This window comes from Kitasatospora sp. NE20-6 (assembly GCF_045862635.1).
In genome coordinates, this window is record NZ_BPRL01000055.1 from 1 (window position 1) to 57,671 (window position 57,671).

Here is a 57,671-nt window from a genome sequence, read left to right on the forward strand (position 1 = left end):
CCATCCTGCGCACCAGCGGCTCGGTCCCCCGCCGGTAACCGGTGTTGAACTGCGGCTGCCCGCAACACGTCTGCGCCACCGGGAAATCCACCACCACCCCCAACCGCTCCAGCAGAGCCACCACCGCCCGGCCCGTGTCCGGGAAGAGGGCATCGTTGACACAGGTGACGAAGAGTGCGACACGCATCACAGCTCCGGGGGTAGGGGGTGGGAAAGGGTGCTCATCCTCGTTCTCCGGTCACGAGAGGCCGATGCGGGCGGCGGCGGAGTTCCACGCCTTCGCATCGCCCTGCGGGGTGTAGCGGCACAGGTCCTGGGTGCGGGAGACCAGGCGGCGCATGTCGGAGCGGTCTCCGACCACGGCGTGGGCGCGGGCCTGGACGAGGATGTTGCCCAGGGCGGTGGCCTCGGTGGGGCCGGCTACGACCGGCAGGCCGGTGGCGTCGGCGGTGAACTGGCAGAGCAGTTCGTTGCGGCTGCCGCCGCCGACGAGGTGGACGACGCGGATGTCGCGTCCGGCGAGTTCCGCGGCCTGGCGCAGGGTGTGGCGGTGGGCGAGCGCGAGGCTCTCCAGGATGCAGCGCACGACAGCGCCCTGGCTCTCCGGCGGCGTCTGGCCGGTGCGGGCGCAGTACTCGGCGATGCGGGCCGGGATGTCCCCGGGGGCGAGGAACTCGGGGGCGTCGGGGTTGACGAGGGCGGCGAAGGGACGTGCACGGGCGGCTTCGTCGAGGAGCGGGGGCAGGTGGTGCGGCAGGCCGCGCGACCGCCAGGTGCGCTGGCTCTCGCTGAGCAGCCACAGGCCCATGATGTTGCGGAGGTAGCGGGTGGTGTTGTCGATGCCGAGTTCGTTGGTGAAGTTGGCGGCCCGGGAGGCATCGGTGAGGACGGGCCGGTCGAGTTCGAGGCCCGCCAGGGACCACGTGCCGCAGGAGATGTAGGCGAAGTCGGTCGTGACGGCCGGGACGGCTACCACGGCGGAGGCGGTGTCGTGGGAGGCGACCGCCGTCACGGGGGTGGTGGCGGGGAGCCCGACCGTCTCGGCCACCCCCGGCAGCAAGGTGCCGGCGAGGTCGCCCGGTCGGCGCAGCGGGGGCAGCAGGCCCGGATCGAGGCCGAGCGCGGCGAGGACCGGCTGTGACCAGGTGCCGGTTCGGGCGTCGTACAGGCCGGTGGTGGAGGCGTTGGTGGCTTCCGTTCCGGTCGTACCGGTGAGCCAGTGGGTGATGAGGTCCGGGATGAGCAGCAGGGTGCGGGCGCGGTGGAGCTGCTTCTCGGCAGCGAGCTGGTAGACGGTGTTGAAGGACAGGTGCTGCAGGCCGGTGATGCGGTACAGGTCGCGTGCCTGGATACGGCCCCAGACCTGTTCGACGACCTGGGCGGTGCGCGGGTCGCGGTAGTGGAAGGGGTTGGCGACGAGCGCTCCGTCGCTGTCGAGCAGGCCGTAGTCGACGGCCCAGCTGTCGATGCCGATGGAAGCGACGGTGGTGGAGCGGGCGGCTTTCCGCAGCCCGTCGAGGACGCCTTGGTGGAGGCCGAGGATGTCCCAGTGCAGGCCGGTGGGCAGCTGTGCGGGAGTGTTGTCGAAGCGGTGCGTCTCGGTGAGGTCGAGGGTGTCGCGGCCGACGTGGCCGACGACGACCCGTCCGCTGGTGGCGCCGAGATCCGCTGCAGCGAACGCGGTGGGTGGTGCGGAGGAGCTGAGCGGTGTCACGGCGATGGTCCTCGGTGGTGCGGGGGGATGTTGGGGTGGGCGCGGCCGCGGCGTCGTTGCGACGGCCGCGCCCGGGCGCTCCGGGGCCCGGCGGCCGGGGTGTGTACCGGCCGCCGGCCTCGTTCCCGCCTGACGGAGCGGACGCGGCGGGGGGCTTCCGGAGCGGCTCTGGGTGTCAGCGCAGGAAGGCTGCGGCGACGCCGGCGTCGACGGGGACGTGGAGGCCGGTGGTGTGGGTGAGGTCGCCTCCGGTCAGGGCGAAGACAGCGCCTGCGACGTGCTCGGGGAGCACCTCGCGCTTGAGGAGGGTGCGCTGGGCGTAGAACTCGCCGAGCTTCTCCTCCTCGATGCCGTAGGTGGCGGCGCGCTGGGCGCCCCAGCCTGCGGCGAAGATGCCGGAGCCGCGGACGACGCCGTCGGGGTTGACGCCGTTGACGCGGATCCCGTGCTCGCCGAGTTCCGCGGCCAGCAGCCTGACCTGGTGGGCCTGGTCGGCCTTGGTGGCGGAGTAGGCGATGTTGTCGGGGCCTGCGAAGACGGCGTTCTTGGAGGCGATGTAGACGATGTCGCCGTCGAGGTTCTGCTCGATCATGGTGCGGGCGGCCTCGCGGGAGACGAGGAAGGAGCCGCGGGCCATGATGTCGTGCTGGAGGTCCCAGTCCTCGGCCGTGGTCTCCAGCAGCGGCTTGGAGATGGAGATGCCGGCGTTGTTGACCACGAGGTCGACGCCACCGAACGCCAGGGCCGCTGCCTTGAACGCCTCGGTGATCTGCTCCTCGTCGGTGACGTTCACCGTGACCGCCACGGCCTTGTCCGGGCCGCCGAGTTCCCCGGCGACCGCGGCGGCGTTCCCGGTGTTCAGGTCGGCGACGACGACGCAGGCGCCCTCGGCGGCCAGGCGGTGGGCGATGGCCCTGCCGATGCCGGAGCCGGCTCCGGTGACCAGCGCGACGCGGGACGCGAGCGGCTTGGCCTTCGGCATCCGCTGGAGCTTGGCCTCCTCCAGCGCCCAGTACTCGATGCGGAACTTCTCGCTCTCCTCGATCGGCGCGTAGGAGGAGACGGCCTCGGCGCCGCGCATCACGTTGATCGCGTTGAGGTAGAACTCGCCGGCGACCCGGGCGGTCTGCTTGTCCTTGCCGAAGGAGAACATGCCCACGCCGGGGACGAGGACGATCGCCGGGTCGGCGCCGCGGATGGCCGGGGAGTCCGCGGTGGCGTGCCGGTCGTAGTAGGCCTGGTAGTCGCGGCGGTACTCGGCGTGGAGTTCCTTCAGCCGGGCGACGGCCTCGTCCAGGGGCGCGGTCGCGGGCAGGTCGAGGACCAGTGGGCGGACCTTGGTGCGCAGGAAGTGGTCGGGGCAGGAGGTGCCGAGCGCGGCGAGGCGCGGGTGCTCGGCACGGGCCAGGAAGTCCAGCACCGGGGCGGTGTCCGTGAAGTGGCCGACCTGGCGGGTGTCCGTGGAGGCCAGGCCGCGGACGACCGGGGCGAGGGCAGCGGCCCGCTCCCGGCGTGCGGCCTCGGGCAGCGGCTGGTGGCCGTCGAGCTGCGGGCCGAACGGGTCGGCCTTGCCGCGGTCGGCGAGGAAGGCTTCGGCGGTGCGGATGATGTGCAGCGAGTTCGCCTCGGCCTCCTCGCCGGTGTCTCCCCACGCGGTGATGCCGTGACCGCCGAGGATGCAGCCGATCGCCTGCGGGTTGGCGGTCCTGACGGCGGCGATGTCCAGGCCGAGCTGGAAGCCGGGGCGGCGCCAGGGCACCCACACCACGGTGTCGCCGAAGCACTCGGCGGTCAGCTTCTCGCCGTCGGCGGCGGTGGCCAGCGCGATGCCGGAGTCGGGGTGCAGGTGGTCGACGTGGGCGGCGTCCACGAGACCGTGCATGGCGGTGTCGATGGACGGTGCGGCGCCGCCGCGTCCGTGCAGGCAGTAGTCGAACGCGGCGACCATCTCGTCCTCGCGCTCCACCCCCGGGTAGACGTCGACGAGGGAGCGCAGCCTGTCCAGGCGCAGTGCGGCCAAGCCGTTCGCGGTCAGCGTGCCGAGGTCGCCGCCGGATCCCTTCACCCAGAGCAGCTCGATGTCCCGGCCGGTGGCCGGGTCGGTGTCGGTGCCCTTGGCGGAGGTGTTGCCGCCTGCGTAGTTGGTGTTGCGCGGGTCGGAGCCGAGCCGGTTGGAGCGCGCCAGCAGGGCGGCGACTTCGAGGTGCAGAGCCATGGCGGGAGGGTCTTCCTTGTCGGTGCGGGTGGCGCTCACGTCGCGTGGGGTGCGGGCCGGCCGGAGGGTGCGCCGGATCCGGCCGGCCCGCGGTTCGGGATGGTCAGGCGCCCCAGCCGGCCTGGGCGCCGCCGGCACGTCCGGCGGTGGTCTTCTCCGCCCAGCCGGTGGCACGGTAGGCGGCGAGCGGGTCGGGGTGCAGCCCGGTCTCCGCTCGGACCTCGGCGAGCAGCGGGCGCACGTCGGTGGCGAAGGCGTCCATGAGGACGGCGTTCGCGCCGAGCACGTCGCCGTCGGACTGTGCGGCCGCCAGCGCCTGACGGTCCACCAGGAGCGCCTTGGCGGTGGCTTCCTGGACGTTCATCACCGAACGGATGACTGCGGGGATCTTCGCCTCGATGTTGTGGCACTGGTCGAGCATGAAGGCCACGCCGGTCTCCGCCGCAAGGCCCCCGTTCCCGGCCACCTCGTGCATGATGCGGAACAGCTGGAACGGGTCCGCGGCGCCGGCCATCAGGTCGTCGTCCGCGTAGAAGCGGGAGTTGAAGTCGAAGCCGCCGAGCTTCCCCTCGCGCAGCAGGAACGCGACGATGAACTCGATGTTGGTGCCCGGGGCGTGGTGGCCGGTGTCCACCACGACCTGCGCCTTCGGGCCGAGCTTGAGGCAGTGCGCGTAGGCCGTGCCCCAGTCGGGCACGTCCATCGTGTAGAAGGCCGGTTCGAAGAGCTTGTACTCCAGCAGCATCCGCTGCCCCTCGCCGAGGCGGGCGTACACCTGGGCGAGGGCCTCGGCGAGGCGGCCCTGGCGGGCGGCGACATCGTCCTGGCCGGGGTAGTTGGTGCCGTCGGAGAACCACAGCTTCAGATCGCGCGAGCCGGTGGCGTCCATGATGTCGACGCATTCCAGCAGGTGCTCGACGGCCTTGCGCCGTACCCGCGGGTCCGGGTTGGTGACGGACCCCAGCTTGTAGTCGTCGTCCTGGAAGACGTTCGCGTTGATCGCACCGATCTCCAGGCCGAGGTCGGCCGCATGGGCGGTGAGCTTGCCGTAGTCCTCGACGCGGTCCCAGGGGATGTGCAGCGACACCTTCGGCGCGACGCCTGTTGCGGCGTGCACCTGCGCGGCGTCCGCCAGCTTCTCGAAGGGGTCGCGCGGCACACCTGGCTGGGCGAAGACCTTGAACCGGGTACCGGAGTTCCCGTAGCCCCACGAGGGGGTCTCGATGCGCTGGGCCTTCAGCACATCCTTGACAGCAGGCCGCTCGGACACGGGCACCTCTCAGCAACTTGAATCGTTTCAAGATGGACGGTAGGTCGAATCCCCCGCCCCGTCAAGGCGGTACTGGTGCGACAAACCGAGCTGGCGTAGCTTGAGAGCGACACCGGGCCGATGCCGGTGAAACTTTTCAACTGCTGGTACGGGGTGGAACGAACTCATGGGTGGTACGGCCGGGATCAAGGACGTGGCGCGCCTCGCCGGGGTGTCGGTCGGCACGGTGTCGAACGTCATCAACCGCCCGGACATGGTCGGGGAGGACACCCGCCACCGCGTCCAGGCCGCCATCGACCAGCTCGGCTACATCCGCAGCGAGTCCGCACGTCAGCTCCGGGCCGGACGCAGCCGGATCATCGGCCTGCTCGTCCTCGACCTGGGCAACCCCTTCTTCGTGTCGGTTGCCAGAGGGGCCGAGAAGGCCGCCCGCGCGGCGGGCCTGGGCGTGATGGTCTGCAACAGCGCGCAGAGCCCCGCCGACGAGGCCGACTACCTGTCGCTCTTCGCCGAGCAGCGGGTGCGCGGCGTCCTGCTCACCCCGGCGGACGCCACCGCCGCGGCGACGGCGGTGCTGCGCCGCAACGGCGTCCCGTTCGTCCTCGTGGACCGCGTACTGCCCGGGGCGGACGCCTGCTCGGTCGCGGTGGACGATGTCGCGGGCGGCGCCATGGCCGTCCGGCACCTGCTGGAGGGCGGGTACCGTCACATCGCCTTCGTGGGCGGCAACCACCCCCTGCAGCAGGTGCGCGACCGGCGCGAAGGTGCCCTGGGAGCCCTGGGGCAGGAGGGGTACGGCCCGGAGTGCCTGGTCGACGTCGGCGTCGACCGGCTCGACGTGGCGGCGGGCCGGGACGCCGGCGCGCGGATCCTCGGGCTCACGCCGCGGCCGACCGCCGTGTTCTGCGCCAACGACCTGCTGGCCCTGGGAGTCCTCCAGACGGCCTACGCCGCCGGCCTGCGCGTACCCGAGGACCTTGCGATCGTCGGGTACGACGACATCGAATTCGCGGCAGCAGCCGCAGTGCCCCTGACGTCGGTGCGCCAGCCGGCGGAGACGATGGGCCGGACCGCGGCGGAACTCCTGCTGGAGGAGACCGGCGAGGACGCCGCCGGGCACCGGCACCGCCAGGTCCTGTTCCAGCCGGAGATCGTGGTCCGGCGCTCCAGCCTCCGGGGCGCATGACCTCCACCGGCACCCGGGGCCTTGAAACCGTTCGACTCCGCCCTGCCGACCCGGTGACGGAGGGGCCCGCCTCGGCGGCGCTCCTGCGCCCCGCTCAGCCGGCCTTCGGCGCAGCGGTGCTCCGGCGGACCACGAGACGGGGGGTCATCGAGGTCTGCATGGCGCGGGTCCGGTGGCCCTCGACCCGTTCCAGGAGCATGCGCGCCGCGGTGGAGCCCATGGTGTGCCCGGCCTGGTCGACGCTGGTGAGCTGCACCGGGGCGAGAGCGGCGACGGCGGTGTTGTTGTACCCGACCAGCGACACGTCGCGGGGGATGGCCAGGCCGAGTTCGTCGGCCGCCCGGTAGACGCCGAGGGCGGCCACGTCGGCACCCGTCATGACGGCCGTCGGAGGGTTGGGGCCGCCCAGCAGCTGCAGCCCGGCGCGGTAACCGCCGTCGTCGGAGTAGTCGGTGGGGACGACCTCGGCCGCGTCCTCCAGCCCGTGGCGCTGCATGGCCTCCAGGTAGCCGGCGGTCAGGACGATCTCCGGGGTGAGCTTCCAGCGGCTCGCCCTGGTGCCGGGGGCGGACAGCAGGGCGATCCGGCGGTGCCCCAGCGACACGAGGTGGTCCACCACCAGACCCGCCCCCAGGCCGTCCGCGTCCACCACGGAGTCGTGGACCCCGGCGACGTCGTGGTGCCCGATGATCACGGTGGGCGTCGTGGCAGCGGTGGCCAGGATCTCGCTGCGCGGGCTCCCCGGGGCGATCAGGATGAGCCCGTCCATCTGACGGTCCACCATGGCCCGGACGGTCCGGGCCTGGCCCTCGGCACCGAAACCCGCGGCTCCGATCATCACGGTGTAGTCGCTGTCGCGGAGCTGCTCCTGGATTCCGTCGATGATGTCGGCGAAGAAGGTGTTGCGCATGTTGTCCAGCAGCACACCTATCGTGTACGTGCGGCCGCGCATGCCGCGGGCCGCCGCGTGCGGGCGGTAGTCCAGCTCGGCCATCGCGGCGCGGACGCGCTCCTGCATGGCGGCGCTCACCCCGTAGGCGTTGCGCAGGACCTTCGACACGGCCGCCGTGGAAACTCCGGCGTGCTGGGCCACGTCCGTGATGGTCACGCGCTTCGAGCGTTTCGCCGATGCCATGCGCAGCGCCCTCCCGTCTCATTGGATGAACAACGTTCTACACGATTCTTGCAGGCCGGAGCGCCGCTACGGAAGAGATGACCACGACGTTACGTCCTCGTGTCTTGACGCGACAGGCCCGCGAAGGCACTGTAGTGGCACTTCCAGCGAAGAACGTTCTACACAACCGGGGCCCCGTCTGAGCGCGTCCCGCCGTCTTCGCCGCAACGCCTCCTCCTCAATGACGCCAGGGAGCACAGCCGTGACCATCTCCTCCACCCGCCCCGGTAGAGCCCGCTTCGTCGGTCTCACCGCGAGCGCAGCCACCGTCGTCCTCCTCGTCTCCGCGTGCGGCGGCACAGGCTCGGGTGCCGCCGCGGCGCCGAAGGACTTCAGCTACCTCTCGGTCGTGGAGAACACCACCGTCAAGACGGCCCTCACCACCCTCTCCCAGGGCGCCTGCACCGAGCAGAACAAGGCCCTGCCGCTCAAGGTCGACACCGTGCCGCAGACCGGCCTCGACCAGAAGCTCCAGCTGCTCGCCGGCCAGGGCGCGCTCCCGGTCCAGTTCGCCGCCGGCAACGCCCCCGCCCTGACCAACCAGCTCTACAAGTCCGGCAAGGTCGCGAACCTGGAGGACGAGCTCACGAAGCTCGGCGTGTACGACCAGCTCCAGCCGGCGGCGGTCTCCACCATCAAGGCGCTGTACGAGGGCAAGCTCGCGGTGCTGCCGTACGAGTACAACATCGAGGGCATCTTCTACAACAAGAAGCTGTTCGCCGAGCACGGCCTCGCGGTTCCCAAGACCTGGGACGAGCTGCTCGCCGTCTCCGCGAAGCTGCAGGGCGCCGGCGTGCAGCCCTTCGCCGCCTCGGGCCAGCAGGGCTGGCCCCTCACCCGCCTCGTCAGCGGCTACCTGTACCGCAGCCTCGGCCCGAACGCGATGGAGCGCATCGCCAACGGCAGTGCCAAGCTGACCGACCCGGAGTACGTGGCCGCCGCCGCCAAGGTCGCCGAGCTCGGCAGGAAGGGCTACTTCGGTCAGGGCGTCGGCTCGATCGACTACGACACCGCGATGAACCAGTTCCTCAGCGGCAAGGCCGGCATGTTCTACATGGGCAGCTGGGCGCTCTCGAACATCGCCGACCCCGAGCAGAACACCGTGGGTGCCGACAACGTGGGCTTCATGCCCTTCCCCGCGGTGGCCGGCGGCAAGGGCTCGATCGACCAGTACCCGTCCAACGTCGGCCTGCCGATCGCCCTGAACGCCAAGAGCTTCGACAAGAACACCGGCGCCTGGGTCAAGTGCATCACCCAGAACTACGGCAGCACCGCGCTGAAGGACCAGGGCACCATCTCCGGCTTCAAGGTCAACACCCCCGTCGCCGACAAGAACGCCGTCACCAAGCAGGTCCGCGCGACGATCGACGCCTCCGAGCAGAACGTCCTGTGGTTCGAGGCCCTGTTCAGCACCAAGGCCACGACCGTCAGCCAGTCGAACGCGGCCTCCCTGGTCACCGGCAGCACCAGCCCCGAGAAGTTCATGCAGCTGGTCCAGGACGCCCAGTCCGGCCAGTGAGCCCCGGACGCCGACGGCCCGGGAGCGGCGGCACCCGCCGCTCCCGGGCCCCCGGCGCAGACTCCGGGCCGCTCATCCACTACAACGAAGGACACGACCATGCACCGCGTACTCGGTGACCGCAGGGCCATCATGATCCTGGTGGGTCCGGCCCTGCTCGTGTACTCCCTCATCATGCTCGTCCCCATGGTGTGGTCACTGGGCTACTCGTTCACCACGGGCAACGCCATCGACGGCTTCACCTGGAGCGGGCCGGACAACTTCCGGCGCCTGTTCTCCGACCCGGCCGTGCACTCGTCCCTGTGGTTCACCGTCAAGTACGCGGCCGTCGTGACCATCGGCCAGGTCCTGACCGGATACGGGCTCGCGCTGCTCTACACCTTCCACCTGAAGCGGGCCTCGGCGCTCATCCGCACCCTGGTCTTCTTCCCGGTCGTGCTGCCGACCGTGGCCGTCGGCCTGCTCTTCCAGAAGTTCTTCCAGGTCGCCCCGCAGACCGGGCCGGTCAACTCGCTGCTGAACATGGTCGGCATCGAGTCGATCGACTGGTTCGGCAGTTCCGGCAGCGCGTTCTGGGTGCTCATCCTGATGGACGTCTGGCGCTCGATGGGCTTCTACGCGGTGCTGCTCTTCGCCGGCCTGGTGGACATCCCCGAGGAGACGCTCGAATCGGCCCGCCTCGACGGCGCGTCCGGGCTGCGCCTGATCCGGCACATCGTCCTGCCGCTGTCCTTCCCGGTCCTCATGTCGTCCGTGATCTTCAGCATCAACGGCACCCTCAAGGTCTTCGACTCCGTCGTCGCCCTCACCAACGGCGGCCCGGGCAACGCCACCACGCCGCTGACCCTCTACATGTTCCAGACGTCCTTCACCTACAGCGAGTACGGCTACGGCAGCGCGATCGCGTTCCTGCTGACCGTGCTGTGCCTGCTGGTGACCCTGGTCGTCTTCCGCGTCTCGCGGCGCGACCTCACGAAGGGCTGACCCCATGTCCACAGACGCGCCGCCGCAGGTCCTGGCACCCCGGCCCTCCCGTGGATCCCACCGCTCCCGGCCGCCGAAGCGCCGCCCCCTCGGGAAGCTCCGGGTGAAGGCGGTCATCGCGGTCCTGCTCGTCATCGAGGTCTACCCGCTGATCTGGATGTTCCTCACCTCGCTGAAGTCCAACAGCGACTACCTCGACAACTCCACCTGGAGCCTGCCCACCACCTGGGAATGGGGCAACTACACCGAAGCCTGGACCACCGGCCACATCGGCCTGTACGTCCGCAACAGCGTCTTCGCCGTCGCCCCCTCCCTCGCGTTGATCCTCCTCATGGGTGCGGCGGCCGGCTTCGCCCTGCAGATCATGGTGTGGAAGGGCCGCGACCTGACGCTCCTGATCTTCCTCGCAGGCGTCATGGTGCCCGCCCAGATGATCCTGCTGCCGCTCTTCTCCGTGTACTTCCGCACCGGACTCTCCGGCACGCTGTGGCCGCTGATCCTCACGTACACCGGCACCGGCCTGCCGCTGACGGTGTTCATGATGGCCACCTACTACAAGAGCGTGCCGCGCGAGGTGTTCGAAGCCTCCACCCTCGACGGTGCGAGCATCCTGCGCTCCTTCTGGACGATCAGTCTGCCGATGATCCGCAACGCGATCCTGACCGTCGGCCTCGTGCAGTTCTTCTTCATCTGGAACGACCTGCTCGTCGCGCTGACCTTCACCAACAGCCAGGACCTGCGCACCGTCCAGGTCGGCCTGCTGAACTTCACCGGAGACTTCGGCGCCACCCGGTACGGCCCCCTGTTCGCCGCGATCTGCATCAACGTCGCCGGCACGCTGCTGATCTACCTCTTCCTCAACCAGAAGGTCATGAAGGGCCTCACGGGAGGCGCCGTCAAGGGCTGACCACCGCCACTGCCCTCCCCGCCCCCACGCACGGGGGCCGCACCACCCACGTCACGGAAGGTCCCCTTGGTGATGCTCCTCCAACCTGCCCCGGTGTCGTTCGAGCACCTGCCGGACGGCCTCGGCCTCGGCACCCCCCGACCGCGCCTGTCCTGGCAGCTGCCCGCCGGCACCGCGGCCCAGGCCGGGTACGAGATCGAGCTCGACCGCGGCGGACGCCTCCACCGCACCGGGCGCACCGACGGCGCCGGGCAGGTCCTGGTGCCCTGGCCCGGCGCCCCCCTGGTCTCCCGGGAACGCGTCGCAGTCCGCGTCCGCGTCTGGTCGGACACCGGGGAACCGTCACCGTGGAGCGAGCCCGGCGTCGTCGAGGCCGGCCTGCTGGACGCCGCCGACTGGGTCGCGGTGCCCGTCGGCGGCACGTGGCCGGAAGACCCCGACTCGGACCGCCGGCCCTCCCGTGTCCGCAAGGACTTCACCCTCACCGCGCCCGTCGAGCACGCCCGTCTGTACGTCACCGCCCACGGTCTGTACGAGGCCGAGATCAACGGCCGACGCGTCGGCGACGACGCCCTCTCCCCCGGCTGGACCGTCTACGGCGAACGCCTGCGCTACCGGACCTACGACGTCACCTCCCACCTCGCCGAAGGCGCCAACGCCATCGGCGCCTGGCTGGGCGACGGCTGGTACCGCGGCCGCTTCGGCTTCGACGGCGGCACCCGCAACATCTACGGCGAAGACCTCTCCCTCATCGCCCAGCTGGAAGTCACCCACACCGACGGCACCACCACCGTCATAGCCACCGACAGCACGTGGAGCGCCGCCGTCGGCCCGATCCTCACCAGCGGCCTGTACGAGGGCGAAACCTTCGACGCCCGCCTCGACGACGCCGGCTGGTCGGCCCCCTGGTGCACGGACGCGGAGCAGTGGACGGCCGTCTCCGTCGGCGCCCGGGATCCGCGCACCCTCGTCGCACCCCAGGGCCCTGCGGTGCGCTGCACGCAGGAGGTCGCACCCGTCACGGTGACCCGCACCGCCGACGGCCGCCACCTGCTGGACTTCGGCCAGAACCTCGTCGGCCGACTGCGCCTCACCGTCGACGGGCCCGCCGGCACCGTCGTCACCCTGCGCCACGCGGAGGTGCTGCAGGACGGCGAACTCGCCACGGCACCCCTGCGCGAGGCCCACGCCCGCGACACCTACGTCCTCGCCGGCGACGGGCCGCGCACCTGGGAGCCCCGGTTCACCCTCCACGGCTTCCGGTACGCCGAGATCACCGGCTGGCCCGGCGACCTGGCCGACGGCGCCGTCACCGCGCGGGTGCACCACACCGACATGCGGCGCACCGGCTGGTTCGAGTGCAGCGACCCGCTGGTCAACCGCCTCCACGAGAACGTGGTCTGGAGCATGCGCGGCAACTTCGTCGACATCCCCACCGACTGCCCCCAGCGCGACGAACGCCTCGGCTGGACCGGTGACATCCAGGTCTTCGCCCCGACCGCGAGCTACCTCTACGACTGTTCGGGCATGCTCGACTCCTGGCTCACCGACGTCGGCATCGAGCAGCTGCCCGACGGCACCGTCCCCTGGTACGTGCCGGTCATCCCCGGCAACGACGTCTGGACCCCGATCCGGCCCGGCGCCGCCTGGGGCGACGTCGCCGCCCTCACCCCCTGGGTGCTGTACCGGCGCTTCGGAGACCTCGGCCTGCTCCGCCGTCACTACCCGACCGGCCGGGCCTGGGTCGATCTGGTGGAGCGTCTCGCGGGCCCGACCCGCCTGTGGGACACCGGGTTCCAGCTCGGCGACTGGCTCGACCCGATCGCCCCGCCGGACGACCCGGCTGCCGGCCGCACCGACCGCCACCTGGTCGCCACCGCCCACTTCGCGCGTTCCGCCCGTCACCTGGCCCTGACCGCAGGGGAACTGGGCGAGGACGACGACGCCCGGCACTACGGCGCACTGGCCGACGAGGTCACCGCCGCGTTCCGGGAGCGGTACGTCCTGCCCTCCGGGCGGATGACCAGCGACAGCCCCACCGCCTACTGCCTGGCCATCGCCTTCGACCTGCTCGACGGCCCCGCCGCACGCATGCGCGCCGGCGACCGGCTCGCCGCCCTCGTGCTGCGCGACGGCGCCCGGATCGCCACCGGCTTCGTCGGCACACCGCTCATCTGCGACGCCCTCGCCGAGACGGGGCACCTCGACGTCGCGTACCGGCTGCTCACCCAGACCGAGTGCCCCTCGTGGCTCTACACCGTCACCCAGGGCGCCACGACCGTCTGGGAGCGCTGGGACAGCCTGCGCCCCGACGGCAGCCTCAACCCCGGCGGCATGACCTCCTTCAACCACTACGCCCTCGGCGCCGTCGCCGACTGGCTCCACCGCTCCGTCGGCGGCATCGCCCCCGCCGCACCGGGCTACCGCACCATCACCTACCGGCCCCGCCCCGGCGGCGGCATCACCTGGGCGAACACCCGTCACGAAACCCCCTACGGCACGGCAGCGCTGTCCTGGGAACTGACCCCGGACGGCATGACGACCCGCATCACCGTGCCCTCCGGATGCCTCGGCACCGTGGACCTCCCCGGACTCGACCCGATCACCGTCGGGCCCGGTGAGCACGTGCTCGACACGGCCGGCTCGCAGGTCGCCTCGACGCCGGGCTCCCTCGCCCGGGCTCTCACGGCCACGGCGGCACACCGCCGTTCATAGCGTGTCCAGCGATGTCCCCGCCACTGTCGGTCGATGGCGGGGGCATCGCTGCATGTCGGCAGGCATGCCGGTGCGACGTTCCGGCCGTACGGATCCCGCAGCGGACGGGGAACAGCCGACACAGCCGTCGGCGCCTTCGGCGGCATGCGGGGAGACCGTGATGCGCTCCGGTTCGGAGAGCCGGAAGCGGCACGAGGGTCCGGTACGGCCTGGTCGGCGCGCAGGACGGTCGTCATGAGCCACGAGAAGCCCGGCCCGACGGATCCGCCAACAGGCCGCCTGCCGGCCGGACCGATCGGTCCGGCCGGCAGGCGGCCGCGGGAGGGACGCTGATCAGCCGACCGGCCGAGCGAGGCTGAGCGGCGCAGCAGTGGCGGCAAGGACGTCTTCACGTGTGACGCCGGGGGCGGTCTCCACCAGGGTGAGTGCGCCGGCCCCGACGTCGAGGACGGCGAGGTCGGTGATGATGCGGTGGACGCAGGCCCGGCCCGTCAGGGGCAGGGTGCACTCCTGGACGATCTTGGGGGTGCCGTCCTTGGCGGTGTGCTCCATGAGGACGACGACGCGGCGGGCGCCGTGGACGAGGTCCATGGCACCGCCCATGCCCTTGACCATCTTGCCGGGGATCATCCAGTTGGCGAGGTCGCCGCGGGCGGAGACCTGCATGGCGCCGAGGATCGCGGTGTCGATGTGGCCGCCGCGGATCATGCCGAAGGAGAGCGCGGAGTCGAAGAACGCCGCGCCGGGCAGGGTGGTGACGGTCTCCTTCCCGGCGTTGATCAGGTCGGGGTCAACGGCGTCGTCGTACGGGTAGGGGCCCGTGCCGAGGATGCCGTTCTCGGAGTGCAGGACGACGTCGACCCCGTCGGGCAGGAAGTTGGGGACGAGCGTCGGCAGGCCGATGCCCAGGTTCACGTAGCTGCCGGGGCCGAGTTCGCGGGCCGCGCGGGCCGCCATCTCGTCGCGGGTCCAGGCCATCAGGCACGCACCGTCCCTCGTGCCGGGGGAGCGGCGACCGTGCGCCGCTCGATGTACTTGCGGGCGGCCTGCTCGGGGGTGAGTTCGACGACGCGCTGCACGAACACGCCGGGCAGGTGGATCTCGTCGGGGTCCAGCACACCCGGCTCGACGAGCTCCTCGACCTCGGCGATCGTGACACGGCCGGCCATCGCCGCCAGCGGGTTGAAGTTGCGGGCAGCCTTGTGGAAGACGAGGTTGCCGTGCCGGTCGCCGCGGGCGGCGCGGACGAGCGCGTAGTCGCAGACGATGCCGCGCTCCAGGACGTGGTCGCGGCCGTCGAAGGCGCGGACCTCCTTGGCCGGGGATGCGAGGGCCACGCTGCCGTCGGTCGCGTAGCGCCAGGGCAGGCCTCCGTCGGCGACCTGGGTGCCGACGCCGGCAGGGGTGAAGAACCCGGGGATGCCGCAGCCGCCGGCCCGGAGCCGCTCCGCGAGGGTTCCCTGGGGGACGAGCTCGACCTCCAGCTCGCCGCCGAGGTACTGCCGGGCGAACTCCTTGTTCTCCCCCACGTACGAGCCGGTGACCCTGGCGATGCGCCCGGCCGCCAGGAGCAGGCCCAGACCCGCGCCGTCGACACCGCAGTTGTTCGACACCACGCTCAGGCCTCCGGCGCCCTGGGCGAGGAGTGCTTCGATGAGCATGGTGGGGATGCCGCTGAGGCCGAACCCGCCGACGGCCAGGCTGGCGCCGTCGGGGATGTCGCCGACGGCGTGGGCAGCGCTCGTAGTCACTTTGTCCATGGGGTGTGCTTCCTCATCGGGGGCAGGACCGGGGACGGCATCGGCGGACGGCCGGCCGTCGGCGGGACTCACGGCGCAGCGCCGGGGTCGCGCAGGGCGTCGGAGATCGACTTGGCGCCGCCGTGGGCGGTGTAGCCGCCGTCGACCGGGATCTCGGCGCCGGTGATGAAGGAGGCCTCGTCGGAGAGGAGGAAGGCCACCAGCGGGCTGATCTCGTCGACGGTGCCGGTGCGACCGAGCGGGGTCTCGCGCAGATTGGCCTCGCGGAAGGCCGCCGGCGCGGAGGCGGTCATCTCGGTCTCGACGAAGCCGGGGTGAATGGTGTTGACGCGGATGCCGCGCGGGCCGAGTTCGAGGCAGGCGGCCTTCGCGAGTCCGCGCAGCGCCCACTTGCTGGCGGTGTAGGCGATCGGGTAGTGGCCGGTGAGGGCCGCCGACGAACCGACGTTGACGATGGACGAGCCGGGTGGCATCAGCGGTGCCAGGTGCTGGATGCCCAGCAGGGGGCCGGTCACGTTGACCGCGTGCACCCGGGCGAAGTCCTCCGCGGTGACCTCGGGGAGCCGCGCGCGCCAGGTGATGCCGGCGTTGTTGACCAGGCCGTGCACGGCGCCGAACGTCTCGCGCAGGTCTGCGGCGAGGGCGGCCCAGGCCGCGGTGTCGGTGACGTCGAGGGGGCGGCAGCCGGGCGCAGCGTGCACGTCGGTGGCGATGACGACGGCGCCTTCCCTCGCCAGGGCGGCGGCCTCGGCCGCGCCCTGGCCCCGGGCGGCGCCGGTGACGACGACGACCTTGTCTCGCAGACGGTCCACGGGAACTCCTCGTCAGGGGCGGGTGCGGGGCCTCGGCCGGGCGGGGCGGATCGGTACGGGCTCGGTCCCGGCGACGACGGTGTTGGAGACGGTGCCGATGCCCTGGACGGTGAGGGTGACGGTGTCGCCGGGCCTCAGCGGGGGCGGGTCCTGGCGGCCGTTCCTGCCCCAGAGTTCGGCGAGGCAGCCGCCGTTGCCGCAGGTGCCGGACCCGAGGACGTCTCCGGGGCGCACCGTGGTGCCGCGGGAGGCGTAGGCGACGAGGTCGTCGAAGGTCCAGCTCATGTTGGAGAGCAGGTCGCGGCCGATCACCTCGCCGTTGACCTCGGCGGTGAGGGCCAGGCGCAGGTGGCCGTCGGCGTCGCGGAAGGGTTCCAGTTCGTCGGCCGTCACGAGGTACGGGCCGAGGGTGGTGGCGGTGTCCTTGCCCTTGCACGGGCCGAGGCCGACCTGCATCTCACGGGACTGCAGGTCGCGCGCCGACCAGTCGTTGAAGATCGTGTAGCCGACGATGTGGTCGCGTGCCTGTTCCGGCGTGAGGTCGCTGCCCTGGCGGCCGATGACGGCCGCCACCTCCAGCTCGAAGTCGAGCACGGACGAGCCCGGCGGTACGGGGACCTCGTCGTGGGCTCCGATGACGGCGTACGGATTCCCGAAGTAGAAGGTCGGCGCCTCGTACCAGGCCGCGGGCACGCCCTCGGCCCCGCTGACACTGCGGCGCACGCCCTCGACGTGCTCCTCGAAGGCGACGAAGTCGCGGACGCTCGACGGCTGGAGGGGCGGCAGCAGTGCCACCCGGGAGACGTGCGGCCCGGCCGGGACGTCCAGCGCTGCGGTACCTGCGGCCAGGAGCCCGGGCAGACCGTCGGTCTCGGCGAGCAGGGCGTTCAGCGAGGAGACGGCGGGCAGGGGGTAAAGCGTGCCGTCCTCCTCGACGACGGCCACCCGGCGCCGGTGCTGGTACTCGTAGGCGGCGAAACGCATGGTGCGGCTCCTGGTCGGTGACGGCGGGGGCTCGGAGGTGGATCCGTGGTGCGGGGGCGGGGGCGGGGGCGGGGGCGGGGGCAGGGGCGGCGGGCGATGTCAGGGCGGGACGTGCCCGCCGCCCCCGGGTCGGTGCCGGTCGGTCAGACGGGCGGGGCGACGAAGACGCCGCGGTCGACGTCGTTGAAGGACTCCTTGGCGACGATCTCGCTCATCGCGTTGGCGGTGCCCCACTGGTCGGTGACCTCGGGCTGCGAGAAGTCGTAGACGTGCGGGTGCCAGGTGTCCTCGTCGAGCTCCTCCAGCTCGGTGGTGTACTCCACCGTGTTGCCGTGCGGGTCGAGGAAGTAGGAGAACGTGTTGTTGCCGGCGAGGTGGCGGCCGGGGCCCCAGATCTTGCGGGCGCCCGAGCGCAGCACCCGGCCGGTGCCGTACATGTACTCGTCGACGCCGCGCAGTTCGAAGGAGATGTGGTGCAGCGAGGTGTGCGGGCCCTTGGCGATGGCCATGGAGTGGTGCTGGTTGCTGATCCGCATGAAGTGCATCACCTCGCCCATGTGCGGGGAGGCGAGGCTGTCGGAGAGGGCGAAGCCGAGGTGCTGCTCGTACCAGGCGCGGGTCCGCTCCAGGTCGGGCGAGTTGACGACGACGTGGGAGAGGCGGACCGGGACGGACTCCTTCTCCTCGATCCGCCGGTGCGTACGGGCGGCGACGTCGGCGCTGACCTCAACGGTGCGGCCGTCGACGTCGAAGAAGCGGAAGCCGTGGCCGCCGCCGGGGGTGTCGACGCTGCCGGGGCGGGTGACGAGCTGCACGCCGCCGGCGAGGAGCCGCTCGGCGAGGGTGTCGACGTCGGCGGGGGTGGCGGCGCCGTACGAGATGAGGTCGAGGCGCTTCTCCTCGGCCTTGCGCAGGCGGACGACGTACTGCTCCGGGGAGCCTTCGGCGGCAAGGAAGGAGATGCCGTCGTCCTCGGCGACCTTGGTCAGGCCCCAGACGCCGGCGTAGAAGTCGAGCTGCTTGTCGTAGTCGGGCACGGCGAGGTCGACGTGCCGCAGGTGGGTGAGCAGACGGGTCATGGCGGTTCCTCCTCAGCCGAGGCCCAGCAGGGCGGCGGCGTTCGTGCCGGCGATGGCGTCGTGGACGGTGGCGGGGAGGTCCGCGGCGCGGAGGGCGCCGAGCGGGTCCTTGCTGCCCATGTCGAAGGGGAAGTCGGAGCCGAGGAGCACCCGGTCGGCACCGGCGGCGGCGACGAGGTGCCGCAGGACGGCGGGGTCGTGGACGAGGGAGTCGAACCACAGGTCCCTGAGGTAGCTGCTGGGTTCGCGGGCGCAGCCGCGGGCGTCGGGGCGGTCGCGCCAGGCGTGGTCGGAGCGGCCGATGTGGGTGGGCAGGTAGCCGCCTCCGTGCGCAGCGATGATCTTCAGGCCGGGGTGGCGGTCGAGGACGCCGGAGAAGATCAGGTGGGAGAGCGCGACGGCGTTCTCGGTGGGCTGGCCGACGGTGTTGGAGAGGTACCAGCGGTTCAGCCGGTCGTCGAGGGTGCAGCCGAAGGGGTGGAGGAAGAGGACCGCACCGGTCTCCGCAGCGCGGGCCCAGAAGGCTTCCAGGCGTGGGTCGGAGAGTTCGACGCCGTGGGCCACGGACCCCGGGGCGTGGCTGGAGATCTCGACGCCGAGCAGTCCGCACTCCCGTGCGTGGTCGAGGGCTTCGACGGCGAGGTGCGGGTGCTGCAGGGGGGCGAGTCCGAGGCCGCGCAGCCGGTCGGGCGCCTTCGCGCAGTGCGCGGCGGTGGCCGTGCCGGCGAGCTGCCAGACCTGACGGGCCGTCTCCTCGTCGGCCCAGTAGTGGTAGTGCGAGGGCGAGGGGCTGACGAGCTGGACGTCGATGCCCTGGGCGTCCATGGCGGCGAGGCGGGCGGCGGGGTCGGTGAGCAGCGGGATGCGGTCGCGGACCATGGGGCCGCTGACGGCGAGGGCCTCGGGGCCGTTGCGGCGGGCGTCGAGGGCCTTCGCCCCGGCGAGTCCGGGCCGGTCGGCGACGAGGGCCTCGACCTCGGGCAGCAGCAGGTGGGCGTGGACGTCGACGGTGGTCACGGCAGCTCCTTGAGGACGGACATGGTGCGGCCCATCAGTCCGGGCACGTCGGCGTCGCGGACGCCGTCGAGCATCCACCGGCCGATCAGGCAGGAGTTCTCCACGACCATCCGCACCCGCGGCAGCCGCCGTGCGTGGTAGTCGGTGAGCAGTTGCTCGTCGAACTCGTCGGCGGTGGCGAGGATCTGGGCGAGGACCCAGGCGTCCTCCAGGGACATCGCGGCGCCTTGGGCGAGGGTGGGCGGGCAGGCGTGGGCGGCGTCCCCGACGAGGACGACACGGCCGCGGTGCCAGGGGCCCTCGACGAGATGACGGTCGAACCAGGTGTAGTTGACCTGCTTCGGGTCGGTGATGCTCGCGGCGATCTCGTTCCAGTGGCCGCTGTACCCGGCTGCGAGGCGGCGCATCTCGTCGGCGTAGGCGTCCGGGTCGATGGTCGCCCGGTCGCGCTTGGGCTCGACGAGGTAGGCGTAGACGGTGTCGGGGCCGGTCGGGCAGTAGCCGGCGATGTAGCAGGGGCCGCCGTAGGCGAGATCGGTCCGCTCGACGCCGGCCGGGCGGGGCGCGGGGGTGCGCCAGATGGCCATGCCGGTCGGCTCGGGGCGCTCCGTGATGCCGATCATGGCGCGGGTGGCGGAGCCGATGCCGTCGGCGCCCACGACGAGGTCGTAGCGGCCGCCGGTGCCGTCGTCGAAGCGCACCCACACCCCGGTGCCGTCCGACTCCAGGGACTCGACGGTGGTACCGAGGCGGACCTTCGCGCCGGAGGCCTTCACGGCGTCGATCAGGATCCGCTGCAGCCGGGGGCGCTGCATGCCGACGGTGGCGGGGAGGTCGTCGCCGCCGGTGCGCACGTCGCGGGCGACGTGCAGCACGGTGCCGTCGGGGGCGGTGATGCCGACCGAACCGAAGCCGAAGCCCGCTTCGCGGACCTGCTCCCAGACGCCGATCTCACGCAGCACGCGCAGGGCGTTGCCCTGCAGGGTGATGCCGGAGCCGGAGACGTTCCAGTCGGTCTTGGCCTCGACGAGGTCGACGTCGATGCCGGCCCTGCGCAGCAGCACGGTGAGGCCGTTGCCTGCGGTGCCACCGCCGATCACGAGGACGGTGCGGACACTGGTCATGGTGCTCCCTGACGGGCGGGCCGCGCTTCGTCGCGCGGCGGACGGGAGGGGGTGGGGGGTGCGGGCCGGTCGGCGGGCGGCTGTCCGGGTGCGTCCGCCGGCCGGCCCGGTCGGTGGGACGGCTACTTGACGGCGACCGGGTTGACCGGGGAGCCGACCGCGCCGGTGATCGGCAGGGGGGCGGCGGTGAGCCAGAACTCGTACACACCGTCGGCCGCGCAGTGGGCGGCGAGTGCGTCCGGATCCCACATCTCGCCGATCAGCAGTCCGATGTGGGGGATGGCGACCTGGTGCAGCGGCTGGAAGGCGTGGTCGAACTCGTTGGGCCGCACCTCGAAACCCCAGGTGTCGGTGGCGATCGCGGCGATCTCGGTGCGGTGCAGCCAGCCGGCGGTGGTGAAGGAGAGGCCGGGGGCGTCGCCGCCGGCGTAGTCGCGCCAGCCCTCGCGGCGGGCGCGGGCGAGCTGGCCGGTGCGGATCACCACGATGTCGCCGCGGCCGACGGCCGAGGTCGGACCCTGGGCCTCGACGGTGGCGCGGAGGTGTGCCTCGGTGATGGCGAAGCCGTCGGGCAGTTCGCCGTCGGTGCCGAGGGCACGGCCGACGTCCAGCAGCACTCCGCGGCCGGCGACGTGGGCGGCCATGTGCTCGATGCCGGTGACGAGGTCGCCCTCGGAGGTGACGGTGGTGGCGGCGTCACGGCCGTTCCACGCCCTGCCGTGGTCGAAGATGTGGCCGAGGCCGTCCCACTGGGTGGAGCACTGCAGCGGCATGGAGATGACGTCGTCCGCGCCGCCTATGCCGTGCGGGAAGGGCTGGTGCCCGGCGGCCGCGTCGGTGCCGGTGTCGAGCATGGTGTGCACGGGGTTGGTGCGCCTGCGCCAGCCCTTCTGCGGGCCGTTCATGTCGAAGCTCTGGGAGAGCGAGAAGCTGACGCCCTGCCGGACGAGGGCGGCGCCCTCGGTCCGCTTGGCCGCGTCGAGGTGGTTGAGGGTGCCGAGGCGGTCGTCGTCGCCCCAGCGGCCCCAGTTGGAGTGCGCGGCGGCGGCCCTGGCGATCTCTCCGGCGGGGTCGGTGCGGTCGAGGTCGGTGCGGTCGAGGTCGATGCCGGCGAGGTCGATGCCGGCGGGGGCGCTGCGGTCGGGGGCGCTCATCGCTGCTCCGCGATGCAGCGGGTGCGCTGGGCGCCGAGGCCGGTGACGGTGCCGTCCATGACGTCGCCGTCGCGCAGGAGACGGCCCCAGTGCATGCCGTTGCCGGCCGGGCTGCCGGTGAGGACGAGGTCGCCGGGGAGCAGGGTGGTGGTCTGCGAGGCGTAGGAGACCATCCGCGCCACGTCGAAGATCATGTCCTTGGTGGACTCGTCCTGCATGGTCTCGCCGTTGAGGGTGAGGGTGACCTGCAGGTCGGACGGGTCGGCGACGAAGGCGGCGGGCACCAGGTAGGGGCCGAGCGGGGTGAAGCCCGGGGCGTTCTTGCTGCGCAGCCAGTCGGTGCCGATCTCCGGCATGTCCTTGCGGAAGATCAGTTCGCGGGCGGTGAGGTCGTTGGCGATGGTGTACGCGGCGACGTGCTCCAGCGCCTGCTGCGGCGTGACGCGGTGGGCCGGCCGGCCGATGACGGCGGTCAGCTCCAGCTCCCAGTCCGGCTTCTCGCACCATGCGGGCAGGACCACGTCGTCGTACGGACCGGTGATCGAGGACGGCAGGCCGATGAACATGTACGGCTGGTCCTCGGCGGCCCGGCGGTCCATCATCGCGGCGACATCCGCCCGGGCCTGCTCCACCGTGCGCGGGTCGTCCGGGGAGCGATGCGCCACGGCCAGGTCGATGACGTGCTGCCGGTAGTTGGCCCCGGACTGCAGCACCTGCCGCGGCTCGACCGGGGGGAGGGTCCGCAGTCCGTCCAGCGGGCGCCACGGGCGGTCCGCGTCCTCGGCCAGACGGTGCAGCGCGGGCAGGGTTTCGTCCCAGCGTTCCAGCAGGTCGCGGGTGGTGGACGGGCTGCCGGCCTCCGCGGCTCCGCCGAGGTCGAGCACGAGGTCTCCGGCCACCAGGCCGGGGAACGGCACGCCGTCGCCGTCGGCGAACATGCCGAGGGCGAAGGGGCCGGAGAGTTGCGCATGTGTTGCCACGAGGTTTCCTCCCGATTCGATGCGACTAATGTGACCCCGATCCGGCAATCACGGAAATCGATTCTCTGGATGCCAGGCATCCACCGAACAGATGCGACGGCGGACCCCGCGATGAACCTTGCGAACCTCGACCTGAACCTCGTCCCCGCGCTGCGCGCCCTCCTGGAGGAACGCAACGTCACCCGGGCCGGAGCCAGGGTCGGTCTCAGCCAGCCCGCCATGAGCGCCGCCCTCGCACGGCTGCGCAGACACTTCGGCGACGAGCTCCTCGCCCGCTCCGGCAACAGCTACACCCTCACCCCGCTCGGCACCGCACTGCTCGAACTCACCACCACCACCTGCGACTTGCTGGAACGCGTCTTCACCTGCCAGGCGTCCTTCGACCCCGCCCGCGAAACCCGCGAGTTCACCCTGCTCGCCTCCGACTACGCCGTCGCCGTCTTCGGCGTCCAGCTGGCTCGTACCGTGCACGACGAGGCACCCGGCGTGCGGCTGCGCTTCCAGCAGGTCGGCCCGACACTCGTCGAGTCGATCGCCACCTCGCTCAGCTCGGTGGACGGCCTGCTCATGCCGCACGGCGTGATCAGCGGCTTCCCCTCCACCGACCTCTACGCCGACCGCTGGGTGTGCCTGGTCGCCGACGACCACCCCGAGATCGGCGACAGCCTGGCCCTGGACGACCTGGCCCGCCTGCCCTGGGCGGTGTACCAGCGCACCCACGACGCGCCCGCCGCCCGCCAGCTCTCCCTCCTGGGGATCGAGGCCCGCGTCGAGGTCTCCGTCGAGACCTTCCAGCTGCTCCCGGCCATGGTCGCCGCCACCACCCGCGTCGCCCTCGTCCAGGAACGCCTGGCGGCCCGGCTGGGCCCGCACAGCGGCGTCCGCACCCTGCCGTGCCCGTTCGACGCCGTCCCCCTCACCGAGGCCCTGTGGTGGCACCCCGCCCACACCCAGGACGCCGCCCACACCTGGCTGCGGGACACGGCGGCCCGGGTCGGCGCCACCCTGTGAGGGCACGTCATCCAGGCCGCGGATGACGGTCATCCGCACAAGCGATCGGCACGACCGTTCCCCTCGGCGCCCGCCGCCCCCAGGATGGCTGCCACTGCGATCCGCACCCACGGTGTCCGGCACCGCCCCGATGAGCCTCCCGACGGGGCCGGCCGGCATCGCACCGGTCCCCGGCGGCCGCGGTCCCCCCATCCACCCGAACGGAGCCGTCATGCCCACTCCCGCTCCCGGTCCCACCGCCGTGGCGAGCGCCGCACCGGACGACGGCGCGCCCGCGCACCCGCGGCTGACAGCCGCCCTGCTGATGGCCGGCAGCTGCCTGCCGATCCTGGGGGCGGTCCTCCTCGCCCCCGTCCTGCCGAAGATGCAGGACCACTTCGCCGCCACACCGGGCGCGGAGGTCCTGGTGCCGGTCACACTCACCGTCCCGGCCCTGGCCCTCGCGCTGCTCGCGCCGTTCGCCGGCGTCCTCGTCGACAGGCTCGGCCGCAGCAGGCTGCTGACGGTATCCACCGTGGTGTACGCCCTGGTCGGCACGGCACCGCTGTGGCTCGACTCCCTGACCGCGATCGTGGCCAGCCGGGTCCTCGTGGGCATCGCCGAAGCCACGATCATGACCTGCTGCACCACACTGATCGGCGACTACTGGTCGGGGCGCGAACGCGAGCGCTATCTGGCTCTGCAGGCCATGTGCGCGTCGCTGTCGGCGACCGCCTTCTTCGTGCTCGGCGGGGCGGCCGGCTCCGCCGGGTGGAGGGCGCCCTTCTGGGCCTACGCGGTCGGGCTGGTGCTGGCGCCGTTGATGGCCACCCGTCTGCGGCCGGTCCACCCGGGGACGGCGGCGGAAAGCGTCGGCGGCACCGGGGAGCCCCGCCCGTTCCCCCTGCGGAGCCTCGCCGCCCCCTGTGCGCTGACCTTCTTCGGCGCGGTCGTCTTCTACACCGTCCCGGTGGAGATGTCGTACCTGCTGGAGGACCTCGGGGTGACATCGGCCGCCGCGGCCGGGCTCGCCGCCGCGGCCGCCAGCGCGGCGACCGTCGCGGGCGCCGCGTCCTTCCCCCGGCTGGCCCGGCGTGCCGAGGCGCTGCTTCCCCTCGTACTCGCCGTCTGCGCCGCCGGTTTCACCGTCATGTGCTTCGCCCCGAACACCCCGCTGCTGGTGCTGGGCGCGGTGGTCAACTGCCTGGCCACGGGACTGCTGCTGCCCACCCTGGTGACCCGCACCCTGGCCCTGCTGCACCACGACGACCGGGGACGTGGCACGGGCCTGTGGAACGCGGCCTTCTTCCTCGGCGAGTTCCTCTGCCCGCTCGCGCTGCTCGGTCTCGCGGGGGCCGTCGGCACCCTGGCCGGCGCCGTCGGGGTGCTCGCCGCGGTGACCGCGGTCGTCGCCCTGGGGCTGGCGGCCGTCCGTGCCCGGCGCGGTGCAGCCTCGGCGGCGGCGAAGGAGGCCACTGCCTGACCTCGGCCGACAACAGCGGCAGAGCGGCGTCACCGGGAGGTGGCGCCGCTCTGCCGTGAGCCCGTACCGCCGCGACCGGGAAACCCGCCTTGTCCACGCGTGCCCGCCACCGGTGCGCGCCTGACCTCCCCCTTGCGTCCTTGTCGGTCGCGACCGGTTCAATGTCCGCCATGACCGAACAGGAAGAACTCCTCGCGGCCGTGCACCGACTGGCCTGGCCGAACACGGGCAAGCTGGAATGCGACGAGGTAGGACACCTGTCAGGACACGTATGCCTGGCACCTTCGGACGAGAACAACCTCTCCGCGCTCCGGGAGGCTCTCAGCGGACGGTACGGGCAGCCACGCAATCTCGCCATGGGCGGGTACGTCGATCCGACCGTGACCGACCGGACCGGGCTTCCGCTCCTGACCCCGTTCGGCGAGCGGATCGTGCAGATGGGCGCGTGGACGTACGGAGGCCGGTGGATCGGCTGTGGCACCGTCCGCTTCGGCAACAGCGTGCGGACCTTGGCCCTGGTCGCGGAGCGGGAGGATCCGGCGGCGGACCTGGCGGAGGGGACGTCCTGGGTGGACGCCGTCGTCGCCGTCACGGGATGGGACACGACACGTGCACGTCCGGTCGACTGGGCTGCGGCCGAGGCACGGATCGGAACCGCACTGCCCAGTGACTACAAGCGTCTCGCCGAGGTGTTCGGGTTCGGCGCATTCGACGGCTATCTCCAGCTCCATCTGCCCGGTGCCGGCGCCACGAGCTGTGACATCGTCCTGCACGCCGAGTGGCTGGGCGAGTGGGCCGGGGCTCACTCCGGCGAACTCTGGAAGCCCTACGAGGTGTACCCCGCCCCCGGCGGGCTACTGCAGTGGGCGGCCTCCGAAACCGCCGACCAGTTCTACTGGCTCACCGAGGACCCGGACCCCGACAAGTGGCCCGTCCTCGCGAGCGACGAGACCCGCAACTCGTGGCAGCGGTTCGACGGGACGACCGCCGAGTTCGTCCACCGGATGCTCACCGACCGGCAGCATCCGTTCTCGACGGCCTGCTACTTCGACACCCACTGGTTCGAGAGCTATGAGAGTGAGGGCTGAAGTCCTGCGGCGACGCGGGCCGAGCGCCTGCCCACCGGTGACGGACGGCCGCGCCACGGGCCCGGAAAGCCCTTCCACGACAGCCCCCTGGAACCGGTACCCGCCGGTTCCAGGGGGCTTACGGGTGCCCGGCCCGGTCAGCCGATCGTGAGGGCCCGCTGCGCGGCCAGGTCACGGGAGGACCGGCCGGCGTGGACGGTGTACAGGCCCGGGACGAGCGCCCAGCCCCCCGGCTGCCAGACGGACAGGTCCTGCGCGGGGACGGTGAAGGTCACCCGGGTGCTCGCCCTGGGTGCGAGCCGGACCTTGCGGAACCCGACGAGACGACGGGGTTCCGCGTCGGCGGCCGCGGGCAGGGCCGCGTAGAGCTGGACGACGCTCCAGCCCGTCCGTGCACCGGAGTTGGTCACGTTGAGGGTGGCGGTGAGCACCTTGGCGGAGGCGTCGTAGGAGGCGGTGAGGTCTCCGAGGGCGAAGCCGGTGTAGGACAGGCCGTGTCCGAAGGGGAACAGGGGGCTCTGGCCGTTGCGGTCGTAGTAGCGGTATCCGACCGCGATGTCCTCGGCGTAGGCGACCGTGGTGCCGTCACCCGGGTAGGTCGCGGGTGTGCCGCCCGGCCCCTGACCGGGCGCGGCGGGGAAGGTGACCGGCAGACGGCCGGCGGGGTCGCTGTCCCCGAAGAGGACGGCGGCCAGGGCCGTCCCCATGCCCTGCCCGCCGTACCAGCTCTGCACCACGGCCGCGACGCTGCCGAGCCACGGCATGGCGACCGGGCCGTCGGTGTTGAGCACCACCACGGTGCGCGGGTTGACCGCGGCGACGGCCGCGATCAGCTGGTTCTGGTCGCCGGGGAGGTCGAGGCCGATGTGGTCCATGTCCTCTCCGGCGGTGCGGTTGGCGAGGACGACGACCGTGTCGGCCGCCCGCGCGGCGGCGACGGCTGCCGGGATCAGGGAGTCCGGCTGCCAGCCGAGGGTCAGGCCGACCTGGCCGTACTGGGCGGTGGCGTTGGTGTAGACGACCTCGATGTCGACGGTGCTGCCGGCGGTGAGGGTCGCCGTGCCCTGGAGCGGGTAGTCGGACGGGCCCAGGAAGAAGCGCCGCATGTGGCGGGTTCCGGAAACCACCGTGGTGCCGTCGACGGTGAGGGTCGCGGTGCCGGAGGGCAGCAGTGAGAAACGGTGCAGACCCGTGCCGGCCGGCGTGAGACGGCCGGTGAAGCGTGCCGACCAGACGGGAGGCAGGCCGGCGAGAGGCGCCTGGGCGAAGTCGATGCCGGTGACGGTCTCCGTGGCGACGGGAGTGCCGGTGGCCTGAGCGCCGGCGTAGTAGGTGGCCGTCAGGCCGGCGGTGCCGGCTGCCGTGCGAAGGGCGCCGGAGGGCACGGGTGCGAGGGGGATGTCGCCGAGGCTGCCCTGGACGTGGGTGACCGGGATGCTGCCTGCCCGGTTCCTGATGGCCTGGAGAGGAGTGGTCCACGCGCCGGGGTCGACGTAGGTCGAGCCGGAGACACCGGTGACGGCGTCGGTGCCCGCCGGGCCGATGACGGCGATGGACGCAGGCCCGGCCAGCGGCAGGACGGAGTTGCGGTTCTGCAGCAGGACGGTGCCGTGGACGGCCAGGTCGTGGGCGAGGTCGCGGTGCGCCTGGGTGCTGACGTCGGCGGACGGCGCCGGGAGGGGGTTGTCGAACAGCCCGGCGGCGATCATGGTGGTCAGGATGCGTCGGGCCGCGTCGTCCAGGCGGGCGGCGCTGATGCCGGCGACGAGGCTGCCCGCGGGGATCTGCACACCGCCGGGGCCGAGTCCCGCGAGGTCCATGCCGGCGCGGGCGGCGGCCACCTGGTCGTCCCCGGCCCAGAAGTCGGGCACGGTGTAGCCCTGGAGACCGATGGTCGTCTTGAGGTCGGCGAACAGGGCGGCGTTCTGGACGGCGAAGGTTCCGTTGATCCTGGGGTAGGCCATCATCACCGAGGTGAGCGGCGTGACGGCGACGACCCGGCGGAAAGGCGCCTCGTAGATCTCGTGGAGGGCCCGGTCGGACACCGTGACGTCGACCGACGACCGGTCCGTCTCCTGGGTGTACGCGCCGAAGTGCTTGACCGTGGCGACCACGCCCTGCTGCTGCATCCGCGCCGTGATGCCGGCGGCCAGCGTTCCGGCGAGGTACGGGTCCTCGCCCATGCCCTCGGCCTGTCGGCCGGAGCGCCAGTGCCGGGCGATGTCGATGGTGGGGGCGAGCAGGTTGTTGTAGCCCTTTGCGCGGCCTTCGGCGCCGAGGGCCGCACCCAGAGCGCCGACGCGTTCGACGTCGAACGTCGCGGCCTGGGCGACGGGCACGGGGAACGCGGTGACACCGGTCTCGCCACGGAGGCCCGCCGAGGCGTCGGCCATGGTGAGGGCCGGAATTCCCGAGGAGGCGAGCGGCGCGAAGTCGCAGCGGAGGAGCGCCTCCTTCTGCGCCGGCGTCATCACGGCGAGGAGCTGGTCCGCGCGGCTCTGCGGGGTGGAGCCGGACGCAGTCGCACGGCGACCCGGAACCGCGGCCGCGGGCGCCACGGTGGTGGCCAACGAGATCAGGACGGCTGTGGTGAGGAACGTACGGCGGTTCATGCGACTCTCCAGTCGAGTCTAGTGCCGGCCGACGGCACGGCACGTGGGGGCGTTCCGGACACGTGAGGGTGTTCCGGAGGCATGAGGGTGTTCCGGAGGCATGGAGCGGCACGGGGCTGCCGGGCAGCGCCACGGCGAGCGCGCTGCGGACGCGACGACGGGCGCCCGGCACGAATCGGCACCGGGACGTCGCCTCGTTCGGAGGAGCGCCCGACTGCACGGCGGGGGCACGGAGGGGTGGGGGTGGACCGTCGGCCCGGCAGCCCGGGGCACAGCCGGGACGGGCGCTGCACTCGCACCTGTCGAGTGAAACGTTTCAGCTGTGCGGGAACCTAGAGGCCCCGTGCAGAGCGGTCAAGACTTCCGGCAGCACCTCGGAAATCCGGATCGAACCCTGCCGGAACATCGCCGCCACGAATACCGGCACCCGGAATACCGGCACCCGCGCCGCCGGTGCCGACGCCGTGCAGCGGCGCTTCGAGATCCTCCTGAACCGTTCCGAACGGTGAGGCGCAGCACGCCGGGCCGATCGACCCGTTGACCTTCGGGCCGTGCCGCCATATCGTCTATGCATCAACGATTGATGTACTGATCATATGTCGTGATCCACTCTCGTCGAGACTCCCCCAGCCGCGCGTCCACCGAGGAGGCCCCCGTGCCCTCGTCCCTCAGGTCCTGCCAACTCGCCGTAGTGGGCGGGGGCATAGGCGGGCTGGCTGCAGCACTCGCAGCCGCACGCGCCGGCCGGACCGTCACCCTCGTCGAACGCGCCTCCCGGTTCGGCGAGATCGGCGCAGGCCTGCAACTGGCCCCCAACGCCTCGCTCGCCCTGGAAGAACTCGGCGTCCTGGCCGACGTGCAGCGCACGGCCGTCACACCCCCACGGCTGGTCATGATGGACGCCGTCAGCGGCGCCCAGGTCACCGAGCTCGACCTGCGCAGCCGGGCCTACCAGGAGCGGTTCCGGCACCCCTACCTCGTCACGCACCGCACGGACCTGCACGCCGCGCTCCTCGCCGCCTGCGAGGCCCATCCCCTCGTCACCCTGCACACCGGCCGCACCGTGACCCGCGCCGACCAGGACGGCTCCGGTGTCCGGCTCCACTTCGAGGAGACGCACGAGGTGCTGACGGCCGCCGCCGTGGTGGCCGCCGACGGCCTCCGCTCCAGGCTGCGCCGGGCCCTGGTCGGCGACGGGGATCCCGTCTGTTCCCGCTACGTCGCCTACCGCGGGGCCCTGCCCACGGACCGGATGACGGACCGCATGTCCCGGCACGCACAGTCCGGAGCCGTGATGGTGTGGGCCGGCCCGCGGGCGCACCTGGTCCAGTACCCGGTGCGAAAGGGCGAGCTGTACAACCAGGTCGCGGTCTTCGAGAGCGACCACTACACGCCGGACTCCGACGACTGGGGCACGGAGGCCGAGCTGGAGGAACGCTTCGCAGGCGCCTGCCGGGCGGTCCGGGACGCCCTGCCCCTGGTCTCGCGCGACCGGCGCTGGCCCCTGTTCGACCGGCCGCCTCTCGACACCTGGGTCCACGGGCGGATCGCGCTCCTCGGCGACGCCGCCCACCCCATGCTCCAGTACCTCGCCCAAGGCGCCTGCCAGGCCCTGGAGGACGCCACCGCCCTCGGCCACGCCTTGGGCGAATCCGCCGACCCCGCGAACGCCTTCGCCGCCTACGCCGGGCGACGCCGTGAACGCGCGGCCCTGATCCAGACCAACGCCCGCCGCTTCGGCGAGATCTGCCACCTGGAAGGAGAGGGAGCCGCCCTCCGCAACACCCTCCTCGGCAGCCGCTCCCCGCACGCTTTCGACGACATCTCCTGGGTGTGGACACCGGCCGCCCGCACCGTCGCCGCCATTGCCTGACGAACGACCGCACGGAGGACACGCATGACCGACGACGACGCCTACAAGGCACTGGAGGACCTCGGCGCCGCCCCGCTGTGGCGCTTCTACGGCAACCTCTTCCCCGCCGAACCCCGCAGCCGGGCCGTTCCGCACCGGTGGAGCTGGCAGGAACTACGCCCGCACCTGCTGCACTTCTCGCAGACGCTCTCCCTCGACGAGGCCGAGCGCCGGGTCCTCATGCTCGTCAACCCCGGCCTCACGGACCCACCGGCCACCGTCAACACCCTCTACGCCGGGCTCCAGATCATCCTCCCCGGCGAGACCGCCCAGGCACACCGGCACACCTCCAACGCCTTCCGGTTCGTCCTGGAGGGCAGCGGCGCCTGGACGACCGTCAACGGCGAACCCGTCCACATGGCCCCCGGCGACCTGCTCCTGACCCCCGGATGGCACTGGCACGACCACACCCACCGCGGCGACGCGCCGATGATCTGGCTCGACGCCCTCGACTACCCCCTCGTCAACGCACTGGAGGCAGGCTTCTACGAGAAGTACCCCCAACGCCTGCAGCCGGTCGCACGGCCCGACGACGCCGGCAGCCGGCAGTTCCTGCACGGCCGTCTCACCCCGGCCTGGCTGACCCAGGACGGCCCCAACTCGCCCATCACGCGCTACACATGGGCCGAGACCGCGCGCGCCCTCGACGCCATCGCCGACACGGCCGAGGGCAGTGAGGTCGACGGCATCGTGCTCGAGTACACCAACCCCTGGACCGGTGGCCCCGTCATGCCCACCATCGGCTGCCGGATCCACCGCCTGCGCCCCGGCTTCCAGGGAGCCGGCCGCCGCCACACGGCCTCCACCATTCTCAACGTGGTCCGGGGAGACGGAGCCACCATCGTCGACGGCGTACGACTGGACTGGGCCGAGCACGACACGATCGCCGTCCCCGGCTGGGCCTCCTACCGGCACGTCAACGCCTCCGCCGACCACGACGCCGTCCTCTTCTCCTACAGCGACGAGCCGGTCATGCGCTCCCTCGGCCTCTACCGCACCCAGGCCGCCGACCCCGGCGCCTGACCACGTCCTCACCCGCGCCCCCAGCCCGCCCACAGCCCACCCACAGCAAGGAACTCCTGTGCGCCTCACCCTCTTCCGGCACGACCGGCTCGGCCTTGTCGACGGCGACGACCTGGTCGACGTGACCGAACAACTCGCCGGTCCGGGCCCGTACGGCCCGGCGGGCCCTCTGCAGCGCCACATCGAGCGGGCCGCCGAGGGGCTCACCCTCGTCCCCGACCTCGGCCCCTGCCCCCGCACTCCCCTGACGGAGGCGGCCCTGGAAGCTCCGCTCCCCCGCCCCGGGAAGATCGTCGGCGCGCCCGTCAACTACCTCGACCACAAGGCCGAGATGGAGTACACCACTTCGGTCGCCGACCTCGGGATCTTCCTCAAGGCCAACTCCTCCGTCATCGGCCCGGGGCAGGACGTCGTCCTCCCCTACAGCGACAAGCGGACCGACCAGGAGGGCGAGCTCGGCGTCGTCATCGGCCGCACCGCCTCCCACGTCACCGCCGACGAAGCGCTGTCGTACGTCTTCGGGTACACCTGCCTGCTCGACATCACCGTCCGCTCCGACGAGGACCGCTCCACCCGCAAGTCGTTCGACACCTTCACCCCCATCGGCCCGTGGATCGTCACCGCCGACGAGATCCCCGACCCCGACACGCTCGACCTGCGCTGCGACGTCGGCGGCACCACCCGCCAGCGGACGAACACGGCCGATCTGATCTTCGGGGTGCGCGAGCTCATCGCCTACACCAGCTCGGTCATGACCCTGCACCCCGGCGACGTCATCGCCACCGGCACCCCCGCCGGCGTCGGGCCCCTCGGCCACGGCGACCGTGTCGTGGTCGAGATCGAGCGCATCGGACGGCTGGAGGTCGGCGTGGACGGCTCCCGCGGCACGCCCTACGCCGAACGCCCGGGACGGGCCTCGAAGCGCGCCGCGCAGGACTGACGGCACCTCCGGACACCAGGGCAGTGCCGCCGAAACGTAGACTCGCGGACGGAACGGCCGCGCTCGCGCGGCACCCCTCGGTGGAGGAAGACGAGACCATGGCACGGGCACGCTCACTGGAACTGGACCACTACGTCGGGCACCTCATCCGCCGTGCCGAGCAGGTCCACACCGCACTGTGGGCCACCCACGTGTCACGGGAGATCACCTCCCAGCAGTTCGCGGTCCTGAACGCCCTCGCCCGGCAGCCCGGCATCGACCAGCGCACCGTCGCCGCAGCCATCTCCCTGGACCGCTCGACGGTCAACCACATCGTCCGGAGGCTCACCGACCAGGGCCACGTCACCCAGGTCCGGGACGAGTCCGACCGCCGCCGCACCCTGCTGAACCTGACCCCGAGCGGCAGCCGTCTTCTGGAAACCCTCATCCCACCCGCCGAACGCATCAACGAACGGCTCCTGGAGGCCCTGCCGGAACCCGAACGCGCCACGGCAGTGGACATCCTGCGGAAAATCGCCTGCATGGACGACACCCTTCCGAACGAGGACGCCCGCCCGGCCCGGTGACCGGCCTCCTCCGGTCCCGGCGCAGCGCCGGCAACCACGCGGGGAGCGACGCCGGACTGCGATGTGCGCTGCCGCTACCCGCGGGTGTGTCCGGCCAGCGGCTCCGCCCCGTAATCGGTGGTAACGCCGTGTGGCGATCGCCGGAGAACGGGAGGGTGAGCTCGGCGTCGTCGCCCTCGGCCGGCGTCAGAGCAGGTGCGCGAACTCTCGCGCGAAACGGGCGAGTTCGGTCATCCCGGACGGATCTTGGCGAGTTCTCCCAGGAGTTCGGTGTCCTTCGGGAGGAAGTTCGACAGTCTTCCGCACCACGTCTCCCCGGCGGTACCGGTCTGCGCCCGGCACGCCGGGATCGAGCGGATTCACGACCTGGTGTCCGAACTTCCGGGCATCCGCGGGCCGCACGCCGGCCCGTCCGTTCCGGCTTCCGCCCACTCCCCCTTGACCCGGCCCGAATTGTTGATCTAACTTCGTGCCACGCCACGAGTTCCGGTGTGCAAGCCCTGGCTGGCCGGACAGCAACCCTCCGTCGCGGTGGGGTGCTCCAGGTGAAGGCTCGGCGGGAGACCTCCCGCAAGCGCGCACGACACCGGCACCCGTGCCGGACCGACCCCGACCGGGAGGACGAGGGTGCCCACGGCTCTGTACAGCCGCCGCCACATCGACCTGCTCATGGTCTCCAGCTCCCTGTGTAGCTGAGCACGACAGCACCGTCCGTCCCCGCCGCTGTCCCCGACAGCCCGCGCCGCGGACTTCTGCACGTCCTGTCGCCCCTCAGGCATCGCGCCACCCCGCGTCCGGGTCCGCGTGCGCATCGCATGCGCACGCGCACCGCCGACGCGCCGTCCGCGCATGCCGCCGCACCTGCGAACCCGGAGACCAGCCATGCACGACTCACCTGCCGAAGAAGGCATTCCGACCACGCCCGCGTCAACGCGCCGCCGCAGCCTTGCCACGCTCGCGCTGACCGCCGCCGTCCTGGTCACCGCCGGCGCCTGCACCAGCACCAGGTCCGGCGGGACCGCCTCCGCCGACACCGCCGCCTCCGCCCTGACCATCGGCACCACCGACCAGATCGTCAGCCTCGATCCGGCCGGCTCCTGGGACGCCGGCTCCGGCACCATCCAGGACGAGGTCTACACCACTCTGCTCAGCGCCAGGAACGGCACCTCCGACGTCTCGGCGAACCTGGCCGCCTCCGTCAAGCTGACCGCACCCACCCAGTACACGGTCGCCCTGAAGCCCGGCCTGAAGTTCGCCAACGGCCACGAACTGACCTCGTCCGACGTCAAGTTCAGCTTCGACCGGCAGCTGGGGATCGCCGACAAGAACGGCCCCTCCCCGCTGCTCTACAACCTCGCCTCGGTCGCCGCCCCGGACCCGGCCACGGTCGTGTTCACCCTCAAGTCGGCCAACGACAGCATCTTCCCGCAGGTGCTCTCCACCGGTGCCGGCTACATCGTGGACGAGGAGGTCTTCCCCGCCGACAAGGTCCTCGACGACGACGCCATCGTCAGAGCCAAGCCCTGGGACGGCCCGTACGGCATCACCAGCTACGCGAAGAACTCGCTCGTCTCCTTCCGGGCCAACGACGCCTACCAGGGCCAGCTGGGCAAGCCGAGGACCGCGCAGGTGCGGCTCAAGTACTACACCGACCCGAACAACCTGAAACTGGACATCCAGCAGGGCGGCATCGACGTCGTCTACCGCACCCTGGCCACCGCCGACCTGGAGGACCTGGCCACCAGGAAGGGCATCACCGTCCACACCGGCTCCGGCAACGGCATCCGCTACATCGTCTTCGACCTCAAGACCCAGCCTTACGGCAGCAAGACCGACCAGGCCGACCCCGCCAAGGCGCTCGCCGTCCGGCAGGCCGTCGCCGACTCCATCGACCGGTCCCAACTCGCCTCCCAGGTCTACAAGAACACCTTCGCGCCGCTCTACACCTCGGTGCCGGACGGCATCACCGGGGCCACCCCGTCCTTCAAGGGGCTCTACGGCGACAAGAACGGCGGCCCCTCCAAGGACGCGGCCGCCGCCGTGCTCGGCGCGGCCGGCGTGACCACCCCGGTCACCCTCAACCTCCAGTACAACACCGACCACTACGGCTCCTCCTCGACCGACGAGTACGCCCTGATCAAGACCCAGCTGGAAGCCACCGGCCTGTTCAAGGTCAACCTCCAGTCCACCGCGTGGGCCCAGTACGGCAAGGACCGGGTCGCCGACCTCTACCCGCTCTACCAGCTCGGCTGGTACGCCGACTACCTCGACGCCGACAACTACCTCGGCTCCTTCTTCTCCCGGGACAGCTGGGTCAACAACGGCTACGACGACCCGGCCGTGCAGGCGCTGATCAAGCAGGAGGAGACGGAGACCGACCCGGCCGCCCGCACCCGGCAGATCAAGCAGGTGCAGGACGCCGTCGCCGCGCAGGTGCCGCTGCTCCCGCTGCTCCAGGGCTCCACCGCGATCGTCACCCGCTCCGGCGTGCAGGGCGTGCCCGCCCAGCTGAACAGCGCCTACCGGTTCCGCTGGGCCGAGGTGGGCAAGGGCTGAAGCCGAAGCACCCCGCCCCCGAGAGACGCTGAACCCCGAGAGAATCCGACATGACGCTCGCTCGGTCCCTGAGCGGACGCCCGGAGCGCGGTCGGCCCCTGCTGACCGCGCTCCGCTCGCCGCTGGCCCGCTACCTGGCCGTCCGCTTCCTGCTCATCCTCCCGACCGTCTTCCTGCTGCTCACCGCGGTCTTCTTCCTGATGCGGACCACCGGCGACCCGATCACCACCGCCTTCGGCGACCGGCTCACCCCGGCCCAACTGCAGGAGAAACTGCACGCCGCCGGCTACGACCGCCCGCTGTTCACCCAGTACCTGGACTACCTGCGGCAGACCGCCACCGGCGACTTCGGCCGCACCGCCACCGACAACCAGGCCGTATCCACGGTCCTGCTCACCTACGGCGCAGCCACCCTCGAACTCGCCTGCTACGCCCTGCTGGTGGCCATCGCCGTGGGCGCCCCCGCGGGCATGGCCGCGGCCCGCTTCCGCGACCGCGCCCCGGACGCCGCGCTGCGGCTGGCCGCGATCCTCGGCTACGCCACCCCGGTCTTCTTCGTCGGGCTGCTGCTCAAACTGGTCTTCGCCGTCCGGCTCGGCTGGCTGCCGGTCTCCGGCCGCGCCTCGATCCAGGTGGAACTGGAGCTCCAGAACCAGTCCAGCACCACCGGCCTCTACCTGGTCGACGCACTGCGCAGCGGCGACGGCTCCGCCGTGGCCGACGTGCTGCGCCACGGCGTGCTGCCCGGACTGGCCCTCGGCCTGCTGCTGGCCGGCGTGCTGCTGCGGCTGGTGCGCACCAACCTGATCGTCACCCTGGACGCCGAGTACGTCGAGGCCGCGCGCTCCCGCGGCGTCGGCGGCCTGCGGCTGATCACCCGGCACGCCGCCCGGCCCGCGCTGATCCCGGTGGTCACCGTGCTCGGCCTGCAGATCGCCGGGCTGCTCGGCGGCGCGGTGCTCACCGAGACCACCTTCGAATGGAGGGGACTCGGCTACGAGCTGGCCCACTACCTGACGGTGCGTGACTTCGCCGCGGTGCAGGGCATCGTCGTGCTCTTCGCGATCGTGGTCGCGGTGGTCAACTTCCTGGTGGACGTGCTCGCCGCGATGATCGACCCCCGAGTGAGGTACTGATGCCCGGCCTCCGGTCCTCTCGCCCGACGCCCGCCCGTCCGGCACTTGCCCGTCCGGCACTTGCCCGTCTGGTGCCGCAGCGGGTGCGCGGCAGCGTCGGCCTGCAGCGCGCCATGCTGCTCACGGGAGCCGGGCTCACCGCCCTGTTCCTGCTCACCGCACTCCTCGCCCCTTGGATCACACCTTCGGGCCACGCCCAACTCCAGTACGGCGGGGCACTGTTCGGCTCACAGCAGCCCCCGGGCCACGGCCACCTGCTGGGCACCACCATCGGCGGCTACGACGTGCTCTCGCGCACCCTGTGGGGCACCCGGACCGCCGTGGCCGTCATCGGCCTCTCGCTCGGCCTGTCGGTGCTGCCCGGCACCCTCGTCGGCCTCGTCTCCGGCTACCTGGGCGGCTGGACGGACCGGCTGCTGGTGGGGGTCGCCGACGCGCTCTACTCCTTCCCCTCGCTGCTGCTGGCCATCGTCATGTCCATCGTGATCAGCGGCGGGCAGTCCAGCCTGGTCGGCGGCCTGACCGCGGCCGCCTGCTCGCTGGCGCTGGTCTTCGTGCCGCAGTACTTCCGGGTGGTCCGCGCCGAGGTGCTGCGGGTCAAGGCCGAGCCCTTCGTCGAGGCCGCCCGGGTGATCGGCACCGGCCACCTGAGGATCATGTTCCGGCACGTGCTGCGCAACTCGGTGCGCACCCTGCCGCTGATCCTCACCCTCAACGCCTCCGAGTCCATCCTCACCCTGGCCGGCCTCGGCTTCCTCGGCTTCGGCATCGAGCCCAACGCCGCCGCCGAGTGGGGTTACGACCTCAACCGCTCGGTCGCCGACGTCACCTCCGGCATCTGGTGGTCCGCGCTCGCCCCGGGCACCGCCATCGTCCTCACCGTCCTCGGCGTCACCCTCCTGGGCGAAAGCCTCAACGACCTCGCCGACCCGCGTCTGCGCCGCCGGCGCGGATCCCGCACCGCCGGGGCCGTCGACCCCGGCCCCGCGGCCCCGGCGGCAGCAGAGGAGCAGACCCGTGCCTGAGCCCCGCGCGACCGCAGCACCGGACACGGTGCACGACCCGGCATCGGCCGCGTCGGCGGCCCTGCTCCGCATCGAGGACCTGCACGTGTCGTTCGCCACCGACAGCGGGCAGATTCCCGCCGTACGAGGCGTGAGCCTGACGGTGGCGGCGGGAGAGGTGGTGGCACTGGTCGGGGAGAGCGGCAGCGGGAAGACCGTCACCGCGCGCAGCGTGCTCGGGCTGCTGCCCGAGTCGGCCACCACCCGGGGACGGGTCCTGCTCGGACAGGGCGACACCGGCGCCGTGGAGGTGCTGGGCGCAGGCCGCACCACGCTGCGCACGCTGCGCGGAACCGCCGCGGCCATGGTCTTCCAGGAGCCCTCCACCGCGCTCAACCCGGTCCACCCCATCGGCTGGCAGATCGCCGAGGGCCTGCGCGCCCACGGCCGGGGCACCCGCGCCTCCCGTCGCGCCCGCGCGGTCGAGCTGCTGGAGCAGGTCGGCATCCCCGAGCCCGGGCAGCGGGTGAACCACTACCCGCACCAGCTGTCGGGCGGTCAGAAGCAGCGTGTCGTCATCGCGATGGCACTCGCCCTGGGTGCCCGGCTCCTGGTCGCGGACGAGCCGACCACCGCCCTGGACGTCACCGTGCAGGCGGAGATCCTCGACCTGCTGCGCCGCTGCCGCGACGAGCTGGGCACCGCACTGCTGCTGATCACCCACAACATGGGCGTCGTGGCCGACCTGGCCGACCGCGTCGCGGTGATGCGCGACGGCCGGATCGTGGAGCAGGCCCCCGTACGCCGTCTCTTCGCCGCGCCACAACACGCCTACACCCAACAACTCCTCGACGCCGTACCTGACTTCGGCAACGCGAAACCCCGCCCGGCCCGGCCCGCCGACGGCGCGCCGCCCGTCGTCACCGCCCGCGGCCTCACCGTCGACCACCCCGGCCGCCTGGGCCGCCGGCCGTTCCGCGCCGTGGACCAGGTCGACCTGGAGATCGGCGCCGGCGAGGTGCTGGGCCTGGTCGGGGAGAGCGGCAGCGGCAAGACCACCATCGGCCGCGCCCTCGCCGGGCTCACCGCCGTCAGCGGCGGCACCCTCACCGTTCTCGGCGAGACGCTCCGGGAAGGCCCGCGCCGCCGGACCGGCACCACGGCCGGCCGCAGCGGCCGCCTCGGCTTCGTCTTCCAGGACCCGGCCACCAGCTTCAACCCCCAGCTGACCATCGGCGCCTGCGTCGCCGAGCCGCTGCGGGTGCACCGCCCCGGGCTGGACCGCGCCGCCGTCGCCGACCGCGTCCAGGAACTGCTGGAGCAGGTACGTCTGCCGGCCGGCACCGCCGCCCGCTACCCGCACGAACTCAGCGGCGGCCAGCGCCAACGCGCCTCGCTCGCCAGGGCGCTCGCCCTGGACCCGGCGCTGGTGATCGCCGACGAACCCACCTCCGCACTGGACGTCTCGGTGCAGGCGCAGGTGCTGGAGCTGTTCACCCGGCTCCAGCGCGATCTCGGCTTCGCCGCCCTCTTCGTCAGCCACGACCTGGCCGTGGTGGAGCAGGTGGCCGACCGGATCGCCGTGCTCCACCGGGGGCGTGTGGTGGAGACGGGGCCCACCGCCCAGGTGCTCGGCACACCGCAACACCCCTACACCCGGCGGCTGATCGCCTCCCTGCCGGTGCCCGACCCGGACCGCCAGGCCCGGCGCCGCGCCGCCACCTCCCTGCCCCCGCAGCAGACAGGAGCCCCCGCCCCATGACGGACAGCAGCACCGACGACTCCCCGCAGGCCGTCGCCCGGCGGGCCCTGCGCCGCACTCCCGTGGTCGACGGCCACAACGACCTGCCGGTCGCCCTGCGGGCCCGCAGCGGCGGCTCCGTGGAGGGACTGGACAGGAACAGGCCCGAACTCCACACCGACCTGCCGCGGCTGCGCGAGGGTGGTGTCGGCGCGCAGTTCTGGTCCGTCTACGTCCCCTCCGACCTGCCCGAGCCGGTGGCCACCGTGGCCACCCTGGAGCAGATCGACCTGACCCACCGGCTGATCGCCCGCTATCCCGGGCAGCTGCGCCTGGCCGTCACCGCGGACCAGGCCGAGGACGCCGTCGCGGACGGCAGGATCGCTTCACTGCTCGGCATCGAGGGAGGCCACTCGCTGGCCTCCTCACTCGGGGTGCTGCGCGCCTTCGCCCGCCTCGGCGTCCGCTACCTGACGCTCACCCACAACCACAACACCCCCTGGGCCGACTCCGCCACCGACGTCCCCGGCGTCGGCGGCCTCTCCGGGGCAGGTCTGGCCGTGGTCGCCGAACTCAACCGGATCGGCGTGCTGGTCGACCTCTCCCACACCGCCGAGACCACCCAGCGCGCCGCACTGGCCGCCTCCACCGCCCCGGTGATCTTCAGCCACTCTTCCTGCCGCGCCGTCAACGACCACCCGCGCAACGTCTCCGACGAGGTGCTGGCGCTCCTCCCGGCCAACGGCGGCGTGGTCCAGCTGACCTTCGTGCCCGACTTCGTCTCGGCCGAGGTCGCCTCCTGGCGGGCCGGCCTGGCCGCCGAGCGGGAACGCCTCGCGCTGCCCGCGCACACCTGGGCCTGGCCCCGCCACCCGGCCCCGGGCGAGAGCCCGGCCGCCGTGGCCGAAGAGGCCGCCGCCGCCTTCGCCACCGGCCCCGGCGCGCCTCCGCCGCCCGAGCTCCGGCGCTGGCTGGACACCCACCCCCGCCCCGAGGCCACCGCCGCCCAGGTGGCCGACCACGTCGAGCGGGCCCGCGAGATCGCCGGCCTCGACCACATCGGCCTCGGCGGCGACTACGACGGCGTCGACCGGCAGCCGGCCGACCTGCCCGACGTGGCCGGATATCCGGTGCTGCTGAGGGAGTTGGCCTCGCGCGGCTGGTCCGCCGAGGAGCTGGAGGCACTGACCGGACGCAACGTGCTGCGCGTGCTCCGCGAGGCCGAGCGCCGGGCCGACGAACCGCTCTGGCCCCGGCCGTAGCGGGCGGGCGCGAACAGAACCGGCCGCCAGGACCCAGTGCCCTGGCGCACGCCTGCGCCCGCGCCCCGCCCCGCCCTGCCCTGCCCTGCCCCGCCCGCCGCCGCACCCCGCATCGCCGCCCCCGCCGACGGCACTCCGGCCGTACCCGCCGGGAAGTGATCCCGGGCCACCGGCTCCCCGAAAGGAACCTCATGCCCACGACAGTCATCACCGGCGGGACCGACGGCATCGGCCGCGCCCTCGCCGCCACCTACCTCGAACGCGGCCACGACGTCCTGGTCGTCGGCACCAGTGCCGAGAAGGGCGGGGCGTTCCTCGCGGCCGCCGAACGCGGCGGGGCGGGGGGCCGTGCGCGGTTCCTGCAGGCCGACCTGAGCCTCGTCCCGGAGAACCGGCGGGTCGTCGGGTGGATCACACGGACGTATCCGTCGGTGGACGTCCTGGTGCTGGGGGCACGCTTCCACCGGTCGACGCGGGTGGAGACCGCGGACGGGTTCGAGAGCAACTTCGCGCTGTACTACCTCAGCCGCTACCTGCTCAGCCACGGGCTGGCCGAGACGCTCGGCCGCGCCGAGCAGGCCGTCGTGCTCAACTTCGGCGGCTCGGGCCTGACCGGCCCGGTGCGATGGGACGATCTGCAACTGCGCCGGAACCACCCCGGCACCGGCGCCCTCGGCCACAGTGCGGCACTCTGCGACCTGCTCGGCGTCCACTTCACCCGGACCCACGCCGACACCTCCGTCCACTACGTGCTCAACCATCCCGGGGTCGTGGCGACCAGCTTCGCGGGCGAGTACGACACCGCGACGGCACCCCACGTCGACGGGCTGCGGATGTCGGGCAAGCCGGTGTCGCAGGCCGTCGAACAGATCCTGCCGTTCCTCGACGCGCCGCCCGCCCGGCTGACCGCCGTACTGGAGGGCAGGCGGATCAGCACCAGCACCACCGCGTTCGACCCCGAGGACGCGGCCCGCCTCCACGACCTCACCGGGAAACTGCTCACCGGCCTGCCGCAGTGACGCGAAGCCCGGCGGTGGGCACCACCTGCCGGCCTGCCTGCCGCGTTGCGGTAGCGGATCGTTCACCCGTGCGGGCCCCTCGGCCATCGGTCGATCCCGCTCCCGGTGACGTGCTGACGTTCCGCCGGCCCCGGACGGTCGGTAAAGCCCCTGATCCGGGAAGAAGCCGAAACCGGTACCGCCCGCCCGCGCGCGAGACCTCCGGCGGCATCCCTCTGGCTACGCTCGGTCTCCCAGCAGTACGTGACCTCCGACATCGTCCGCACCGCCGTCGCCGCCCAGCGGCAGACGGCACCGGAAGCGGCACAGGAATCGACATGGCCTCCCCCTTCGCCGACCCGGCGTTCCACCGGAACCGGTACCCGACCTACACCGCCCTCCGCGACACCTCGCCGGTCGTCCGGATCCCCATGGACGGCGCCGGCACCGCCACCGTCGTCACGGGCTACGACGCGGCCCGGCAGGCCTTCACCGCGCCGCTGTCGAAGGACACCGGCGCCTACTTCGCCGACAAGCCCTCCCGGCGATCCCTGCACCCCGCCGTCGCCCGCACGATGCTCGCCACCGACCCACCCGAGCACACCCGGCTGCGCCGCCTGGTGACCAAGGCGTTCACCAGCGCCGTGGTCGACGGCCTGCGTCCCTACATCCGCTCGCTCGCCGAACAGCTGGTCAGCCGCTGGGAGCCCGGCACCGAGGCCGACCTGATCGGGGACCTCGCCGCGCCCCTGCCCGTCATCGTCATCTGTCAGCTGCTCGGCGTCCCCCCGGCCGACCGGGATGCGATCCGCGGCTGGTCGACCGACCTGTTCGCCACGGGCGACCACGACCGGATCGACTCGGCCTCCCACGCCCTGGCCGACTGCATGACCGGGCTGATCGCCGCCAAACGCATCAGCCCGGACCGCTCGCTGCTCTCCGGCCTGATCGCGGTCCGCGACAGCGACTCCGGCCGTCTCGGCGAGGACGAACTGCTCTCCCTGGCCGTCCTGCTGCTGGTCGCCGGCCACGAGACGACCACCGCGGCCATCGGCAACGCCGTCCTCGCACTGCTCCAGCACCCCGACGAACTGCAGCACCTGGTCACCGACCCGCACCGCATCCCGACCGCCGTCGACGAACTCCTGCGCTACGACTCACCGGTGAGCATCGCGACCTGGCGCTGGGCACCCGAACCCGTACAGCTGGGAGGCCGTGAGACCCCTGCGGGCAGCCCCGTCTTCGTCTGCCCCGGCGCAGCCAACCGTGACCCCGCCCGGTTCGCCGACCCCGACCGGCTCGATCTCGGCCGCCCCGACTCGGCCGGCCACCTCGCGTTCGGTCACGGCATCCACCGCTGCGTCGGTGCGCCCCTCGCCCACGCCGAGATCGAGATCGTCCTGCGGGTCCTCCTCGGGCGCTTCCCCGGCCTGCAGCTGGCAGCTCCACCGGACCAACTCTCCTGGCGGCACTCCCGGTTGGTGAGGGGGCTCGCCTCCTTGCCGGTGCGTCCGTAGAGGGCGAGCTGCCGCAGGGCAGAACGGCCCCGCACCAGCCACGACCGCCGCCAGTACCAGTGCCAGCACAGTCAGGAGCGCCCACGACGTCGCGGAGTCAGGGTCAGGGCGTGGCTGACGCGCCTTCGATCTTCGCGTCACCGATGGCCGAGGGCGAAAACCGTGCAGGCCGGGCCGGAAGCACGGGTGGTGGCGCCTGTTCACGATCTTCGGCTTCGGCGGCCTTGATCATCAGGAGCCGCGTTCGTCGGTTCCGGTCCGGCGGCGGATCACCCGCGAACGACCACACCTGGGCGAACCACCCGCCTCGTCACCCGGGAACGCACCGGCCCGGACCGCTACGCGCCCGGCGCCCGGTACCGGACTCGTTCGGCTTTGCGCAGGGCATCCATGGTCTCGTCGACGGTCAGGAGAACTGTCGTCTCGAACGAGCCGAGCGCGCCGCCTCCGCTGATCGCCAGCGCCACCGCGGCCATGGACACGTTGTCGGGGGCCTCCCACAGGTTGTAGCCGTCGTGCGTGCCGAAGGCGTACCAGAAGCCGTGGAGCTTCCCGCCGACGGACTCGATGTACGCCTGAGCGGCCTTTGCGCGGTCCTCGGGGTGGACGATCAGCCTCGCCCAGGTCTCCGGCGTGTAGCTGAACCTCGACAGGTAGAGCGGCATCGTGTCTCCCTTTCGTTCCACCAAGGGATGCCCCGGCCGGGCGGGAACGCGCCGGATGCGGCCCGCGTATCCCCCGAACGGCTGAGGACGACGACCGGCACGGCCACAGCCGGCGGGTGAGCGTCCCACCCGGGCGCTCCGGCCCTGCTGCGCACACGGGGTACCGAGGGTGGCCAGGATCGGGTGCAGCGTCCGCACGCCCTTGAACCGCCCGGCCCCGGCACCCTGCCCGGTGCAGCCGTGGACGCGCCGGTGGCTGGGGTCGATGCCGACGGACGCGACCTTGTCCGCGCCGGGCAGCAGTGGCGTGGTCCGGGCCGGGCGGGCGGGGAAGTCCCGGTGCACCGCGTGGAGTTGCCGGTTGCGGCCGTGCGTGAAGGCGCGCAGGAAGGCGCCCGGCGTCGAAGGCGCTCGCACCTCGCCGGACAGCAGGCCCATCGCGCCGTACCGCAACCGGTCGGTGCCGTCGTCCCGGGGGAAGGCCCATTCGCCGCTCCGGGGCGTCGGGCAGCGCTGCGGTCATCTGCAGGCAACAGACCTATTGACTGTTTGCTATAGCAGGATGCAGTCTTCTGCCATGAGCAACGATGCCCTGGGCCCCATGGAGACGACGTCGCTGGCCGACCAGGCCTATCAGCGGCTCCGTGCCGCGGTCCGCGAGGGCTCGTTGCGGCCGGGCGAGAAGATCACCGAACGCGATCTCGCCGCCCGGCTCGGCGTGAGCCCCACGCCGGTGCGCGAGGCGCTGCGCCAGCTGGTGCACGAGAAGGTGGTGGAGCGGGTCGGGAGCCGGGCGCTGCGGATCGCGGACCACTCGGCCGCCGCGCGCTCCGAGATCGTGGAGGCCGAGGTGCGGCTGTCCGCGCTGATGGCCCGGCTGGCCGCCCGCCACGCCACCGACGCCCAGCTCGCCGACCTGGCCGAGGTGCTGCAGCGCGCCGACGGCGCGGTCGCGCGGATCGAGCGGGAACTGGCCGAGCGCGGGCCGGGCGCCGACGTGACCGGCCGGCTCGCGGAGGTCCACCAGCTGCTGCGCCACTTCCACCATCAGGTGGAGGCCTCGGTCGGCAACCCGGTCCTGGAGGGGCTGTTGCAGCAGGCCCGCGCGTTCAGCGACGAGGAGCGCCTCGATCTGACCGTCAAGCTCGCCCCGGAGCGGGCCGAGGCGTTCCGCCGCCGCTACCGCGAGCACCGCGGCCTGCTCGACGCCCTGCTGGACCGGGACGAGGAGCGGGCCGAGCAGCTCGCCGCACACCACCACCGCGAAGCGCTCATCCAGCTCTCCGGCAGCTGACCCCAAAGCCCGACTGCTTGTTCTTGTGCGCCGGCGCCACGGGAGGCGGTCGGCGCACAAGCATCCCCTGTTTGCTATAGCATATGGCAAGGAGCCGCCATGATGCACAACCCTCCGTCCACCCCCGGCGGAACTCCGGCCCTCACGCCGCCGGCCCCCGTCGTGCGGACACCGATGAACGCGAGCGCCGTGCTGTGGGTGACCCTGGCGGTCTTCGCCCAGGAGTCGGTGTGGAACTTCTACGACGCCCAGGTGCCCGAGCAACTGCGCCACTACATCACCTCGGCCGGTGTCATCGGCCTGATCATGGGCCTGGACCACTCCTTGGGGATCTTCACCCAACCGTCCATGGGATTCCTCTCCGACAGACTCGTCCGCCGGCGCAGGGGCCGATGGCCCATCGTGCTGATCGGCGCGTCGGCCGCCACGGTCCCGTTCGTACTCATCCCCTGGGCCGGCAGCCTTCCCGCCCTGGTGGTGTGCGTCGTGGCCTTCGCCGCGGTCGCCAACGCCTTCAAGGGCGTCACCGAGACACTGGTCTCCGACTACGTCTCGTCGGGCAACCGCAGCAAGGCACAGGGCATCATCAAGGCCGGCGTCAGCCTGACCATCATCATCTCGGCCCTGATCAGCCTGCTGGTCGTCGACCGCAGCCTCCGTCTGGCGTTCGCGATCCCCCCGGCCCTGATGCTGATCATGCTCGGACTGTCCTGGTGGTTCCTCGGCCGCCGGCACGAACAGGCCGTCGTGCCCGAGCAATCCGCCGACGGCCACCAGGACGTGCCGGACTTCGCCTCCCCCTGGGCCGTCCTCCGGGACGCGCTGCGGTCCCCCTCCAGCCCCGCGCTGCTGCTGATGATCGGCATCTTCTGCTTCGCCGGCATGTGGACCGCCCTGCGATCGCTGACCACCCCGTACGGCATCGAACTCCTCGGGCTGACCGGCGGCCAGGCCGGCAGCCTCGCCCTGCCCGGCGCCGTCGCCTTCCTGCTGGGCGTGCTGCCCATCGCCTACTGGTCCGACCGGATCGGGCATCTGCGCGCCATGCGCTACGGCGTCGGCCTGTTCGTCGTCGGCCTCCTGGCCGGCTTCGCGGTCCCCACCGTCCCGGGAACGGTCGTCGCGATGGTCCTCTCCACACTCGGCTACGCGTCGTTCGCGGTCAACGCGCTGGTCGCACTGTGGAACCTGGCCCCCACCGAGAAGGTGCTGGGGACCTACACCGCGCTCTACACCATCGCCTCGTCCGCGGGCATGGCCCTGGGCCCGGCGATCCTCGGCACCACCATCGACCTCACCAGCTGGCGCTTCATGATGCTCAACGCCGCCGCCTTCGCCGCGGTCACCTTCGCCGTCTTCACCCTCCTGGCCCGCCGGGCCCCCGACCGGAACACGGCGTGACGACCCCCCGCACCATTCTCACGAAAGGTCCTGACCCCATGGAACTGCGCATCCTCGCTCCCACCGGTGCGCTCGGCGCGGGGGTCGGCGCCGCCCCCCGGCCGCGCGGCGGCGGCCCCCCCCCCCCCGGCCACCCCCGCCCCCCCGCCCCCCCCCCCCCCCGGCCCGCCGCCCTCGGCTCCGGCACACCCAAACTCTCCCACCAGGCCGTGACCCGCGACCTGCGCCTGCTGCTGAAGGCCCGCGACGAGCTCGGCGTCCCGCTGATCATCGGATCCTGCGGCACCAGCGGGCGCGACGTCGGCGTCGACCGGGTCGCGGCGATGGCCCGCGCCGTCGCGGCCCAGGAGGGCCTGCACTTCAAGCTCGGCCTGATCTACTCCGACCAGCCCGCCGACCGCCTCCAGGACCTGTACGACGCAGGCCGCATCCGAGCACTGCCGAACGCGCCGGCCATCGACCGGGACCTGTTCGCCCGCAGCCACACCGTCGCCATGATGGGCGTCGAGCCGATCCAGCACGCCCTCCTGGAGGGCTGCGACGTCGTCCTCGCCGGACGCGCCAGCGACACCGCCCTCTTCGCCGCCCTCCCGCACCTGCACGGCGCCGACCCGGGCCTGACCTGGCACATGGCCAAGACCGTCGAATGCGGCGCCGCCTGCGCGACCCCGCCCTCCGCCAACGGCCTGCTGGTGCACCTGCGCGAGGACCACTTCGACGTCACCACCCTCGCCGACGGCAGCCGCCTCACCCCGCGCTCGGTCGCCGCCCACACCCTGTACGAGAACGCCGACCCGTTCCACGTCCTGGAGCCCTCCGGGACTCTGGACACCACCGACGCCACCTACGAAGCCGTCGACGACCGTACCGTCCGCGTACGCGGCGCCGCCTACCTGCCGGCCGACGGGTACACCAACAAGCTCGAAGGCGCCGAACTCGTCGGTTACCAGAGCGTCATCATCGGCGGCGTCCGCGACCGCGTCGTCATCGACGCCCTGCCCGAGCTCCTGCCGTTCGCCCGGCAGTACTTCGACGCGAAGATCCTCGATGTGTTCGCCGGCGCGGTCGACCCGGCCGACGTCGACATCGACTACCGCCTCTACGGCGCCGGAGCCGTCCTCGACGGCACCGAACCGGACCAGCTCCTGCCCCGCGAGCTCGGCGTGCTGATCACCGTCACCGCCCCCGACCAGGCCACCGCGCACGCCGTCTCGACCTTCGTCGCCCACGCCAGCAGCCACCTGCCCATCCCCGGGTACGACGGGCTCGTCTCCACCCTCGCCTACCCGTACTCACCGCCCGAGACGGACCGCGGCCCGCTCTACCGCTTCACCCTCAACCACGTCGCCACCGGCGTCACCCCCACCGAACTGTTCCGCACCACCGTCGAGGAGCTGTAGAACCCGTGCCCACCCTGACCGACTACTGCTCCCTGGTCCGCTCCAAGAACGCCGGACCCTTCACCCTCACCTTCGACTTCATGTGCCACGACCAGGCCGCCTACGACGCCCTCGTGGCCACCGGCTTCCTCGGCGAAGAGCTCTTCGCGTCCCTCTACAACACCGACCCCGACCAGATCCTCGTCGTCAACCACCCCCACGCCCTCGCCGTCAAGGTCTCCCTTCCCCGGCCCACCGTCCAGGGCGACCTCCACGACAGCGACTGCTACGCCGGCCAGCAGTACGCCCCGCTGATGGACATGGAACTGCCCACGCCCGCCTGACCCGCCCCGCCGGCGGGACGGCCGGAGCACCGCCCGTCCCGCACCGCACCGCACCCGCTCGAAGGAGTCGACCGATGCCCACCGAAGCCCCCGTCTCCCCCTGGCACCTGCCCCCCGACCATCCCGCGCAGCAGTTCCTCACCGGCTCCACGCCGCTGTTCGCGCTTGCCCGTGACCCCCGTGTCTCCTACTGCCTGTACGTCCCCCGCCGCCACAGCAACACCGGTGAGCCCCGCCCGCTCGTCGTGGCCGTCCACGGCACCCACCGCTACGTCGGGCAGGTCCGCGACTCCTTCGCCGCCTTCGCCGAAGAACACGACTGCGTCGTCCTCGCCCCGCTGTTCCCCGCCGGCCTGACCGGACCCAACGACCTCGACAGCTACAAGTTCTTCACCGAGCCGGGCCTGCGCCCCGACCTGCTGCTGCTCGACATGGTCAAGGAGGCCGCCGCGCGCTGGCACATCCGCACCGACCGCTTCCACCTGCACGGCTTCTCCGGCGGAGGGCAGTTCGCCCACCGCTTCTTCTACCTCCACCCCCACCGCCTCGCCTCCCTCTCCGTCGGCGCGCCCGGCCGCACCACCCTCCTCGACGCCCGCACCCCCTGGTGGCGAGGCACCGCCGACAGCGAAACCCTCTTCGCCGCCGCTCCCGACCCCGCCGCCATGGCGCAGGTGCCCGTCCAGCTCGTCATCGGAGCCGACGACACCGACATCGACATCTGGGAGGGCGCCGAGCAGCCGGGCAGCCGCACGGACCGGCTGACCGAACTGCGCGACAACTGGAACCGCCACGGCATCACCAGCCGGCTGGACATCGTCAGCGGCGCCGGCCACAGCGCATCCGCCGTCACCCCGGCCGTACTCACCTTCCTCGCCGACCACGTCCCCGCACCGGCAGACCCCCGGCACAGGCCTGCGACGGGGCCGCGGCCATGACGACGAAACCGCCCGAACCATGCTGAGCAGCCCGCAGCCGCCACCGCAGGAGAGCACAGGACCGCCCGCCGGACAGGAGACCGCACGCGGGGCCTTCCGCCCGACCGGGTGGGCGCTGCTCGACAACCTGCTCATGGCAACCCTCGACTCCCTGCCCCCGGCCGATGCACCCGCCCCGAAACCGCCCGACGCCAGGCCCGAAAGCGACCCGGCCGGGGCAGCGCACGGTCGGGCAGCGGCGTAGGCCCGGTCGGCGGCGCACCCGGGCCCACGGTGTCGGAGGCCCCGGCCGGCGGGGCGGGTCAGCGGCTGCGGGTGCGCTCGGCGTCGTACTGCTCGTCGGTGACGTGCTCCAGCCAGGTGGTCTCGGGGCGGTCGTCGTCGGGAGCGGTGGCTTCCCAGAGGGCGAGGTGCTGCATGAAGCGGTCGGCGGTGGCGCCGTGCCAGTGTTCCTCGCCGGGCGGGCAGGTGACGGTCTCACCGGGGTGGGCTTCGTGGACGGTGCCGTCGCGGGTGCCGATCAGGGCGGTGCCGGCGACGACGTGGAGGGTCTGGCCGACGGCGTGGTGGTGCCAGGCGGTGCGGGCGCCGGGGGCGAAGCGGACCATGTTGGCGCGCAGGCGGGAGGGCTCGGTACCGGCGTGGATGACGTCGAACCAGACGTCGCCGTTGAACCGGTCCTGCGGTCCCTTGCCGGTGGGCCTGGGGGTGACGAACTCCACGGGATGCTCCTTGCTCTCGTACGGGTGGCAGGTAGGGGGCCGGCGTTCAGCCGTCCAGGCGGCGCTTGCCGAGCCAGGCGACCATCTCGGGGTCGTGGTGGTCGAAGAACAGCGTCTTCCCGGTGTCGAGGCCGGCGATCTGCACCATCTGCTCGTCGGTGAGGTCGAAGTCGAAGACGTCGATGTTCTGCGCCATCCGGCCGGGGTCGACCGACTTGGGGATCGTGACGATGTCGCGCTGGATCAGCCAGCGGAGCACGGCCTGGGCCACGGACTTGCCGTGCGCCTTGCCGACCCCGCCGAGGACGGGGTGGGTGAACAGGTCGTTCCTGCCTTCGGCGAAGCCGCCCCACGCCTGGTGCTGCACGCCGTGCTCGCGCATCAGGGCGTGGTCGGGGCCGCGCTGGAAGAACGGGTGCGTCTCGATCTGGTTGACCTGAGGGACGGTCTCGTTGTTGATGATCAGGTCCAGCAGGCGGTCGGGGTGGAAGTTGGCGACGCCGATCGCCCGGGCCAGGCCCTCGCGGTTGGAGGCCTCCATGGCGCGCCACTGGCCGTACACGTCGCCGAAGGGCTGGTGCATCAGGTACAGGTCGACGTGGTCGAGGCCGAGCTTGGCCAGGGAGGCTTCCAGGGCGCGGCGGGTGTTGTCCTGGGCGGGGGCGTCCTGGACCCACAGCTTGGTGGTGACGAACAGCTCCTCACGCGGGATGCCGCTGTTCCTGACGGCCCGGCCGACGGCTTCCTCGTTGCCGTAGGCGGCGGCGGTGTCCAGGAGGCGGTAGCCGGCGGCGAGGGCGTCGGTGACGGCCTGCTCGGTCCTGTCGGCGGGGATCTGGTAGACGCCGAAGCCGAGGATCGGCATCGTGACGCCGTTGTTCAGGGTGACGGTCTGCACGGGTGTCTCCTTGTCGTTCGTGGGCGGGGAGCAGCCGGACGGGCTGCCCGGCCAGCTTCCCGGTCGGCTTCCTGCCCGGGGCTGCGGGGCGGTCACTGCCCGGCGGGGAAGTCCGTGGACGCTGCCAGATCACGCTGGGCCTCGAAGCCGCCGATCCGCTCGCGCAGCACGCCGAGGGTGGCGTCGAGGGCCTGGGAGCCGAGGACCATGCGCAGCGGGGCCGGGTGGGTGTCGGCGGATTCGATGATGCGGGCGGCCATGCGCCGGGGGTCGCCGGGGGCGAGGCCGCCTGCGGGGTCGAGCATGGCCCGGAAGGCGTGGGCGGGGCTGCCGGCATAGGCGTCGATCGGGTCGGCGACCCGGGCGCTGCCGCGGCGGAACTCGGTGCGGGCGCCGCCGGGCTCGACGATGGTGACGCCGATGCCGAAGGGGGCGACTTCCTGCGCGACGGACTCGGCGAAGCCTTCGATGCCCCACTTGGTGGCGTGGTAGAGGGAGTTGCCGGGGAAGGCGACCTGGCCGCCGTAGGTGGACATCTGGATGATACGGCCGCCGCCCTGGGCGCGCAGGTGCGGGAGGGCGGCGCGGATCAGGGTGATGGAGCCGGTGAGGTTGGTGGCGATGATGTGGTCGACCTGGGTGTCGGTGATCTCCTCGGCGGCGCCGAACAGGCCGTAGCCGGCGTTGGAGACGACCACGTCCACGCGGCCCGCGGCGAACGCGGCTTCCACCGTCCGGCGGACGGCGGCGGTGTCGGTGACGTCCAGGACCACGGCGCGGAAGGTGTCGGGGTACTTCCCGCCGAGGTCGGCGACCTTGTCCGGGGTGCGGACGGTCCCGATGACGCGGTCCCCGCGCTCCAGGAGCCGGGTGGTCAGGGCGTGGCCGAAGCCGCTGCTGACGCCGGTGACGAGCCAGGTCCGGGAGTTCACGGACGGTCCTTCCTCGTGGTCGGGGCGCCGCCGGCCGGCGTGACGGCGTCGACGGCGACGGCGGCCGGGGCGTCGAGGGTGCGGGCGGGGGTCACGGGCGGACCATCACCTTGAGGCTGGTGCGGGTGTCCATGGCCTTGTACGCGTCGGCGACCCGGTCGAGGCCGACCTCGGCGTCGAAGACCCGGCCCGGGTCGATACGGCGGGCGAGCACGTCCTCGACGGCGGGCTCCAGGTAGGCGCGCACCGGGGCGGGCCCGCCGGCCAGCTGCGCGTTCTTCCCGAACAGCGACCCGAAGCCGACGGGCGCTTCCTCGTACTGGGGCACGCCGACGCGGGAGATGATCCCGCCGGGGCGCACGATGCCGCACGCCTGCTCGTAGGCGGGCATCAGGCCGACGGCCTCCAGCACGACGTGGGAGCCCTCGCCGCCGGTCAGGTCCATCACCTTCGCGATGCCCTCCTCCCCGCGTTCGGCGACGACGTCGGTGGCGCCCCACTCCCGGCCGAGGTCGGTGCGGGAGGTGTGCCGGCCCATGAGGATGATCTTCTCGGCGCCCATGCGGCGGGAGGCCAGCACCGCGGACAGACCCACCGCGCCGTCGCCGATCACCGTGACCGTCCTGCCCGGCTCGACCCGGCCCATGTACGCGGCGTGGTGACCGGTGAGGTAGACGTCGCTCAGGGCGAGCAGCGAGGGCAGCAGGGCGGGGTCGGTGCCGGCGGGGATCTTCACCAGGGTGCCGTCGGCCTGCGGGACGCGGACGGCCTCGGCCTGGGCACCCCCGACGCCTCCGACCCCGTACCAGCCGCCCTGCGGGCAGGCGGTGTGGAAGCCGTCCCGGCAGATCGGGCAGGTGTTGTCGGCGAACGCGAACGGGGAGACCACGAAGTCACCGCGCTTGAGGCCGCGCACCTCGGAACCGGTCTCCTCGACGACGCCGAGGAACTCGTGCCCCATCGGCCGGCCCCCGTCAGACCTCTCCGTCGAGTGGTAGCGGTGCAGGTCGGAGCCGCACACGCAGGCCAGGGTGACACGGACGATCACGTCCGTGGGCTCGACGATCCCGGGGTCGGGGACGTTCTCGACGCGGACGTCGCCGGGACCGTACAGGAAGGTGGCACGCATGGAAGATCTTGCCTTTCGTGGCGTTCGGCAGCTCTGGGAGCCGAGGTGACCACGGCGGGGGTCAGCCCGGCCGTACGGCCGACCGGCGGCCACCCCCACTCGCAGGAAGGCAGGTCACCGGGCGACACCACCCACCGTGCCCCGGCTTCCCCGCTCCAGGCAGGCCGAGATCTGCCGGGGTGCGACAGGGCCCCCCTCGACCGGCGTGCCGCACCGGCGGCGGAGGGACACTGGGCCCATGGCATCCGAGCAGCACAGCGGCGACGAGCTGGCACTCTTCCTGCGCGCCCGCCGCACCCAGACCAGCCCCCGGTCCGCCGGCCTCACCCCCGGCCCCGGGGTGCGCCGCACCCCCGGCCTGCGCCGCGAGGAGCTGGCCACCCTCGCCGGCGTCAGCATCGACTACTACACCCGCCTGGAACGCGGCAAGGAGACCCGCCCCAGCCCCGCCGTCGTCGACGCCCTCGCCCGCGCCCTGCAGCTCGACGACGCCGAACACCAGCACCTGCGCGACCTCGCCGTCCGCGCCGCCCGCTACCTGCCCCACAGCACCCCGGCGCCGAGCCGTACCGTGCGCCCCCACCTGCGACTGCTCCTGGAGACGCTGCGCCCGAGCCCGGCCTACGTCGTCAGCCGCAGCATGGACGTCCTCGCCACCAACCCCGGCGGCCTCGCCCTGTACCCCGGCCTCGACGAGTGGCCCGCCACCCAGCGCAACCTCGGCCGCTACCTCTTTCTCCACCCGGCCGCCCGCGACGTCTTCCCCGACTGGGACAACCAGATCCGCCACTGCGTCTCCCGCCTGCGCGCCCTGGCCGGCACCGATCCCGACGCCCCCGACCTCACCCGGCTCGTCGGCGAGCTGCTCCTGAAGAGCCCGGCCTTCGCCGGATTGTGGGAGCGCTACGACGTCACCGGCCGCAAGGTCACCACGAAGACCTTCCAGCATCCCCGGATCGGCAGGTTCACCCTCGCCTTCCAGGGCATGGCCCTCGAAGGCACCCCCGGCCAGCGCATGGGCATCTACACCGCGGAACCCGGCACCCCCGACCACGACGCCATGCTCCTGCTCGACATGACCGCTCTCCGCACCGAGCCGGCGCCGTCCGGCCGGGAGCGGTAGCCGACCGACCGCACGGGCGGGAACGGGGCGTGGTGGCGCTGCTGTCGGCCGGGCCGTACGGCCCCGACGCCGTGCGGCCCGCCCCGGTGTCCGGGACGGGCCGCACGGTGCGAGTGCTCCGGCCGTTACGGGGCCGTGGCGACCCGGGCCGCGGCCTTCGCGGTGGCCGGAGCCGGTTCGAGCACACGCTGGGCGAGCTCACCGAACACCAGGCCGAAGGAGGTCCACAGGACGAGCTGGATGGCGAGGGCCGCGAGGCGGAACTGCCACAGCAGGCCGGCCGGGAACTCCTCGGGCACCTCGTTGACGGCCGGCAGGAACGCGTAGGCGAGACCCACGGCGAGGACGAAGCCGGCGCCCGCCACGACCGTGGCGTACCAGGTGCCCAGGCGCGGCGCCAGGCTCTTGCCGACGATGACCGCCGCGACCGCCAGCAGCACGCTGAGCACCAGCAGCAGGAAGTACAGGACGGTGCGCCTGCCGATGGTGTCGGGGTCGCCGACGGCCGGCGGGTTGGCCGGGTACTTGAGGAACGGCACGAGGTAGACGGTCACCAGGGCGGCGAGGGAGACGATCAGTGCCGTCGCCCGGGCGCCGAAGCGGCCGATCCGGCCGAGGGCGAAGCAGTAGGCGAGGGCGGCGATGCCGCCCATGGCAATGGCGAAGAGCAGGATGCCGGTGGCCAGGCCGGCCGTGGACTGCAGCGAGCGGCTGACGAGTTCCACCTCCTCGCCGTGGCCGGCCATGCCGTGTTCGGCGGCGTGGCCCCCCTCGAATCCGATGGCGGCGTCCACCTTGGACTCGCCGAGCAGGTAGGCGGTGACGAGCGCGAGGAGACCGGCGGCGAGGCCGGCGATCATCCCGCGCAGGAGCAGGGTGCGGACGGTTGCGGAGTTCATGGCGCGTTCTTCCTCTGCTGCTCAGTGGCAGGGGAAGCCGAGCAGGTGCCGTCCGTCGTGCACCCATTCGTGGACGTCCTCGCCGGAGATGAGCGCGGTGGCGCCCTGCTCCGCGCCGACGAAGTAGATCACCACGAGCATGAGGATGCCGAAGAACAGGGCCCAGGGCAGGACCGCACGGACGGGGATGGCCGTGAGGCCGCCCTCGCCGGGAGAGGAAATCGGGGAAACAGTGGACGAAGCCATGGCTGTCAAACCTCCTGGGGGGAAAATGCGCGTCCCGGTCTTTGGAGCTCTGACGACGGTGCAGGGTCTGACTCACCCCCGGCCCGTGCCCCCGCGGGGGTGCACGATGCCGGACGGGCATACAGTGGCGCGACCGTGCCGGAGTCTCACCGGCTTCCTCGCACCGTCGTCACATCGTCCGAGACCGTACCGCCTGGCGCCGGGTCGGCCAAGGGCGTACGCACGGGGCGGATTCCGCCCCTGCGCGCCCCGCGAAAGCCGATCTCATGTCAATTCAACTTCAGGGTCGGCAAGTTGACGCCGTCGGGCGAGAGCGCAGAGGCGGGGACAGCGACGCTGGTGACGTTGATCTCAACGGCGACGGCCGGGGCTGCCGCACGAGACCGGTTCGACGACGATGGACTGCCGCACCCCCGCCCGCACACCGCCCGCACGACCGGGTCCACCGAGCAGCCGTGCGGCCGTGCGGCCGTCGACCGACGGGTGCCGGGTGCCGGCGCTGTGAGCGGACCGGCGGTCCCGGGCACGTTCAGGCGGTGGCGCACCACCCGGCCCTCCTCGGGCGCCTCCACCGCGCAGGAGTCCGGGCGCCGGTCAGGCTCCGAGGCCGGGGCCGAGGGGCTCCCGGGGGCCGAAGGTTTCCGGGGTCCGCTGCACCAGCCGTTCCACGACGGCCTCCCAGTTGCCGAGCAGCGCCTCGTCGTCGTACAGCTGCTCACGCGCGAGGTCGGTGCGCTCACGCCAGGCGCGGACGCGTTCGACGGTGAGTCCGACCGGGTCGGGAGCGGTGGTGTGCGGGGCGTGCCCGGGATGGTCGAGATGACCTTCGCAGGTCTGGAGCGGACGGGGGCCGATCGAGTCGTTCGGGCAGCCCGCCACGAAGCACAGGGTGTCGACACGGCCGAGGACGTCGACGCGGTACCGGCACCCGCCCACCCTCAGGACGGCCCGCATCGTACCGCTGCTCTCGGCTTCGACCCATGTGCGCTCCGGACACGGTGAGGCGATGCCGTCCATGCGGTCACGGGCCCGTGCGGCCCCCCACAGGGCGACGAGCGCCTCCAGCGACAGACTGACGACTCCGTCGTCCTCACCGGGCAGGTCGGCGCGGCCGTCGACGAGCACGGCCTCCAGAAGCGTCCGCAGTGACTCCATGGAGCGGCAGCGTAGTGGCAGTGAGGCAATCCTCACCTTGCCCGAAATCCACCTGTGAGGTGGACCCGATCCGGACCGGGAACAAAAAGGCGCAGCTCCCGGCACCGGCCCCGTCCGCGGACTCCGGCACCGCGGTCTCGCCGCCGGGCCGGAACCGGCCGACTGCACGGCGGGGAACGCGTCCTGACGCATCGTCAGTCAGCTGCCCGTGACACGGCACGAGGCGCCGATCCCGGGTCGCGTCCGGGACCGGCGCTCGCCACTGTTCCTCCGGCCGGCGGATCAGGACCGGACGTACGGTTCCACCCGCCCGTAGCGTCATGGCTATGACGACCGAGGGCATGACACTGGTGGTGGGGGTGCGTACGGCCGACGAGGTGTTCGCCGCGCTGGAGGAGCTCAGCACGTGCCGCCGGCCCTGGACGGCCTTCGAGCAGGGCCTGCTGCACGCCTACCGGTGGGCGGTGGGCACCCGGGCCCTGGCGCCCGTGACAGGGGACGAGGCGATGGGACTGCCGGGGCCGTGCCGCTCGCAGCTGCTTGCGGAGTGCCAGGCCGCAGAGGTACGGATCCGCACGGGCGTGGACCCGGGCCCGGACGCGGATGCGGTGCTGGGCACCTACACGGCGCTGGCCTGGGTGTGCGGGCATCACGACGAACGGCCCTGACGCCATCGACCGGCATGCCCGGGGCCGAGCGCCGGACGGGGCCGACCGCTCCGCACCAGGCCGCACAGCGGCGCAGCACGCCTTTCACCGGCATCTGGTCACCGGCACCTGGCACCGCTTCCACCTTCCGGCCCGCTCGTACGGCGTACCGGGGCTCACAGCGCGGGGCGGGCGGGGCCCCCGGCCCGCAGACGGACCGCCCGGCCGCTGGTGCGCACGAAGGCGTCCATCGCCGTCCGGTAGCGGTCACGGCGCACCTGGAACTCGGCGTCGTCGACTTCCCCCTTACGCCAGTACGAACTGAGTGCCTGACCGGCGGTGTTCACCTCCTCGGAGGCGGCGATGAGGCCCGGGTCACCGGAGAGGATCCGGATGCGCGCCGTGGCCAGTCGGTGTCCACCCAGGTCCCACCCCTCCACGCGGCCGGGGACACCGAGCTCGCGCTCCTCCCACACC

At 72.4% G+C, this 57,671-nt stretch carries 50 protein-coding genes and 2 riboswitches (1 of these 52 running past the window's edge); of the genes, 26 read left to right on the forward strand and 24 right to left on the reverse strand.

The genetic code is table 11. The annotated features are described in order from the left end of the window. The 4 genes from SNE206_RS30080 to rhaI all read right to left on the reverse strand — a co-directional run. The coding region (locus tag SNE206_RS30080; RefSeq protein ID WP_407916677.1) for a heterodisulfide reductase-related iron-sulfur binding cluster at window positions 1-187 on the reverse strand (187 nt) is incomplete at its 3' end. A gap of 51 nt (window positions 188-238) precedes the next feature. Next, entirely contained in the window at window positions 239-1,714 is a 1,476-nt protein-coding gene (locus SNE206_RS30085; protein ID WP_407916678.1) for a rhamnulokinase family protein, read from the reverse strand. 175 nt (window positions 1,715-1,889) lie between these two features. After that, a complete protein-coding gene (locus SNE206_RS30090) occupies window positions 1,890-3,929 on the reverse strand; it encodes a bifunctional aldolase/short-chain dehydrogenase (RefSeq protein WP_407916679.1) in 2,040 nt (679 codons plus the stop codon). Between the two features lie 103 nt (window positions 3,930-4,032). Continuing rightward, entirely contained in the window at window positions 4,033-5,199 is a 1,167-nt protein-coding gene (rhaI, locus tag SNE206_RS30095; RefSeq protein ID WP_407916680.1) for an L-rhamnose isomerase, read from the reverse strand. A gap of 166 nt (window positions 5,200-5,365) precedes the next feature. On the opposite strand from rhaI, the gene SNE206_RS30100 reads away from it, so the two are divergent. Beyond that, on the forward strand, window positions 5,366-6,385 hold the full coding sequence (locus tag SNE206_RS30100; protein ID WP_407916681.1) for a LacI family DNA-binding transcriptional regulator: 1,020 nt from the start codon (window positions 5,366-5,368) through the stop codon (window positions 6,383-6,385). A 94-nt stretch (window positions 6,386-6,479) separates the two neighbouring features. Here SNE206_RS30100 and SNE206_RS30105 read toward each other — a convergent pair whose 3' ends face one another. After that, window positions 6,480-7,493, reverse strand: a complete 1,014-nt coding sequence (locus tag SNE206_RS30105) for a LacI family DNA-binding transcriptional regulator (protein WP_407916682.1) — start codon at window positions 7,491-7,493, stop codon at window positions 6,480-6,482. A gap of 268 nt (window positions 7,494-7,761) precedes the next feature. On the opposite strand from SNE206_RS30105, the gene SNE206_RS30110 reads away from it, so the two are divergent. The 4 genes from SNE206_RS30110 to SNE206_RS30125 all read left to right on the forward strand — a co-directional run bounded on the left by SNE206_RS30110 (window position 7,762) and on the right by SNE206_RS30125 (window position 13,684). Further along, complete coding sequence (locus SNE206_RS30110) at window positions 7,762-9,078, forward strand: ABC transporter substrate-binding protein (RefSeq protein ID WP_407916683.1); 1,317 nt, start codon at window positions 7,762-7,764, stop codon at window positions 9,076-9,078. Window positions 9,079-9,177: 99 nt separating this feature from the next. Next, a complete protein-coding gene (locus SNE206_RS30115) occupies window positions 9,178-10,062 on the forward strand; it encodes a carbohydrate ABC transporter permease (protein ID WP_407916684.1) in 885 nt (294 codons plus the stop codon). A gap of 4 nt (window positions 10,063-10,066) precedes the next feature. Then, window positions 10,067-10,969 carry a carbohydrate ABC transporter permease gene (locus SNE206_RS30120; protein WP_407916685.1) on the forward strand — a complete coding sequence of 301 codons (903 nt, stop codon included), beginning with the start codon at window positions 10,067-10,069 and terminating at the stop codon, window positions 10,967-10,969. 72 nt (window positions 10,970-11,041) lie between these two features. Further along, window positions 11,042-13,684, forward strand: coding sequence for a family 78 glycoside hydrolase catalytic domain (locus SNE206_RS30125; RefSeq protein WP_407916686.1), 2,643 nt, complete (start codon window positions 11,042-11,044; stop codon window positions 13,682-13,684). Window positions 13,685-14,017: 333 nt separating this feature from the next. Here the strand turns inward: SNE206_RS30125 and SNE206_RS30130 are convergent, their stop codons facing one another. The 9 genes from SNE206_RS30130 to SNE206_RS30170 form a co-directional block, all read right to left on the reverse strand. After that, a complete protein-coding gene (locus SNE206_RS30130) occupies window positions 14,018-14,662 on the reverse strand; it encodes a CoA transferase subunit B (protein ID WP_407916687.1) in 645 nt (214 codons plus the stop codon). Next, complete coding sequence (locus SNE206_RS30135) at window positions 14,662-15,444, reverse strand: CoA transferase subunit A (protein WP_407916688.1); 783 nt, start codon at window positions 15,442-15,444, stop codon at window positions 14,662-14,664. Before SNE206_RS30135 ends, SNE206_RS30130 begins: the two co-directional genes overlap by 1 nt. 68 nt (window positions 15,445-15,512) lie before the next feature. Beyond that, the gene (locus tag SNE206_RS30140; RefSeq protein WP_407916689.1) at window positions 15,513-16,256 is read right to left on the reverse strand and encodes an SDR family NAD(P)-dependent oxidoreductase; all 744 of its coding nucleotides are present in this window, start codon (window positions 16,254-16,256) and stop codon (window positions 15,513-15,515) included. A gap of 12 nt (window positions 16,257-16,268) precedes the next feature. After that, window positions 16,269-17,240: a fumarylacetoacetate hydrolase family protein gene (locus SNE206_RS30145; protein ID WP_407916690.1), complete on the reverse strand. Its 972-nt coding sequence runs from the start codon at window positions 17,238-17,240 to the stop codon at window positions 16,269-16,271. A 143-nt stretch (window positions 17,241-17,383) separates the two neighbouring features. Further along, window positions 17,384-18,319: a VOC family protein gene (locus SNE206_RS30150; RefSeq protein ID WP_407916691.1), complete on the reverse strand. Its 936-nt coding sequence runs from the start codon at window positions 18,317-18,319 to the stop codon at window positions 17,384-17,386. Between the two features lie 12 nt (window positions 18,320-18,331). Next, entirely contained in the window at window positions 18,332-19,336 is a 1,005-nt protein-coding gene (locus SNE206_RS30155; RefSeq protein WP_407916692.1) for an amidohydrolase family protein, read from the reverse strand. Beyond that, a complete protein-coding gene (locus SNE206_RS30160) occupies window positions 19,333-20,460 on the reverse strand; it encodes an FAD-dependent oxidoreductase (RefSeq protein WP_407916693.1) in 1,128 nt (375 codons plus the stop codon). The genes SNE206_RS30155 and SNE206_RS30160 overlap by 4 nt, the downstream gene beginning before the upstream one ends. A gap of 122 nt (window positions 20,461-20,582) precedes the next feature. Then, window positions 20,583-21,614, reverse strand: a complete 1,032-nt coding sequence (locus SNE206_RS30165; protein ID WP_407916694.1) for a cyclase family protein — start codon at window positions 21,612-21,614, stop codon at window positions 20,583-20,585. Then, entirely contained in the window at window positions 21,611-22,552 is a 942-nt protein-coding gene (locus SNE206_RS30170) for a fumarylacetoacetate hydrolase family protein (protein ID WP_407916737.1), read from the reverse strand. The genes SNE206_RS30165 and SNE206_RS30170 overlap by 4 nt, the downstream gene beginning before the upstream one ends. Window positions 22,553-22,705: 153 nt before the next feature. Here SNE206_RS30170 and SNE206_RS30175 point away from each other — a divergent pair, with 153 nt between their 5' ends. The 3 genes from SNE206_RS30175 (at window position 22,706) to SNE206_RS30185 (ending at window position 26,155) form a co-directional block, all read left to right on the forward strand. After that, window positions 22,706-23,605: a LysR family transcriptional regulator gene (locus SNE206_RS30175; protein ID WP_407916695.1), complete on the forward strand. Its 900-nt coding sequence runs from the start codon at window positions 22,706-22,708 to the stop codon at window positions 23,603-23,605. A gap of 211 nt (window positions 23,606-23,816) precedes the next feature. Then, window positions 23,817-25,067: an MFS transporter gene (locus SNE206_RS30180; RefSeq protein WP_407916696.1), complete on the forward strand. Its 1,251-nt coding sequence runs from the start codon at window positions 23,817-23,819 to the stop codon at window positions 25,065-25,067. A 170-nt stretch (window positions 25,068-25,237) separates the two neighbouring features. Continuing rightward, on the forward strand, window positions 25,238-26,155 hold the full coding sequence (locus tag SNE206_RS30185) for a hypothetical protein (protein ID WP_407916697.1): 918 nt from the start codon (window positions 25,238-25,240) through the stop codon (window positions 26,153-26,155). A gap of 137 nt (window positions 26,156-26,292) precedes the next feature. Here SNE206_RS30185 and SNE206_RS30190 read toward each other — a convergent pair whose 3' ends face one another. Beyond that, window positions 26,293-28,767, reverse strand: a complete 2,475-nt coding sequence (locus SNE206_RS30190; protein WP_407916698.1) for a glycoside hydrolase family 3 protein — start codon at window positions 28,765-28,767, stop codon at window positions 26,293-26,295. A 655-nt stretch (window positions 28,768-29,422) separates the two neighbouring features. On the opposite strand from SNE206_RS30190, the gene SNE206_RS30195 reads away from it, so the two are divergent. From SNE206_RS30195 to SNE206_RS30245, 11 genes are all read left to right on the forward strand, one after another. Next, window positions 29,423-30,640 (forward strand): FAD-dependent monooxygenase, encoded by a 1,218-nt coding sequence (locus SNE206_RS30195; protein ID WP_407916699.1) that lies wholly within the window; start codon window positions 29,423-29,425, stop codon window positions 30,638-30,640. A gap of 24 nt (window positions 30,641-30,664) precedes the next feature. After that, window positions 30,665-31,702, forward strand: coding sequence for a cupin domain-containing protein (locus tag SNE206_RS30200; protein ID WP_407916700.1), 1,038 nt, complete (start codon window positions 30,665-30,667; stop codon window positions 31,700-31,702). Between the two features lie 58 nt (window positions 31,703-31,760). Then, window positions 31,761-32,642, forward strand: a complete 882-nt coding sequence (locus SNE206_RS30205; RefSeq protein ID WP_407916701.1) for a fumarylacetoacetate hydrolase family protein — start codon at window positions 31,761-31,763, stop codon at window positions 32,640-32,642. Between the two features lie 98 nt (window positions 32,643-32,740). After that, a complete protein-coding gene (locus SNE206_RS30210) occupies window positions 32,741-33,208 on the forward strand; it encodes a MarR family winged helix-turn-helix transcriptional regulator (protein ID WP_407916702.1) in 468 nt (155 codons plus the stop codon). 475 nt (window positions 33,209-33,683) lie between these two features. Next, window positions 33,684-33,791, forward strand: a riboswitch (SAM riboswitch). Between the two features lie 299 nt (window positions 33,792-34,090). Beyond that, entirely contained in the window at window positions 34,091-35,764 is a 1,674-nt protein-coding gene (locus tag SNE206_RS30215; protein WP_407916703.1) for an ABC transporter substrate-binding protein, read from the forward strand. A gap of 50 nt (window positions 35,765-35,814) precedes the next feature. Next, window positions 35,815-36,900 (forward strand): ABC transporter permease, encoded by a 1,086-nt coding sequence (locus SNE206_RS30220; protein ID WP_407916704.1) that lies wholly within the window; start codon window positions 35,815-35,817, stop codon window positions 36,898-36,900. Window positions 36,901-36,983: 83 nt separating this feature from the next. Continuing rightward, window positions 36,984-37,925, forward strand: a complete 942-nt coding sequence (locus SNE206_RS30225) for an ABC transporter permease (RefSeq protein ID WP_407916705.1) — start codon at window positions 36,984-36,986, stop codon at window positions 37,923-37,925. Continuing rightward, window positions 37,918-39,666, forward strand: a complete 1,749-nt coding sequence (locus SNE206_RS30230) for an ABC transporter ATP-binding protein (RefSeq protein WP_407916706.1) — start codon at window positions 37,918-37,920, stop codon at window positions 39,664-39,666. Before SNE206_RS30225 ends, SNE206_RS30230 begins: the two co-directional genes overlap by 8 nt. Continuing rightward, on the forward strand, window positions 39,663-40,907 hold the full coding sequence (locus SNE206_RS30235) for a dipeptidase (protein ID WP_407916707.1): 1,245 nt from the start codon (window positions 39,663-39,665) through the stop codon (window positions 40,905-40,907). Before SNE206_RS30230 ends, SNE206_RS30235 begins: the two co-directional genes overlap by 4 nt. Window positions 40,908-41,098: 191 nt before the next feature. Further along, window positions 41,099-41,926 carry an SDR family NAD(P)-dependent oxidoreductase gene (locus SNE206_RS30240; RefSeq protein WP_407916708.1) on the forward strand — a complete coding sequence of 276 codons (828 nt, stop codon included), beginning with the start codon at window positions 41,099-41,101 and terminating at the stop codon, window positions 41,924-41,926. A gap of 317 nt (window positions 41,927-42,243) precedes the next feature. Beyond that, window positions 42,244-43,422, forward strand: a complete 1,179-nt coding sequence (locus tag SNE206_RS30245) for a cytochrome P450 (RefSeq protein ID WP_407916709.1) — start codon at window positions 42,244-42,246, stop codon at window positions 43,420-43,422. Between the two features lie 338 nt (window positions 43,423-43,760). Here SNE206_RS30245 and SNE206_RS30250 read toward each other — a convergent pair whose 3' ends face one another. After that, entirely contained in the window at window positions 43,761-44,087 is a 327-nt protein-coding gene (locus SNE206_RS30250; RefSeq protein ID WP_407916710.1) for a GYD domain-containing protein, read from the reverse strand. A 577-nt stretch (window positions 44,088-44,664) separates the two neighbouring features. Between SNE206_RS30250 and SNE206_RS30255 the strand changes: the two genes are divergently transcribed. From SNE206_RS30255 to SNE206_RS30275, 5 genes are all read left to right on the forward strand, one after another. Next, window positions 44,665-45,381 carry a GntR family transcriptional regulator gene (locus tag SNE206_RS30255; protein WP_407916711.1) on the forward strand — a complete coding sequence of 239 codons (717 nt, stop codon included), beginning with the start codon at window positions 44,665-44,667 and terminating at the stop codon, window positions 45,379-45,381. Window positions 45,382-45,480: 99 nt separating this feature from the next. Then, window positions 45,481-46,782 carry an MFS transporter gene (locus SNE206_RS30260; protein WP_407916712.1) on the forward strand — a complete coding sequence of 434 codons (1,302 nt, stop codon included), beginning with the start codon at window positions 45,481-45,483 and terminating at the stop codon, window positions 46,780-46,782. Window positions 46,783-46,991: 209 nt separating this feature from the next. After that, complete coding sequence (locus SNE206_RS30265) at window positions 46,992-48,182, forward strand: acyclic terpene utilization AtuA family protein (protein ID WP_407916713.1); 1,191 nt, start codon at window positions 46,992-46,994, stop codon at window positions 48,180-48,182. A gap of 5 nt (window positions 48,183-48,187) precedes the next feature. Further along, complete coding sequence (locus SNE206_RS30270; RefSeq protein ID WP_407916714.1) at window positions 48,188-48,505, forward strand: DUF4387 domain-containing protein; 318 nt, start codon at window positions 48,188-48,190, stop codon at window positions 48,503-48,505. A gap of 74 nt (window positions 48,506-48,579) precedes the next feature. Beyond that, window positions 48,580-49,443, forward strand: a complete 864-nt coding sequence (locus SNE206_RS30275) for a poly(aspartic acid) hydrolase (RefSeq protein ID WP_407916715.1) — start codon at window positions 48,580-48,582, stop codon at window positions 49,441-49,443. A gap of 302 nt (window positions 49,444-49,745) precedes the next feature. On the opposite strand, the gene SNE206_RS30280 is transcribed toward SNE206_RS30275, so the two are convergent. From SNE206_RS30280 to SNE206_RS30295, 4 genes are all read right to left on the reverse strand, one after another. Further along, complete coding sequence (locus SNE206_RS30280) at window positions 49,746-50,165, reverse strand: cupin domain-containing protein (RefSeq protein ID WP_407916716.1); 420 nt, start codon at window positions 50,163-50,165, stop codon at window positions 49,746-49,748. Window positions 50,166-50,211: 46 nt separating this feature from the next. After that, window positions 50,212-51,063 (reverse strand): aldo/keto reductase, encoded by an 852-nt coding sequence (locus SNE206_RS30285; RefSeq protein ID WP_407916717.1) that lies wholly within the window; start codon window positions 51,061-51,063, stop codon window positions 50,212-50,214. Window positions 51,064-51,155: 92 nt separating this feature from the next. After that, complete coding sequence (locus SNE206_RS30290; protein ID WP_407916718.1) at window positions 51,156-51,995, reverse strand: SDR family oxidoreductase; 840 nt, start codon at window positions 51,993-51,995, stop codon at window positions 51,156-51,158. A 91-nt stretch (window positions 51,996-52,086) separates the two neighbouring features. Continuing rightward, the gene (locus SNE206_RS30295; protein WP_407916719.1) at window positions 52,087-53,124 is read right to left on the reverse strand and encodes an alcohol dehydrogenase catalytic domain-containing protein; all 1,038 of its coding nucleotides are present in this window, start codon (window positions 53,122-53,124) and stop codon (window positions 52,087-52,089) included. Between the two features lie 238 nt (window positions 53,125-53,362). Between SNE206_RS30295 and SNE206_RS30300 the strand changes: the two genes are divergently transcribed. Further along, the gene (locus tag SNE206_RS30300; protein ID WP_407916720.1) at window positions 53,363-54,247 is read left to right on the forward strand and encodes a helix-turn-helix transcriptional regulator; all 885 of its coding nucleotides are present in this window, start codon (window positions 53,363-53,365) and stop codon (window positions 54,245-54,247) included. 125 nt (window positions 54,248-54,372) lie between these two features. On the opposite strand, the gene SNE206_RS30305 is transcribed toward SNE206_RS30300, so the two are convergent. From SNE206_RS30305 to SNE206_RS30315, 3 genes are all read right to left on the reverse strand, one after another. Then, window positions 54,373-55,146 carry a CbtA family protein gene (locus SNE206_RS30305; RefSeq protein ID WP_407916721.1) on the reverse strand — a complete coding sequence of 258 codons (774 nt, stop codon included), beginning with the start codon at window positions 55,144-55,146 and terminating at the stop codon, window positions 54,373-54,375. 21 nt (window positions 55,147-55,167) lie between these two features. Continuing rightward, window positions 55,168-55,392 (reverse strand): CbtB-domain containing protein, encoded by a 225-nt coding sequence (locus SNE206_RS30310; RefSeq protein ID WP_407916722.1) that lies wholly within the window; start codon window positions 55,390-55,392, stop codon window positions 55,168-55,170. A gap of 65 nt (window positions 55,393-55,457) precedes the next feature. Next, window positions 55,458-55,550: riboswitch (cobalamin riboswitch) on the reverse strand. 436 nt (window positions 55,551-55,986) lie between these two features. Beyond that, window positions 55,987-56,547: a hypothetical protein gene (locus SNE206_RS30315; protein WP_407916723.1), complete on the reverse strand. Its 561-nt coding sequence runs from the start codon at window positions 56,545-56,547 to the stop codon at window positions 55,987-55,989. Window positions 56,548-56,873: 326 nt separating this feature from the next. Between SNE206_RS30315 and SNE206_RS30320 the strand changes: the two genes are divergently transcribed. Beyond that, window positions 56,874-57,215 (forward strand): hypothetical protein, encoded by a 342-nt coding sequence (locus SNE206_RS30320; RefSeq protein WP_407916724.1) that lies wholly within the window; start codon window positions 56,874-56,876, stop codon window positions 57,213-57,215. Between the two features lie 155 nt (window positions 57,216-57,370). Here SNE206_RS30320 and SNE206_RS30325 read toward each other — a convergent pair whose 3' ends face one another. Further along, window positions 57,371-57,671, reverse strand: partial view of a hypothetical protein gene (locus SNE206_RS30325; protein ID WP_407916725.1) — the 3' portion only. 161 nt of this gene lie beyond the right edge of the window; the window shows 301 of its 462 coding nt (coding positions 162-462); its start codon lies off the right edge, out of view; the stop codon is at window positions 57,371-57,373.

Bases quoted from the DNA above. Each gene is read 5' to 3' on its own strand.
- SNE206_RS30090 (WP_407916679.1), bottom strand. From the start codon at position 3,929: ATGGCTCTGCACCTCGAAGTCGCCGCCCTGCTGGCGCGCTCCAACCGG.
- SNE206_RS30100 (WP_407916681.1), top strand. From the start codon at position 5,366: ATGGGTGGTACGGCCGGGATCAAGGACGTGGCGCGCCTCGCCGGGGTG.
- SNE206_RS30115 (WP_407916684.1), top strand. From the start codon at position 9,178: ATGCACCGCGTACTCGGTGACCGCAGGGCCATCATGATCCTGGTGGGT.
- SNE206_RS30120 (WP_407916685.1), top strand. From the start codon at position 10,067: ATGTCCACAGACGCGCCGCCGCAGGTCCTGGCACCCCGGCCCTCCCGT.
- SNE206_RS30125 (WP_407916686.1), top strand. From the start codon at position 11,042: ATGCTCCTCCAACCTGCCCCGGTGTCGTTCGAGCACCTGCCGGACGGC.
- SNE206_RS30130 (WP_407916687.1), bottom strand. From the start codon at position 14,662: ATGGCCTGGACCCGCGACGAGATGGCGGCCCGCGCGGCCCGCGAACTC.
- SNE206_RS30135 (WP_407916688.1), bottom strand. From the start codon at position 15,444: ATGGACAAAGTGACTACGAGCGCTGCCCACGCCGTCGGCGACATCCCC.
- SNE206_RS30145 (WP_407916690.1), bottom strand. From the start codon at position 17,240: ATGCGTTTCGCCGCCTACGAGTACCAGCACCGGCGCCGGGTGGCCGTC.
- SNE206_RS30150 (WP_407916691.1), bottom strand. From the start codon at position 18,319: ATGACCCGTCTGCTCACCCACCTGCGGCACGTCGACCTCGCCGTGCCC.
- SNE206_RS30160 (WP_407916693.1), bottom strand. From the start codon at position 20,460: ATGACCAGTGTCCGCACCGTCCTCGTGATCGGCGGTGGCACCGCAGGC.
- SNE206_RS30165 (WP_407916694.1), bottom strand. From the start codon at position 21,614: ATGAGCGCCCCCGACCGCAGCGCCCCCGCCGGCATCGACCTCGCCGGC.
- SNE206_RS30170 (WP_407916737.1), bottom strand. From the start codon at position 22,552: ATGTTCGCCGACGGCGACGGCGTGCCGTTCCCCGGCCTGGTGGCCGGA.
- SNE206_RS30175 (WP_407916695.1), top strand. From the start codon at position 22,706: ATGAACCTTGCGAACCTCGACCTGAACCTCGTCCCCGCGCTGCGCGCC.
- SNE206_RS30180 (WP_407916696.1), top strand. From the start codon at position 23,817: ATGCCCACTCCCGCTCCCGGTCCCACCGCCGTGGCGAGCGCCGCACCG.
- SNE206_RS30185 (WP_407916697.1), top strand. From the start codon at position 25,238: ATGACCGAACAGGAAGAACTCCTCGCGGCCGTGCACCGACTGGCCTGG.
- SNE206_RS30190 (WP_407916698.1), bottom strand. From the start codon at position 28,767: ATGAACCGCCGTACGTTCCTCACCACAGCCGTCCTGATCTCGTTGGCC.
- SNE206_RS30200 (WP_407916700.1), top strand. From the start codon at position 30,665: ATGACCGACGACGACGCCTACAAGGCACTGGAGGACCTCGGCGCCGCC.
- SNE206_RS30210 (WP_407916702.1), top strand. From the start codon at position 32,741: ATGGCACGGGCACGCTCACTGGAACTGGACCACTACGTCGGGCACCTC.
- SNE206_RS30215 (WP_407916703.1), top strand. From the start codon at position 34,091: ATGCACGACTCACCTGCCGAAGAAGGCATTCCGACCACGCCCGCGTCA.
- SNE206_RS30220 (WP_407916704.1), top strand. From the start codon at position 35,815: ATGACGCTCGCTCGGTCCCTGAGCGGACGCCCGGAGCGCGGTCGGCCC.
- SNE206_RS30235 (WP_407916707.1), top strand. From the start codon at position 39,663: ATGACGGACAGCAGCACCGACGACTCCCCGCAGGCCGTCGCCCGGCGG.
- SNE206_RS30240 (WP_407916708.1), top strand. From the start codon at position 41,099: ATGCCCACGACAGTCATCACCGGCGGGACCGACGGCATCGGCCGCGCC.
- SNE206_RS30245 (WP_407916709.1), top strand. From the start codon at position 42,244: ATGGCCTCCCCCTTCGCCGACCCGGCGTTCCACCGGAACCGGTACCCG.
- SNE206_RS30250 (WP_407916710.1), bottom strand. From the start codon at position 44,087: ATGCCGCTCTACCTGTCGAGGTTCAGCTACACGCCGGAGACCTGGGCG.
- SNE206_RS30255 (WP_407916711.1), top strand. From the start codon at position 44,665: ATGAGCAACGATGCCCTGGGCCCCATGGAGACGACGTCGCTGGCCGAC.
- SNE206_RS30260 (WP_407916712.1), top strand. From the start codon at position 45,481: ATGATGCACAACCCTCCGTCCACCCCCGGCGGAACTCCGGCCCTCACG.
- SNE206_RS30275 (WP_407916715.1), top strand. From the start codon at position 48,580: ATGCCCACCGAAGCCCCCGTCTCCCCCTGGCACCTGCCCCCCGACCAT.
- SNE206_RS30295 (WP_407916719.1), bottom strand. From the start codon at position 53,124: ATGCGTGCCACCTTCCTGTACGGTCCCGGCGACGTCCGCGTCGAGAAC.
- SNE206_RS30300 (WP_407916720.1), top strand. From the start codon at position 53,363: ATGGCATCCGAGCAGCACAGCGGCGACGAGCTGGCACTCTTCCTGCGC.
- SNE206_RS30305 (WP_407916721.1), bottom strand. From the start codon at position 55,146: ATGAACTCCGCAACCGTCCGCACCCTGCTCCTGCGCGGGATGATCGCC.
- SNE206_RS30310 (WP_407916722.1), bottom strand. From the start codon at position 55,392: ATGGCTTCGTCCACTGTTTCCCCGATTTCCTCTCCCGGCGAGGGCGGC.
- SNE206_RS30315 (WP_407916723.1), bottom strand. From the start codon at position 56,547: ATGGAGTCACTGCGGACGCTTCTGGAGGCCGTGCTCGTCGACGGCCGC.
- SNE206_RS30320 (WP_407916724.1), top strand. From the start codon at position 56,874: ATGACGACCGAGGGCATGACACTGGTGGTGGGGGTGCGTACGGCCGAC.